The organism is Amycolatopsis sp. cmx-4-61 (assembly GCF_046548775.1).
Taxonomy (GTDB): Bacteria; Actinomycetota; Actinomycetes; order Mycobacteriales; family Pseudonocardiaceae; genus Amycolatopsis.
In genome coordinates this window covers 1-56,450 of record NZ_JAEBEI010000023.1, presented here as the reverse complement: position 1 = coordinate 56,450, position 56,450 = coordinate 1, and the positions used below count along the sequence as shown (strand labels likewise).

The 56,450-nt window shown below is 71.2% G+C and carries 51 protein-coding genes, 1 tRNA gene and 2 pseudogenes (1 of these 54 running past the window's edge); 32 read left to right on the top strand and 22 right to left on the bottom strand.

Translation table 11 applies throughout. The features are described from left to right. Together ACLJOU_RS40245 and ACLJOU_RS40240 are read left to right on the top strand one after the other, a co-directional pair. Positions 1 to 207, top strand: the final stretch of a protein-coding gene (locus ACLJOU_RS40245; protein WP_410574527.1) for a DNA-binding protein. Its footprint begins 375 nt before the window's first position; the window shows 207 of its 582 coding nt (coding positions 376-582); the start codon falls outside the window, past its left edge; its stop codon occupies positions 205 to 207. Between the two features lie 51 nt (positions 208 to 258). Next, positions 259 to 915, top strand: coding sequence for an RES family NAD+ phosphorylase (locus ACLJOU_RS40240; RefSeq protein WP_410574526.1), 657 nt, complete (start codon positions 259 to 261; stop codon positions 913 to 915). Here ACLJOU_RS40240 and ACLJOU_RS40235 read toward each other — a convergent pair. The 3 genes from ACLJOU_RS40235 to ACLJOU_RS40225 are packed head-to-tail and all read right to left on the bottom strand — an operon-like array spanning position 897 to position 4,156. Next, positions 897 to 1,223 (bottom strand): hypothetical protein, encoded by a 327-nt coding sequence (locus tag ACLJOU_RS40235; RefSeq protein WP_410574525.1) that lies wholly within the window; start codon positions 1,221 to 1,223, stop codon positions 897 to 899. The two genes, ACLJOU_RS40240 and ACLJOU_RS40235, sit on opposite strands and share 19 nt — an antisense overlap. After that, complete coding sequence (locus tag ACLJOU_RS40230) at positions 1,205 to 3,142, bottom strand: alpha/beta fold hydrolase (RefSeq protein ID WP_410574524.1); 1,938 nt, start codon at positions 3,140 to 3,142, stop codon at positions 1,205 to 1,207. Before ACLJOU_RS40230 ends, ACLJOU_RS40235 begins: the two co-directional genes overlap by 19 nt. A gap of 51 nt (positions 3,143 to 3,193) precedes the next feature. Beyond that, a complete protein-coding gene (locus ACLJOU_RS40225; RefSeq protein WP_410574523.1) occupies positions 3,194 to 4,156 on the bottom strand; it encodes a TerC family protein in 963 nt (320 codons plus the stop codon). A 305-nt stretch (positions 4,157 to 4,461) separates the two neighbouring features. Between ACLJOU_RS40225 and ACLJOU_RS40220 the strand changes: the two genes are divergently transcribed. The 3 genes from ACLJOU_RS40220 to ACLJOU_RS40210 are packed head-to-tail and all read left to right on the top strand — an operon-like array spanning position 4,462 to position 9,041. Then, entirely contained in the window at positions 4,462 to 7,323 is a 2,862-nt protein-coding gene (locus ACLJOU_RS40220) for an alpha/beta fold hydrolase (RefSeq protein ID WP_410574522.1), read from the top strand. Positions 7,324 to 7,354: 31 nt separating this feature from the next. After that, positions 7,355 to 8,281 (top strand): ABC transporter permease, encoded by a 927-nt coding sequence (locus tag ACLJOU_RS40215; RefSeq protein WP_410574521.1) that lies wholly within the window; start codon positions 7,355 to 7,357, stop codon positions 8,279 to 8,281. Positions 8,282 to 8,300: 19 nt separating this feature from the next. Beyond that, positions 8,301 to 9,041: an enoyl-CoA hydratase/isomerase family protein gene (locus ACLJOU_RS40210; RefSeq protein WP_410574520.1), complete on the top strand. Its 741-nt coding sequence runs from the start codon at positions 8,301 to 8,303 to the stop codon at positions 9,039 to 9,041. Here ACLJOU_RS40210 and ACLJOU_RS40205 read toward each other — a convergent pair. Continuing rightward, a complete protein-coding gene (locus tag ACLJOU_RS40205; protein WP_410574519.1) occupies positions 9,038 to 9,541 on the bottom strand; it encodes an SRPBCC family protein in 504 nt (167 codons plus the stop codon). The genes ACLJOU_RS40210 and ACLJOU_RS40205 overlap by 4 nt on opposite strands. Positions 9,542 to 9,775: 234 nt before the next feature. Between ACLJOU_RS40205 and ACLJOU_RS40200 the strand changes: the two genes are divergently transcribed. Both ACLJOU_RS40200 and ACLJOU_RS40195 read left to right on the top strand, forming a co-directional pair. Beyond that, complete coding sequence (locus ACLJOU_RS40200; RefSeq protein WP_410574518.1) at positions 9,776 to 11,161, top strand: S28 family serine protease; 1,386 nt, start codon at positions 9,776 to 9,778, stop codon at positions 11,159 to 11,161. A 60-nt stretch (positions 11,162 to 11,221) separates the two neighbouring features. Continuing rightward, positions 11,222 to 11,611, top strand: a complete 390-nt coding sequence (locus tag ACLJOU_RS40195) for a VOC family protein (RefSeq protein WP_410574517.1) — start codon at positions 11,222 to 11,224, stop codon at positions 11,609 to 11,611. Positions 11,612 to 11,959: 348 nt separating this feature from the next. On the opposite strand, the gene uvrB is transcribed toward ACLJOU_RS40195, so the two are convergent. The 3 genes and pseudogenes from uvrB to ACLJOU_RS40180 form a co-directional block, all read right to left on the bottom strand. After that, entirely contained in the window at positions 11,960 to 14,116 is a 2,157-nt protein-coding gene (gene uvrB, locus ACLJOU_RS40190) for an excinuclease ABC subunit UvrB (RefSeq protein WP_410574516.1), read from the bottom strand. Between the two features lie 46 nt (positions 14,117 to 14,162). Next, positions 14,163 to 14,774 carry a carboxymuconolactone decarboxylase family protein gene (locus tag ACLJOU_RS40185; protein ID WP_410574515.1) on the bottom strand — a complete coding sequence of 204 codons (612 nt, stop codon included), beginning with the start codon at positions 14,772 to 14,774 and terminating at the stop codon, positions 14,163 to 14,165. Between the two features lie 900 nt (positions 14,775 to 15,674). Beyond that, positions 15,675 to 16,548: pseudogene (locus ACLJOU_RS40180) on the bottom strand (DUF5685 family protein); the annotation flags it as partial. A gap of 107 nt (positions 16,549 to 16,655) precedes the next feature. Between ACLJOU_RS40180 and ACLJOU_RS40175 the strand changes: the two are divergent. Further along, positions 16,656 to 17,174, top strand: a complete 519-nt coding sequence (locus ACLJOU_RS40175) for a DUF402 domain-containing protein (RefSeq protein ID WP_410574514.1) — start codon at positions 16,656 to 16,658, stop codon at positions 17,172 to 17,174. Positions 17,175 to 17,282: 108 nt separating this feature from the next. Here the strand turns inward: ACLJOU_RS40175 and coaE are convergent, their stop codons facing one another. Continuing rightward, positions 17,283 to 18,467 (bottom strand): dephospho-CoA kinase, encoded by a 1,185-nt coding sequence (gene coaE, locus ACLJOU_RS40170; RefSeq protein ID WP_410574513.1) that lies wholly within the window; start codon positions 18,465 to 18,467, stop codon positions 17,283 to 17,285. 159 nt (positions 18,468 to 18,626) lie between these two features. Here coaE and ACLJOU_RS40165 point away from each other — a divergent pair, with 159 nt between their 5' ends. The 3 genes from ACLJOU_RS40165 (at position 18,627) to ACLJOU_RS40155 (ending at position 20,200) form a co-directional block, all read left to right on the top strand. Beyond that, the gene (locus tag ACLJOU_RS40165; protein ID WP_410574512.1) at positions 18,627 to 18,866 is read left to right on the top strand and encodes a hypothetical protein; all 240 of its coding nucleotides are present in this window, start codon (positions 18,627 to 18,629) and stop codon (positions 18,864 to 18,866) included. 123 nt (positions 18,867 to 18,989) lie between these two features. Further along, complete coding sequence (locus ACLJOU_RS40160) at positions 18,990 to 19,238, top strand: hypothetical protein (RefSeq protein WP_410574511.1); 249 nt, start codon at positions 18,990 to 18,992, stop codon at positions 19,236 to 19,238. Between the two features lie 347 nt (positions 19,239 to 19,585). Next, positions 19,586 to 20,200 (top strand): TetR/AcrR family transcriptional regulator, encoded by a 615-nt coding sequence (locus ACLJOU_RS40155; RefSeq protein WP_410574592.1) that lies wholly within the window; start codon positions 19,586 to 19,588, stop codon positions 20,198 to 20,200. A 111-nt stretch (positions 20,201 to 20,311) separates the two neighbouring features. Here the strand turns inward: ACLJOU_RS40155 and rpsA are convergent, their stop codons facing one another. Further along, positions 20,312 to 21,811 (bottom strand): 30S ribosomal protein S1, encoded by a 1,500-nt coding sequence (rpsA, locus tag ACLJOU_RS40150; RefSeq protein ID WP_003098851.1) that lies wholly within the window; start codon positions 21,809 to 21,811, stop codon positions 20,312 to 20,314. A gap of 318 nt (positions 21,812 to 22,129) precedes the next feature. Here rpsA and ACLJOU_RS40145 point away from each other — a divergent pair, with 318 nt between their 5' ends. The 6 genes from ACLJOU_RS40145 (at position 22,130) to ACLJOU_RS40120 (ending at position 28,166) form a co-directional block, all read left to right on the top strand. Continuing rightward, positions 22,130 to 22,981, top strand: coding sequence for a class I SAM-dependent methyltransferase (locus tag ACLJOU_RS40145; RefSeq protein ID WP_410574510.1), 852 nt, complete (start codon positions 22,130 to 22,132; stop codon positions 22,979 to 22,981). Next, entirely contained in the window at positions 22,978 to 23,892 is a 915-nt protein-coding gene (locus ACLJOU_RS40140) for a GNAT family N-acetyltransferase (protein WP_410574509.1), read from the top strand. The genes ACLJOU_RS40145 and ACLJOU_RS40140 overlap by 4 nt, the downstream gene beginning before the upstream one ends. 23 nt (positions 23,893 to 23,915) lie before the next feature. Beyond that, on the top strand, positions 23,916 to 24,836 hold the full coding sequence (locus tag ACLJOU_RS40135) for a GNAT family N-acetyltransferase (protein ID WP_410574508.1): 921 nt from the start codon (positions 23,916 to 23,918) through the stop codon (positions 24,834 to 24,836). 155 nt (positions 24,837 to 24,991) lie between these two features. Next, positions 24,992 to 25,702 carry an ABC transporter ATP-binding protein gene (locus tag ACLJOU_RS40130; protein ID WP_410574507.1) on the top strand — a complete coding sequence of 237 codons (711 nt, stop codon included), beginning with the start codon at positions 24,992 to 24,994 and terminating at the stop codon, positions 25,700 to 25,702. Then, complete coding sequence (locus ACLJOU_RS40125) at positions 25,699 to 27,597, top strand: YhgE/Pip family protein (RefSeq protein WP_410574506.1); 1,899 nt, start codon at positions 25,699 to 25,701, stop codon at positions 27,595 to 27,597. Before ACLJOU_RS40130 ends, ACLJOU_RS40125 begins: the two co-directional genes overlap by 4 nt. Beyond that, positions 27,594 to 28,166 carry a TetR/AcrR family transcriptional regulator gene (locus tag ACLJOU_RS40120; protein WP_410574505.1) on the top strand — a complete coding sequence of 191 codons (573 nt, stop codon included), beginning with the start codon at positions 27,594 to 27,596 and terminating at the stop codon, positions 28,164 to 28,166. Before ACLJOU_RS40125 ends, ACLJOU_RS40120 begins: the two co-directional genes overlap by 4 nt. Here the strand turns inward: ACLJOU_RS40120 and ACLJOU_RS40115 are convergent. Continuing rightward, positions 28,163 to 28,876: an AraC family transcriptional regulator gene (locus tag ACLJOU_RS40115; protein ID WP_410574504.1), complete on the bottom strand. Its 714-nt coding sequence runs from the start codon at positions 28,874 to 28,876 to the stop codon at positions 28,163 to 28,165. The two genes, ACLJOU_RS40120 and ACLJOU_RS40115, sit on opposite strands and share 4 nt — an antisense overlap. Before the next feature lie 87 nt (positions 28,877 to 28,963). On the opposite strand from ACLJOU_RS40115, the gene ACLJOU_RS40110 reads away from it, so the two are divergent. Further along, positions 28,964 to 29,875, top strand: coding sequence for an NADP-dependent oxidoreductase (locus ACLJOU_RS40110; RefSeq protein ID WP_410574503.1), 912 nt, complete (start codon positions 28,964 to 28,966; stop codon positions 29,873 to 29,875). 117 nt (positions 29,876 to 29,992) lie between these two features. Here ACLJOU_RS40110 and ACLJOU_RS40105 read toward each other — a convergent pair whose 3' ends face one another. The 3 genes from ACLJOU_RS40105 to polA form a co-directional block, all read right to left on the bottom strand. After that, on the bottom strand, positions 29,993 to 31,594 hold the full coding sequence (locus tag ACLJOU_RS40105) for a trypsin-like peptidase domain-containing protein (protein WP_410574502.1): 1,602 nt from the start codon (positions 31,592 to 31,594) through the stop codon (positions 29,993 to 29,995). A 102-nt stretch (positions 31,595 to 31,696) separates the two neighbouring features. Then, positions 31,697 to 32,236, bottom strand: coding sequence for an EF-hand domain-containing protein (locus ACLJOU_RS40100; protein ID WP_410574591.1), 540 nt, complete (start codon positions 32,234 to 32,236; stop codon positions 31,697 to 31,699). 126 nt (positions 32,237 to 32,362) lie between these two features. After that, positions 32,363 to 35,104 carry a DNA polymerase I gene (gene polA / locus ACLJOU_RS40095; protein WP_410574501.1) on the bottom strand — a complete coding sequence of 914 codons (2,742 nt, stop codon included), beginning with the start codon at positions 35,102 to 35,104 and terminating at the stop codon, positions 32,363 to 32,365. Positions 35,105 to 35,166: 62 nt separating this feature from the next. Between polA and ACLJOU_RS40090 the strand changes: the two genes are divergently transcribed. Both ACLJOU_RS40090 and ACLJOU_RS40085 read left to right on the top strand, forming a co-directional pair. Next, positions 35,167 to 35,607 (top strand): hotdog fold thioesterase, encoded by a 441-nt coding sequence (locus ACLJOU_RS40090; RefSeq protein WP_410574500.1) that lies wholly within the window; start codon positions 35,167 to 35,169, stop codon positions 35,605 to 35,607. 5 nt (positions 35,608 to 35,612) lie between these two features. Continuing rightward, complete coding sequence (locus ACLJOU_RS40085; protein WP_410574499.1) at positions 35,613 to 36,584, top strand: LysR family transcriptional regulator; 972 nt, start codon at positions 35,613 to 35,615, stop codon at positions 36,582 to 36,584. Here ACLJOU_RS40085 and ACLJOU_RS40080 read toward each other — a convergent pair. Beyond that, a complete protein-coding gene (locus tag ACLJOU_RS40080; protein ID WP_410574498.1) occupies positions 36,550 to 37,320 on the bottom strand; it encodes an alpha/beta hydrolase family protein in 771 nt (256 codons plus the stop codon). The two genes, ACLJOU_RS40085 and ACLJOU_RS40080, sit on opposite strands and share 35 nt — an antisense overlap. Positions 37,321 to 37,858: 538 nt before the next feature. Here ACLJOU_RS40080 and ACLJOU_RS40075 point away from each other — a divergent pair. From ACLJOU_RS40075 to ACLJOU_RS40055, 5 genes are all read left to right on the top strand, one after another. Further along, the gene (locus tag ACLJOU_RS40075) at positions 37,859 to 39,013 is read left to right on the top strand and encodes a branched-chain amino acid ABC transporter substrate-binding protein (protein WP_410574497.1); all 1,155 of its coding nucleotides are present in this window, start codon (positions 37,859 to 37,861) and stop codon (positions 39,011 to 39,013) included. Between the two features lie 111 nt (positions 39,014 to 39,124). Continuing rightward, positions 39,125 to 40,087, top strand: a complete 963-nt coding sequence (locus ACLJOU_RS40070; RefSeq protein ID WP_308673362.1) for a branched-chain amino acid ABC transporter permease — start codon at positions 39,125 to 39,127, stop codon at positions 40,085 to 40,087. After that, positions 40,084 to 41,211, top strand: coding sequence for a branched-chain amino acid ABC transporter permease (locus ACLJOU_RS40065; RefSeq protein WP_410574496.1), 1,128 nt, complete (start codon positions 40,084 to 40,086; stop codon positions 41,209 to 41,211). Before ACLJOU_RS40070 ends, ACLJOU_RS40065 begins: the two co-directional genes overlap by 4 nt. A 5-nt stretch (positions 41,212 to 41,216) precedes the next feature. Then, entirely contained in the window at positions 41,217 to 41,981 is a 765-nt protein-coding gene (locus ACLJOU_RS40060; protein WP_410574590.1) for an ABC transporter ATP-binding protein, read from the top strand. Beyond that, positions 41,971 to 42,684 (top strand): ABC transporter ATP-binding protein, encoded by a 714-nt coding sequence (locus ACLJOU_RS40055; RefSeq protein WP_410574495.1) that lies wholly within the window; start codon positions 41,971 to 41,973, stop codon positions 42,682 to 42,684. The genes ACLJOU_RS40060 and ACLJOU_RS40055 overlap by 11 nt, the downstream gene beginning before the upstream one ends. A gap of 42 nt (positions 42,685 to 42,726) precedes the next feature. Here the strand turns inward: ACLJOU_RS40055 and ACLJOU_RS40050 are convergent, their stop codons facing one another. Continuing rightward, the gene (locus tag ACLJOU_RS40050) at positions 42,727 to 43,254 is read right to left on the bottom strand and encodes a hypothetical protein (RefSeq protein WP_410574494.1); all 528 of its coding nucleotides are present in this window, start codon (positions 43,252 to 43,254) and stop codon (positions 42,727 to 42,729) included. Between the two features lie 33 nt (positions 43,255 to 43,287). After that, complete coding sequence (locus ACLJOU_RS40045) at positions 43,288 to 43,902, bottom strand: ANTAR domain-containing response regulator (RefSeq protein WP_410574493.1); 615 nt, start codon at positions 43,900 to 43,902, stop codon at positions 43,288 to 43,290. Between the two features lie 174 nt (positions 43,903 to 44,076). Here ACLJOU_RS40045 and ACLJOU_RS40040 point away from each other — a divergent pair. Next, positions 44,077 to 44,150 (top strand) — tRNA-Leu (locus ACLJOU_RS40040). A gap of 617 nt (positions 44,151 to 44,767) precedes the next feature. Here ACLJOU_RS40040 and ACLJOU_RS40035 read toward each other — a convergent pair. From ACLJOU_RS40035 to ACLJOU_RS40010, 6 genes and pseudogenes are all read right to left on the bottom strand, one after another. Next, positions 44,768 to 45,631 (bottom strand): annotated as a pseudogene (locus ACLJOU_RS40035) (recombinase family protein); the annotation flags it as partial. Positions 45,632 to 46,017: 386 nt separating this feature from the next. Then, complete coding sequence (locus tag ACLJOU_RS40030; RefSeq protein WP_410574492.1) at positions 46,018 to 46,248, bottom strand: hypothetical protein; 231 nt, start codon at positions 46,246 to 46,248, stop codon at positions 46,018 to 46,020. A gap of 121 nt (positions 46,249 to 46,369) precedes the next feature. Next, entirely contained in the window at positions 46,370 to 46,825 is a 456-nt protein-coding gene (locus ACLJOU_RS40025) for an XF1762 family protein (RefSeq protein ID WP_410574491.1), read from the bottom strand. Further along, a complete protein-coding gene (locus tag ACLJOU_RS40020; protein ID WP_410574490.1) occupies positions 46,816 to 47,409 on the bottom strand; it encodes a recombinase family protein in 594 nt (197 codons plus the stop codon). The genes ACLJOU_RS40025 and ACLJOU_RS40020 overlap by 10 nt, the downstream gene beginning before the upstream one ends. Then, the gene (locus tag ACLJOU_RS40015) at positions 47,406 to 48,239 is read right to left on the bottom strand and encodes a DNA methyltransferase (protein ID WP_410574489.1); all 834 of its coding nucleotides are present in this window, start codon (positions 48,237 to 48,239) and stop codon (positions 47,406 to 47,408) included. Before ACLJOU_RS40015 ends, ACLJOU_RS40020 begins: the two co-directional genes overlap by 4 nt. An 11-nt stretch (positions 48,240 to 48,250) precedes the next feature. Further along, on the bottom strand, positions 48,251 to 49,222 hold the full coding sequence (locus tag ACLJOU_RS40010; RefSeq protein ID WP_410574488.1) for a hypothetical protein: 972 nt from the start codon (positions 49,220 to 49,222) through the stop codon (positions 48,251 to 48,253). A 399-nt stretch (positions 49,223 to 49,621) separates the two neighbouring features. Between ACLJOU_RS40010 and ACLJOU_RS40005 the strand changes: the two genes are divergently transcribed. The 6 genes from ACLJOU_RS40005 to ACLJOU_RS39980 all read left to right on the top strand — a co-directional run. Continuing rightward, the gene (locus ACLJOU_RS40005) at positions 49,622 to 50,536 is read left to right on the top strand and encodes a hypothetical protein (RefSeq protein WP_410574487.1); all 915 of its coding nucleotides are present in this window, start codon (positions 49,622 to 49,624) and stop codon (positions 50,534 to 50,536) included. Further along, positions 50,527 to 51,003, top strand: coding sequence for a pilin (locus tag ACLJOU_RS40000; RefSeq protein ID WP_410574486.1), 477 nt, complete (start codon positions 50,527 to 50,529; stop codon positions 51,001 to 51,003). Before ACLJOU_RS40005 ends, ACLJOU_RS40000 begins: the two co-directional genes overlap by 10 nt. Before the next feature lie 3 nt (positions 51,004 to 51,006). Continuing rightward, positions 51,007 to 52,953 (top strand): hypothetical protein, encoded by a 1,947-nt coding sequence (locus ACLJOU_RS39995; RefSeq protein ID WP_410574485.1) that lies wholly within the window; start codon positions 51,007 to 51,009, stop codon positions 52,951 to 52,953. Beyond that, a complete protein-coding gene (locus ACLJOU_RS39990; RefSeq protein ID WP_410574484.1) occupies positions 52,950 to 54,125 on the top strand; it encodes a PrgI family protein in 1,176 nt (391 codons plus the stop codon). Before ACLJOU_RS39995 ends, ACLJOU_RS39990 begins: the two co-directional genes overlap by 4 nt. Further along, a complete protein-coding gene (locus ACLJOU_RS39985; RefSeq protein ID WP_410574483.1) occupies positions 54,122 to 55,957 on the top strand; it encodes a VirB4 family type IV secretion system protein in 1,836 nt (611 codons plus the stop codon). The genes ACLJOU_RS39990 and ACLJOU_RS39985 overlap by 4 nt, the downstream gene beginning before the upstream one ends. Positions 55,958 to 55,983: 26 nt before the next feature. Further along, a partial coding sequence (locus ACLJOU_RS39980; protein ID WP_410574482.1) for a GP88 family protein occupies positions 55,984 to 56,450 on the top strand: 467 nt, incomplete at its 3' end.

Below are 56,450 nucleotides of genomic sequence, written 5' to 3'. Positions count from 1 at the left end.
GGCTCGGGCGTGCTCCCCGGGCTCGAAGTCGTGCTGAAGGCCCTGCCCGACGACCAGCCCGCGCTCGTCGTCGCCGCCTTCATGAGCACTCCGCAGGCCGATCTCGTCATCAACGACCAGCCCGCGACCCCGCGCCAATGGCTCCTCTCCGGTGGTGACCCGGACCACGTAGCCCGCCTCATCGCCACGCTCGGCACGCCACTCTAGGCTGGACCCTCCCGAGCAAGATCACCGACAAGGACGGACCACCCCCCACCCATGGCCCGGCTCCCGCTGCCGCCCGCCCGATCCGTCCTGGTCCGGCAGCTGAACCGCGCCGACGACGTGGTGACGGTCCAGCCCGCGACCAGGCTCGTACGGATCTTCACCGCGCACGGCAACCACCCCCAGCAGTGGAACTCGTTCCGCTACACCGGCCCGCTCCCGCACGGCCGCTTCGACCAGCAGTCGCCGGGCCGCGGCGGTGCACCGGTCACCGACCCCGCCAACGGCGTCCTCTACTTCGGCCTCACCGTGCGCACGTCGGTCGCCGAGGTCTTCCAGACCAGCTCGACGGTCGACCGCCGGACCCGCGGGCCCCGGCTGGTCGTCGTCCGCCCGACGCGCACCCTGCGCCTGCTCGACCTCACCGGCCTCTGGCCGACGCGGGTCGGCGCGTCCCAGGAGATTTCCAGCGGGCCCAAGAAGCTGACCCAGGCGTGGGCCCGCGCGATCCGCGCGGCGTTCAGCGACCTCGACGGCCTCTGGTACCGCTCCTCGATGGACTCCGGCGACCCCGCGATCTGCCTGTGGGACCCGCCGGCGGGCGCCGCGCTGCCCATCGCACCGGACGTGCTGCTGCCGCTGGACCACCCGGGCCTGGACGTCCCGCTCGGCCGGGTCTGCGAAGAGCTGAACTACACGCTGCTCAACTGAGCCGCCGGCACCGGGACGACCGCCCGCGGGTCCGGGCCGTCGACGAGGTGGGTCGCGGGCGGCGCGGGCGGCCGGAGCCGCGGCGTGGTGCGGGTCGGCCACAGGCCGTGCTCCCGGCACCACGCCACCCGTCTCGGCGATCCCGTCGACCGGTGGCAGCGCTTGGCGTCGAGCGGGTTCCTCGGCTCGGTGTTGCTCCGCCTCCTGGCCCAGCGCCGCGGCCACCCACGCGCCGAGCTCGTGCCGGGTACGCGGGTGCCGTCGACGTCGAAGCAGACCAGGCCGCCGGTCACAGGTGGCGGGACCACCACTCGAGGATCGCTTCGAACCGCTGGACCCGGTGCCGCGGGCGGCCCGACCGGCTCAGCTCGTGGCCCTCGCCCGGGAACAGCAGCATCTCGGCCGGCGCGCCCGCTCGGCGCAGGGCCACGAACATGCGCTCCGCCTGCTCCAGCGGGCAGCGCCAGTCCTGCTCCGAGTGCACCACCGCGAACGGGATCTCGATCTGCGCCGCGTAGGAAAGCGGCGACCGGTCGCGCTGGACCTCCGGTGACGAGCCGATGTAGGCGTCGACGAAGAAGTAGCCGATGTCGGAGCTGCCGACCATCGAATCCCACGCGTTGACCGCCCGCTCGCTCCACGCCGCCTTGAAGCGCTCGCCGTGGTGGGCCGCCAGCCAGCTCGTCATGAACCCGCCGTACGAGCCGCCCATGATGCCGACGCGGGAGGCGTCCAGGTCCGGTCGCTCCAATGCCTTGTCGAGCAGCGCCAGGACGTCGTCGACGTCGACCGTGCCGAAGCCGTGCGTGATCGCGTGCCCGTGTGCCTGCCCGTAGCCCGCCGACCCGCGCGGGTTGCCGACGACCACCGCGTAGCCCGCCGACGCGTACACCTGCGCCTCGTCGAACAACGCCCACTCCTGCTGGGTGAACGGGCCGCCGTGCACCACGCGCAGCACCGGGTGCGGGCCCTCGCCTTCGGGCAGCACCAGCCAGCCGTGCACCGGGTAGCCGTCCGGCGCGGTGGTCTCCAGCTCGATCATCGGCCGGATACCCTTTTCCCGCAACGGCTTCGAGTAGTCGGTGAGCACCTGCGGACCGTCGTCGCCGAGCAGCACCACCTCGCCCGACGTCGACGGCGTGGCGATCACCGCCGCCAGCACCGCGCCGTCCAGCGTGAACGACCGCACCGCGGCCTGCTCCGCGTAGACCACCGGCAGGTCCGCCAAGGGGGCTTCGACGGCGTCGGCGGCGACCGCCCGCAGCTCCACCGCGCCACGGTTGCGGACGGCCACGAGCACCTCGTCCCCGCGCGGGGCCGGCGGGCCGGCCGCGGCCTCGCAGTCCACCGTCTCGGCGTCGGTCAGCCGTCGGGCCTTCACCGGGCCGGCGCCGAATTCCGGCGTCGCCGCGTAAAGCCCGGTCGGCGAAGCTTCGTGGTGTTCCTCGAAGGACTGTCCGAAGTAGAACAGCGTGCCGTCGGCGCCGAACGCCGGCTGCTCCGAGTACCCCGCGCCGCGCACGACGACCTCGGGCTCGCCGCCCGTGGCCGGGATCGCGCAGATGTCGCGGTGGTCGCTCTCGGCCGCACCCCAGTCCGGCGGTGCGGTGAAGACCACGCGCGTGCCGTCCGGCGTCCACACCGGGTGGGCCGCGTCGAACCCGTCGCCGGTCAGCGGCTCGAGCTCCCCGGGCTCGAACGCGTCGAGGACGAACAGCCGCTGCATGCGGTCGCGCAGGAACCCGACGTCGTCGATCCGGTAGTCCATCCGCGTGATCCGGCGCGGGGCCTCGGCGGCCGGCTCCGGCGTCTCACCGTCGGCGTCCGGGGTGCCGTAGCGGCCGGCCTCGGGCACGCGGGCGGTGAAGGCGATCCGCCGCGAATCCGGTGCCCACACCGGTTCCCCGGCCCCGAGGGCCAGCGACGTCAGCCGGCGGGCCTCCCCGCCGTCCGCGGGCATCACGTGCAGCTGCGGGCTGCCGTCGGCGCCCGGCCCCTCCCCCGCGCGGAGGAACGCCACCCAGCGCCCGTCCGGGGAAATCGCCGGGGCCGAGTCGCGCGGACCGTGGGTCCACGCGGCCTCCCCGCCGTCGAGCGAGACGCGCCGCACGGCACTGTGCGTCGCGTTCGCCTGCAGATCCGGTCTCTTCAACGCCGTGAGCAGCAGGTTCCCGCGCAGCGCGGGACGGCCGGGGACGACGAGGGCTTCGATGTCGGCAGGGCGCACGCACCGACGGTACCCGAAATCCTTAGCGAGGCGAACGATTTTCGCCGGACGTCAGGCGGCGACCTGCTTGCGCTCGTCGCGCCGGGCCTTCGCCAGGCTCGTCACCGTGGTCACGGTGAGCACGACGACGATCACGCCGAGGGAGACCCAGTTGTTGATGTCCAGCCAGTCCGGGACGACGTGGTACTCGTGCAGCGCGTGCAGGAACAGCTTCGCCCCGATGAAGGCGAGGATCACCGCGAGGCCGTAGCTGAGGTAGACGAGCTTCGTCACCAGGCCGCCGAGCAGGAAGTACAGCTGCCGCAGGCCCATCAGCGCGAACGCGTTGGCCGTGAAGACGAGGAACGCCTCCTGCGTGATGCCGAAGATCGCCGGGATCGAGTCGACGGCGAACAGCAGGTCGGCCGAACCGATGGCCACGATCACCAGCAGCATCGGCGTGATCATCCGCTTGCCGTTGATCTTCACCGTGTAGTGGTGGCCGTGGTAGTCGTCGGTCACCGCGGCGAACCGGCGGACCTGCCGGGTCACGGCGTTCTCGTGGTACTCCTCTTCCTCGCCCTTGCCGCGCAGCATGCTGATCGCCGTCCAGATCAGCACCGCGCCGAAGAGGAAGAACACCCAGACGAACTGGGCGATCAGCGCGGCACCGATGGCGATGAAGACGCTGCGCATGGCGAGCGCGAGCAGGATGCCGACCAGCAGCACGCGGTGCTGGTGGATGGCGGGCACCTTGAACGAGCCCATGATGATCATGAAGATGAACAGGTTGTCGACGCTCAGCGAGTACTCGGTGATGTACCCGGTGAAGAACTCGACGCCCGGGTCGTGCCCGGCGAAGATCCACACGCCGATGCCGAAGGCGATCGCGCACGAGACGTAGAAGACGACCCAGCGAGCGGCTTCCCCCGTGGTCACTTCGTGCGGCTTGCGATCGACGATGACCAGGTCCAGCGCGATCAGCGCGAGCAGGCCACCGATCGTGGCGATCCACAGCCACAGGGGGACAGTCATGGAACTCGAACCTCCGGATAGTGCGCAGCAGCAACTAACCGGAGGTCTCTCCCGCCGGTGGAAACCACCGGCCGACGGTGCCGGGGGCGCAGGGCCACCGTGCTGACGACACCGCCGCGAAGGAATACTCCCCTCACAGCGCGTCCAGTTTGCCGGTTCTTCTCCGCGAAAGCCAGCCGGGATCGCGCACGTCACCGGGTTGGGTCTGTAATTCCGGTCACTTCGGTCCACCAGGTGGTCGGCGAACGTGTGATCACTGTGAGCCGCGGAGGGCACTCTCAGGAAACTTCACCTACGGTCACGTCGTGCCCCGACTCCCGCTCCCGCGCACCCGCCGCGCCCGGCTCACGGCGCTCGGTGCCGTCGTGGTGGTGCTCGCCGCCGTGACCGTCCTCTGGGCGACGCGCGACACGGCCCCACCCGCCGTGCCGGCCCAGGACGCCATGGTCGACCTGCCCGCTGCCCCCGGCTCGGCCGAGCGGGTCGAGATCGACACGACCACCTACCTCCCCGCGACCGTGCCTGCGCCCGCGGTGCTGCTCGCGCACGGCTTCGGCGGGGACAAGAACAGCGTCGCCGACGACGCCCGCGAGCTCGCGCGGAAGGGTTTCGTCGTGCTGACGTGGTCCGCGCGCGGGTTCGGCAGGAGCACCGGCAAGATCGGGCTGAACGACCCGGACGGCGAGGTCGCCGACGCGAGCCGCCTGATCGACCGGCTCGTCGCCCAGCACCAGGTGACCCTCGACGCCAAGGGCGACCCGAAGGTCGCCGTCACCGGGGGCTCCTACGGCGGCGCGCTGTCGCTGCTGCTGGCCGGCACGGACAAGCGCGTCGACGCGATCGCGCCGATGATCACCTACAACGACCTGGCCCAGGGTCTGGTCCCGAACGCGGCGGCCGCCGCGGCCACGGCTCCGGGCACCCCGGCCGCCGGGGCCTTCTCCCCCGACGGCGTCTTCAAGAAGAGCTGGGCCGGCATTTTCTTCTCGGCCGGTTCGGGCGCCGCGGCGAGCGGCTCGCCGTCCGCCGAAGCGCCGGAGGCGGGGCAGGAGACCGACACCGGATCCACCGGCGCCGCGGGGACCGCGGCGGCCGCCCTGCCTGCCGCGCCGCCGGGCGTGGGCGGCCCGCGCGCCGGAACCGCCGATCCGTGCGGCCGGTTCACCGCTGCGGTCTGCCGCGCCTACACCGAACTCGGCACCACCGGGCGGGCGAGCCAGGCGAGCGTCGACCTGCTGCGCCGCGTTTCCCCCGCGTCCGTGACGAGCAAGATCACCGTGCCGACGCTCCTGGTGCAGGGCGAGAGCGACACGCTGTTCGGCCTCGACCAGTCCGACGCGAACGCCCGGCAGATCACCGCGGCGGGCGGCAAGGTCAGGACGATCTGGTACACCGGCGGCCACGACGGCGGCAAGCCCGGCCCGCAGCTGCGCGCCAAGATCGCCGACTTCCTGAAGACGGCGCTGGACGGCGGCGACCCGGGCACCGGGTTCGGCTACGACGTCCAGGGCACGTTGCGCGCCAACGGCACGCCGTCGGTCCGCACGGTCAACGCCGCCGCCTACCCGGGGCTGACCGGGCCCGCGACCGAACGGCGGCTGCTGGCGTTGCGGGGGCCGGCGCAGCCGGTGGTGCGCCCGGCCGGGGCGAACCCGTCGGCGGTGAGCGGGATCCCCGGGCTCAACGGCGTCGCGAGCAGCACGTCCCGGCTCGGCGCCTTGTTCAGCAACGACCCGCCCGGCCAGGCCGCGCAGTTCACCACCGCCGCCTTCGACAGCCAGGTCGTCGTCAGCGGCTCGTCCACCGTGCGGCTGCAGGTCGCCGCGGACCCGGCGCACCCGCAGCCGGACGCGGTGCTGTTCGCGAAGCTCTACGACGTCGGGCCGGACGGCTCCCGCGTCCTGCCGGCCAACGCCATCGCGCCGTTCCGGGTCAGCGGGCTGCCGGCCGACGGCACCCCGGTCGACGTCACCGTGACGCTGCCCGGCATCGTCCGGCCGATCGAGGGCGGCCACTCGCTGCGGCTGGTCGTCGGCACCACCGACCAGGCGTTCGCCGCTCCCGTCGCGCCCGCGGTGTTCCGCGTCGGGCTGGCCGGCGGCACCGCGCTGGCCGTGCCGGTCGTGCCCGGGACGTCGGTCGGTTCCCCGGCGCCGGTCGGGCAGCTGGTCGGCATCGGCGTGACGCTCGCGATCGGGCTCGCCGCCGTGCTCTTCGCGGCCCTGCGCCGCCGCCGCGCCACCGACGTCGACCCCGAGCTCGCCGGCACCCCGCTGGTCATCGAAGGGCTGCGCAAGCAGTACGCGGGCGGGTTCGTCGCGGTGAAGGACCTCTCCTTCCGCGTCGAACCGGGGCAGGTGCTCGGCCTGCTCGGGCCCAACGGCGCCGGCAAGACGACCACGCTGCGCATGCTGATGGGCCTGATCACGCCGACCGCGGGCCACATCCGCGTGTTCGGGCACAAGATCGCCCCCGGCGCGCCGGTGCTGTCGCGGATCGGCTCGTTCGTCGAGGGATCGGGCTTCCTGCCGCACCTGTCCGGCCGGGCGAACCTCGAGCTCTACTGGGCCTCGACCGGGCGGCCGGCGGAGAAGGCGCACTTCGCGGAGGCGCTGGAGATCGCCGGGCTCGGCAACGCGGTCGAGCGCCGCGTGCGGACCTACAGCCAGGGCATGCGGCAGCGGCTGGCGATCGCGCAGGCGATGCTCGGCCTGCCGGAGCTGATGGTGCTCGACGAACCGACCAATGGGCTCGACCCGCCCCAGATCCACCAGATGCGCGAGGTGCTGAAGCGGTACGCCGCGACCGGCCGCACGGTCGTGGTGTCCAGCCACCTGCTGGCCGAGGTCGAGCAGACCTGCACGCACGTCGTGGTCATGCACCGCGGCTCGCTGGTGGCGGCGGGCGAGGTCGGCGAGCTGGCCGCGGCCGGCGGCGAAGCGACGTTCCGGGTCGACGATCCGGCGGCGGCCGCGGCGGCGCTGAAGGCGCTCGGCGGGGTCACCGACGTCGACGTCGATGGTGAGCTGGTCCACGCGAACCTCGGCGAGCTGCCGCGGGCCGAGGGCGTGGCCGCGCTGGTGCGCGCCGGTGTCGCGGTGGAGCAGGCCGGGCCTCGGCGCCGGCTGGAAGACGCGTTCCTGCAACTGGTCGGAGAAGAGTCGTGACCGCCGACGTACTTCCTCCCGCGGAGGCGAAATGAGCACCGAAGGTGTGCACACCGATCCACACGCGCTGGACGAGCTGAGCGACCTCGCGTCGGCCGAGCACGCCGGTGTCGGGCCGGACGGCGCCGTCGAGGGCTACTCGGCGCGGCGCACGCTGCGGCTCGGCGTCGAGCTGCGCCGCCAGCTCAAGCGGCGGCGCACGCAGTTCCTGCTCGGGTTCGTCGCGCTCCTGCCGTTCATCCTGGTGATCGCGTTCCAGCTCGGGCAGTCGAGCCCGAACCGGCGCAGCGGCGGGTTCGTCGACCTGGCCACGGCGTCCGCGCCGAACTTCGTCGTGCTGGCGCTGTTCGTGTCCGGGACGTTCCTGCTGCCGATGATCGTCGCGCTGTTCTTCGGCGACACCATCGCGAGCGAGGCGTCGTGGTCGAGCCTGAAGTACCTGCTGGCGGTCCCGGTGCCGCGGCAGCGGGTGCTGCGGCAGAAGGCGATCGTCTCCGGGCTGCTGTCGGCGTTCGCGCTGGTGCTGCTGCCCTTGGTGTCGCTCGGCGTCGGGGTGCTCTGGTACGGCGCGGGCGACGCGATCAGCCCGACCGGCGACGCGGTGTCCTTCGGCGACAGCCTGCTGGCCATCGCCCTGTCCACTGTGTACATCATCCTGCAGCTGGCCTGGGTGGCCGGGCTCGCGCTCGCGCTGAGCGTCTCGACCGACGCCCCGCTCGGCGCGGTCGGCGGCGCGGTGCTGGTGGCGATCCTGTCGCAGATCCTCGACCAGATCACGGCGCTGGAGGGCCTGCGCAACTACCTGCCGACGCACTACGCGTTCTCCTGGATGGACCTCATTTCGACCGACGTCGACTGGACCAACCTGGCGAGCGGCATGCTGTCGGCGGCGATCTACGGGACGGTGTTCTTCCTCTTCGCCGGGCGGCGGTTCGCGCGCAAGGACATCACGAGCTGAACCCGGTACGGTCGGGCTCGTGCCGATCACGCTGGAGAACCACCAGGACGTCGCCGTGCTCCGGATCGACCACGGCGGCGGCAACACCCTCGACACGGACTCGTGCCGGGAGCTGGTGCGGCGGCTGGAGGAGGCCGAGCAGGCCCGCGCCGTCGTGCTCACCGGCACCGGCCGCGTCTTCTGCGCGGGCGTCGACCTCAAGCGGATCGACGAGGGCGGCGCGCCGTACGTCGCGGAGTTCCTGCCGCTGCTGTCCGACGCGCTGCTGGCGGTGTTCGGCTGCCCGCGTCCGGTGGTCGCCGCGCTGAACGGGCACGCCGTCGCCGGCGGCGCGGTGCTCGCCGCGGCGTGCGACCACCGCGTGCTGGGCGCCGGCACCATCGGCGTGACCGAGCTGCTGGTCGGGGTGCCGTTCCCGCTCGCCGCGCTGGAAATCCTGCGCTGCGCCTACGGGACGACGCGGTTGCCGTCGCTCACCTACTCGGGGGAGACCTGGGGCGGCGCGGAAGCCGTGGCGCGCGGACTGGCGGACGAGCAGGCACCGCCGGAGGACGTGCTCGAGCGGGCCGTCGCCGTCGCGACCCGGCTCGGCGCCCTGCCCGCCGCGCCGTTCGCCCACACCAAGGCCCAGATCCGGCAGCCCTTCCACGAGCGGATCGCCGAATACCGCCACTCGGACGACCCGCACGTGGAGCGGCAGTGGCAGTCCGCCGAAGCGCTCGCCGCGGTCAAGTCCTATGTGGACCGTGTGCTCCGTTAGCCGGCGCGCACGCCGCTTTCGGCGAGCGCTTTGATGCCCTCGACCGTCTTCTGCATGTTGGCCTGCAGCTCGCCGAGCCGCATCGCGACGATCTCGTCTTCGTGCTCGGGCATCGAGCCGATGATCGCCGTCAGGTTGGACGGGCCGGGGCCGATCTGGGCCCACTGGCGCAGGACCGTGCCGTCGCCGTCCGGGACGAGCTCGAAGCGCCACGACGCGGCCGGGTTCGTCACGTCCATCACCGCCCACGCGAACAGCCGCCCCGGCTCGTAGCCGGTGACGGTCGAGAGCGTCTCCCACTCGCCGGCGACCGGGTGGGAGTTGCGGCCGCGGAACTGCGCGCCGAGGCCCGGCTCGGCGCGGTCGACCCAGCCGCCGCCCTGGAACTCGGTGGAGAACCGGGCCGGCAGGTCGACGTCCAGCAGCCAGGACCAGACCTCGGCCGGCCGGGCGGCGATGCGGACCTCGACCTGGGTCGTCGGGCAGTCGGAAACCTTCATGGCGGACCCCTCGCTCGATGACGGTGCCTACCATTCCGGACCGTAACCGGCCCCGATCAGGCGGACAACTCGCACGATGCGCGCGGCTGCGCACCCCGGAAGACGCCGCCCCCGGGCGCCGCGCCACCCGCCGAAAGTCGGTTCCTGACCGATTCTGCGCCCGGACAGCCGATTGCCGACCCCGGCCGGTTCTGTGAGGGTCCACGGAAGGTTCGTGAGCCGGGAGGGTGCTCGATGCGCAAGATGTTCACGGTGGGGGCGGTCCTGCTCGCGCTGGCCGGCCTGGCGCCGGCGGCCGCGGCGGCGCCCGACATCAAGGCGGAACTGCAGCGGATCCCGGGGCTGACGATCGTCTCGGAGGACCCGGCACCGGCCGGCTTCCGGTTCTTCAAGCTCACCTACACCCAGCCGGCCGACCACCGGCACCCCGAAGCGGGCACGTTCCAGCAGCGGTTCACCCTGCTGCACCGCGACTTCGCCGCCCCGACGGTCGCCTACACCAGCGGCTACAACGTCAGCGGCTCGCCGAACCGCGCGGAGCCGACGCAGATCGTCGACGGCAACCAGCTGTCGATGGAGTACCGCTACTTCACGCCGTCCCGGCCGGAGCCGGAGAACTGGGCGAAGCAGCTGACGATCTGGCAGGCCGCGGCGGACGAGCACCGCGCGGTGCAGGCGTTCAAGGCGGTCTACCCGGGCAAGTGGCTGGCCACCGGCGGCAGCAAGGGCGGCATGACCGCGACGTACTTCCGCCGGTTCTTCCCCGACGACGTCGACGCGACGATCCCGTACGTCGCACCGAACGACGTCATCGACCCGATCGACGTCTACAACCGGTTCCTGTCCCGCGTGGGCAACGACCCGGCGTGCCGGGACGCGTTGAAGGCGATCCAGCGCGACGCGCTGAAGCGGCGTGACGAGCTGGGCGCGATCGCCGCGGCGGACGCGGCGCAGCGCGGGCTGACGTTCTCGATCGTCGGGTCGGCCGACAAGTCCCTCGAGATTTCGGTGATCGACTCGTACTTCGCGTTCTGGCAGTACCAGAAGCAGTCCGACTGCGCGACGGTGCCGCACCCGGGCGCGCCCGCGGCGGACGTCTACGCCTGGTACGAAAAGGTGGAGAGCCTCAACACGTACTCCGACCAGGACCTGGCGCCCTACATCCCGTACTACTACCAGGCGGCGGTCCAGCTGGGTTCGCCCGAGGCGTACGACAGCTACCTGCGCGACCTGCTGCGCTACCCGGGAGCGGACCAGCCGAAGACGTTCGTGCCGTCGTCGATCCGCCTGCCGCGCTTCGACTACCTGGCGATGCCGGACATCGACTTCTGGGTCAAGACCCGCGGCACCCGCCTGCTGTTCGTGTACGGGTCGAACGACCCGTGGGGCGCGGAGCCGTTCGAGCTGGGCCCCGGCAGCCGTGATGCGTACCGGTACTACGTCCAGGGTGGCAACCACGGGTCGAAGATCGCCCAGCTGGCCCCGGCGCAAGCCGCGGAGGCCACGGCGACGGTCCGGCGCTGGGCGGGCCTGCCGCCGGTTTCGCCGCTGGCCGCGCGCTCCGCGCCGGCCGGGTTCCCGGACTTCGACGCGGACTTGAGTCCTCGAACGAAGCTGTGACTTTCCTCAGGCCGGGCGTACGCTCACCAGACGTCGACGGCCCGGCCTGAGGAGGCGCGCATGCCTCGTCCCGTCCACTTCGAGATCCACGCGGGCGACCCCGAACGCGCGGTGGCGTTCTACACGGCGGTGTTCGGCTGGAAGTTCGAGCGCTGGGGTGATGTCCCGTACTGGATGATCACCACGGGCGAGGGTGACGGCATCGACGGGGGGCTGCTGCCTCGCCAGGGCCCGGCGCCGGAAGCGTCGGCGCCGGTCCACGGTTACGTCAACACGATCGACGTGGGCGACTTGGATGCGGCGCTGGGCGAGGTCAACCGGGCGGGTGGGACGCTCGCGTTGCCGAAGAACCCGGTTCCGGGGGTGGGGTGGCTGGCGTACTGCAAGGACACCGAGGGGAATGTTTTCGGGATGCTGCAGGCGGATGAGAACGCTCCTGCCCCGGAGTGACGCGGCCGCTCGGCTCTGGGTGATGGTCGGCTGGGCATGGGTCCTGGTGAACCGCCGGTGGGGAGGCCCTTCATCCCGATCGCCCATTGTGACTACGGCCGGTGGTACCGCGTCAAGGCGGGAAAGCGTGCCTTGACCCGGTACCACCGGCCGTGTTGGGGCTTCGGATCGGGATGCAGGGCGGGGTCTGGCTGCCGGTCCCCCCGTGCGTATCTTTTCCCCTGGATCGGCATGGCCGAACAACGCCTCTGGGGCGGCCCTGCCCGGGAGGTCGGCTTCTCAATCTGATTCCGGCCGCCGACAACCTCCGGCCCCGGCCCGTCGGCAACTCCCGGCCCGGCCCGGCCACTACTTGATGCCGGCCGCGTCCATTCCCCTCAGCTCCTTCTTCAGGTCCGAAATCTCGTCGCGCAGCCTCGCCGCCAGCTCGAACTGCAGGTCGCGTGCCGCCTGCATCATCTGGTCGGTCATCTGCTGGATCAGGTCCGCCAGCTGGGCGCGGGGCATCGCCGACACGTCCTTGTCGACCAGCATCCCGGAGCTCCGCACGCGATCGCCCTGCTCGGGCTTCTTGCCGCGCGAGGAATTGCGGCCCGAGCCGCCCACCGAAACCTGCTCGGTGTCCTCGGCCTCGCTGTACACCCGGTCCAGGATGTCCGCGATCTTCTTGCGCAGCGGCTGGGGGTCGACGCCCCGTTCCTTGTTGTAGGCGACCTGCTTTTCGCGGCGGCGGTCGGTCTCGTCGATCGCGTGCCGCATCGAGTCGGTGATCTTGTCCGCGTACATGTGGACCTCACCCGAGACGTTTCGCGCCGCGCGGCCGATCGTCTGGATCAGGGACGTCCCGCTGCGGAGGAAGCCCTCCTTGTCCGCGTCGAGGATCGCCACCAGCGACACCTCCGGCAGGTCGAGGCCCTCGCGCAGGAGGTTGATGCCGACCAGCACGTCGAAGTCGCCCGCCCGCAGCTGCCGCAGCAGCTCCACGCGCCGCAGCGTGTCGACCTCCGAGTGCAGGTAGCGCACCCGGATGCCCAGCTCCAGCAGGTAGTCGGTGAGGTCCTCGGCCATCTTCTTCGTCAGCGTCGTGACCAGGACGCGCTCGTCCTTGTCCGCCCGCTCCCGGATTTCGTGCACGAGGTCGTCGATCTGGCCCTCCGTGGGCTTCACGACCACCTTCGGGTCGACCAGGCCGGTCGGCCGGATGACCTGCTCGACGAACTCGCCGCCCGCCTGCCCCATCTCGTACGGCCCCGGTGTCGCCGACAGGTACACCGTCTGGCCGATCCGGTCGGAGAACTCCTCCCAGGTCAGCGGCCGGTTGTCGACCGCGCTCGGCAGCCGGAAGCCGTACTCGACCAGGTTGCGCTTGCGCGACATGTCGCCTTCGTACATGCCGCCGATCTGCGGGACGGTCTGGTGCGACTCGTCGATCACCAGCAGGAAGTCGTCCGGGAAGTAGTCGATCAGCGTCGCCGGCGCCGAGCCCGGCCCGCGGCCGTCGATGTGCCGCGAGTAGTTCTCGATGCCGGAGCAGAACCCGACCTGGCGCATCATCTCGATGTCGTAGGTGGTCCGCATCCGCAGCCGCTGCGCCTCCAGCAGCTTGCCCTGCCGCTCGAGCTCGGCGAGCCGCTCCTCGAGCTCCTTCTCGATCCCCTGGATCGCCTTTTCCATCCGCTCCGGGCCGGCGACGTAGTGCGTCGCCGGGAAGATCCGGACCTCGTCGACCTCCTTGACGATGTCCCCGGTCAGCGGGTGCAGGTAGTACAGCTTCTCGATCTCGTCGCCGAAGAACTCGACGCGGATCGCGAGTTCCTCGTACGCCGGGATGATCTCGACCGTGTCGCCCCGCGCGCGGAACGTGCCGCGCGCGAAGGCGATGTCGTTGCGCGTGTACTGCACGTCGACCAGCGCCCGCAGGAAGACGTCCCGGTCGAGCTGCATGCCGACCGCGAGCTTCGAGGACCGGTCGAGGTAGGACTGCGGCGTGCCCAGGCCGTAGATGCAGGACACACTGGCGACCACGATGACGTCCCGCCGCGAAAGGAGGTTCATCGTCGCCGAGTGCCGCAGCCGCTCGACGTCGTCGTTGATCGACGAGTCCTTCTCGATGTAGGTGTCCGTCTGCGCGATGTACGCCTCGGGCTGGTAGTAGTCGTAGTAGCTGACGAAGTACTCGACCGCGTTGTGCGGGAAGAGTTCGCGCAGCTCGTTCGCCAGCTGGGCGGCGAGGGTCTTGTTCGGGGCCATGACCAGCGTCGGCCGCTGGACGCGCTCGATGAGCCACGCCGTCGTCGCCGACTTGCCGGTGCCGGTGGCGCCGAGCAGCACGACGTCCTTCTCGCCCGCCCTGATCCGGCGTTCGAGCTCGTCGATGGCCGCCGGCTGGTCACCGGCGGGCTGGTAGTCACTGACCACCTCGAACCGGCCGCCGGTCCGCGGGATCTCCGAGACGGGCCGGAAGTCGGACTGGGCGAGCACGGGGTGTTCGGTTGCGAAAGCCACGTGGACCAGAGTAGGCCGACCCACCGACAATTTCCGTCGGGCCTGGTCAGCGGGGGCGGAACACCGTGACGGAGGTGACACCGCGGCCGTCGGCGACGCAGTGCAGGACCGCGCCGGGAACGGGGTCGTCGCCGAAGCACGAGACCAGTACCCGGTCGGGGCCGGTCGCCTGGACCTCGGTGCGTGGGAACTCCGCCAGCACCTCGGCGACCTCGCCCTCCGGCGCCGCGAGGTGCGCGAGGACGACTTCGCGCGGCGAGGGCGGCGGCGGGATCGGCAGGCCGTGGCCTTCGAAGAGGCGGTTCAGCTGGTCGGCGGCGGAAACCGCGCGCGGGAACCCGGCGAACGCGGCCGTCTGGACGACGACTTCGCCGACCTCCGCCGGCGCGAGCCCGGCGGCCAGGCCGGTGCGGAGGTGCACGCTCAGCGGCGGGCCGACCATGCCGGCGGCGACGATCGCGGCGAGCGTGGCGGCTTCGCGGGTGCGGGGGTCGAGTGCCGGGCGTTCGTGCAGGTGGCCGTAGACGGTGCCGACGGCCAGCTCGCCCAGCGCCGGGACGGTGGCGAAGAGCGCGTCGAGGCGCGCCTTCCCGCCTTCGACGAGCCCGGCGAAGTTGTCGCGGCCTCGGTCGTGGAGGTCGGCCATCGGGTCGGTCATGGTTCTCCCCTCAGCAGCTGCAGTCGCAGCAGCTGCAACAGTCGCAACATTCGCAACAGCTGCCGTCGCAGTCGCATCCCCAGGCGTCGATCGGTTTCCCGCTGAAGGGGCCAGGATACGGATCGCGGCAGCAGAACTGGCAGGTGCAGCACATGTAGGGGATGAGGGCGCAGCCGAGGAAGGCGTTGCGCTTCTTCGGCGGGACGGCGAACTTCGGGTACCAGAGGCCGCCGCCCTTGCCGTCGTACGGGCCGGACTTGCCGCGTTTGCCGGGACCATTGGGGTCTTTGGGGTCCTTGGGACCTCCCGGGCCGCCTGGTCCACCGCCGCCGGGTCCACCCGGGCCACCGCCGCCCGGGCCATCCGGACCTCCGGGACCCCCGCCGCCCGGGCCAGTCGGGCCTCCCGGACCGCGGCCGCCGGGTGCTCCGGGCGGCGGGACCAGTCCTGGCGGCGGAAAGCCGTGCGGCTGCGGAGTGCCGTTCCAGCCGGGCGGGACCTGGTGCGGGTGCTGCTGCGGCGCCGGCCCGCGCCCGATCCACCCGGGCGGCTGCTGGTGGGGATGCTGCGGCGGGGTCGGTCCCGGCCCGATCCACCCCGGCGGCGGCTGCTGCCCGGCGGCGGCCTCCGGCCAAGAGCCATGCTCGAGCGACGGGCCTCCCGCGGCCGACCCACCCTCACCGGGAGAGAAGGCGCTCCCGGGCTGCGAGCCGTGGTCCAAGCCACGCTCGAGCGAGGAGCATTCCGTGGCCGAGGAGTGGCCGAAGGCCGGACGTTCCCCGAAGCCGGGGTCGGAGCCGGGGCCGTGACCGGGGCTGGATCCGGGGCCGGGGGACGTGCCGTGGCTGTGGGCGGAGCCGTGGCTGTGGCCGTGGCCGTGGCCGTGGCTGTGGCCGTGGGCGTGGGCGTGGGCGTGGGCGTGACCGTGGCCGAACGCTCGCCGCACCGCTTGGCGCAGCTCGTGGACCAGCAACGCGTGGACCAGCGCCGGCTCGGCGAACTCCGCCTCGCGCAACGCCAGCTCCACCCCCAGCACCGCGTCGTCGCACAGGCGGCGGGCCTCCGCCATCCCCGTTCCCGTGGCCAGCAACGGGTTCCACACCCCCGCCGCCGCGTCGGCCGCGTGGTCTTCGACCGCGTCCAGCAGGTGCGCCACCCGGCCGAACAGGCGGCCCGCCTCGGCCAGCGGTGCCGCGTTGGCCGGCCGCCCGGCCAGCTCCGCCGTGCGCGCGAACGCCGCGGCCGTCGCCCGCTCCGCGGGTTCCGTCGCGGCCAGCGGCGAGTCGCCGAGCCGGACCGACGACTCCAGCGACGCCTGGCCCTCGACCGCTTCCGTCAGCACCGTCGTGTCGAAGCCCACCTGGCCGCCCGTGCGCCGGCCCTGCGCACTCCAGCGGGCCGCGACCCGCCGGGCGGCCGCCGCCACCGGGCGCCTGCCGAACGCGCCGTCGCCGTCCTCGACGTGGTCGCCGACCTTCGCCGCGGCCAGCACCAGTGACACCGCCGCCGCCAGCTGGGCGCCTTCGCCGCGGGCCACCGACGCCGTCCGCATCCCCCGCAGCGGGCAGGGCCCTGCCGCGCGCCGGCCGTCCGCACGCGGTGCCTGTGCCTCGACCAGCACCGAGATGATGAGCCCGTCGTAGTTGGTCACCACGCGGGCGAACTGGCCGTGTTCGTCGCGCAGCGTGAGGCACAGGCCGCACAGGTGCGCCATCCAGTCCGCGTGCAGGCCTTCCGCCAGCCGGTGCCGGCAGGGCCTGATGATCCCGAACATTCCCCAGCTCCCCCTCGACTCCCCGGTGCTCGGCGCACCTTAGCCCGAACGCGTGACACGGGAGGCGGGTGTACGCAATTCGTGACCGGCCCGGCAGGATGACCGGCATGGCCGCACTGCACCCCCCGAAGGTCGAGGTCTTCGACCCCGCCGAGCGCGCGAACATCGACCCGAAGGGCATCCGGCGGGAGGTCGAGGAGTTCCGCGAGGAGCCCTTCGGCCTGTACCTCGCCCGCCCGACGCCGGGCCGCGCCCAGTTCCACTACCTCGAGTCGTGGCTGGTGCCCGGGCTCGGGCTGCGCTTCACCGACTTCTGGTTCTCCCCCGGCCACGAACGGGACCAGGACTTCTACCTCGACGTCGTCCGCGTCCACCGCGACGGCCCCCGCTGGGTCGCCACCGACCTGTACGTCGACATCGTCCTCATGGACAAGCTGTCCCTCCGCGTGCTCGACACCGACGAGCTCCTGCAGGCCCTCGAAGCCGGCCTGCTCACCGCCGAAGAGGCCGAGTACGCGCTGAAGACGACCTACACCGCCGTCGAGGGGCTGGCCGCGCACGGCTACGACCTCACCGCCTGGCTGGCCACCCGGGACATCGCCCTGACCTGGCGGCGCCACCCCTGACCCCAGCGGCGCCGGTCCCGGGCCGGGCACCCGGGTCGGCATCCGCCACGCGAGCGAGCTCACCGGCCGGCGGGCCGACATCCGGGCGCAGCCCAGGAACCCGCGAGCCTAGGGCGTCCAGCCGGTGGCCGCCGCCCACTTCTCCGCGCGGGCGAACACACCGTTGACCCACTCCTGCTTCTCGTCGGCGTACGCCTCGACCGTGGGGTCGGCGGCGTGCGCCTCGGCCAGCCGCAGCTTCACGTCGCGGTAGTCGTCGCGCTCGGCCGGGCTCGCGCGCAGGAAATCGCGGAACAGCAGGGCGAGGCGCCACGCGGGTGTCTCCACCGAGCGGACGTGCAGGTTCACCGGCCGCTTCGGGTCGGCGCCGACGTGCAGGCGCTTGGGCCACGTCCCCGTGCCGTCCTGGGCGTCGTCGCCCCACTCGCCCGCCAGCGGCGGGAACCCGGCGTCGGCCAGCAGTTCGCCCAGCCGGTCCGCGTCGTCCAAAGTGGACACCGTGAGCTGGAGGTCGAGGACGTCCTTGGCCGGCAGGCCCGGCACCGCCGTCGAGCCGATGTGGTCGGCGCGGAGCGCGAGCTCCCCCGCCACGGCGCGGACCCGGGCCAGCACCCGCTCGGCCTGCGCCGGCCACGTGAGGTCGTACTCGACGATCTTCGGCGCCATCGGCGGCCGCGGGCGGCGCAGCCGGACGTTGGCCTCGAACGGCACCAGCCGGTCCGCCCACAGCGCGTCGACCTCGGCGAGCACGGCGTCCTCGGCGCCCCCGTTGTCCAGCCAGACGTCGGCGACGGCACGGCGCTGCTCGGTGCTCGCCTGCGCGCGGATCCGCGCCCGCGCGTCCTCCTCGGCCATCCCGCGCGCCGACACGAGCCGCCGCACCCGCACCTCGACCGGCGCGTCGACGACCACGACCAGGTGGTAGGCCGTCGCCAGGCCGTTCTCGACCAGCAGGGGGATGTCGTGGACGATGACCGCGTCCGGCTTCGCGGCCGCCATCAGCTCCCCGGTGCGGGCGCCGACCAGGGGGTGCACGATCGCGTTGAGCCGGTGCCGCGACTCGTCGTCGCCGAACGCCTTCGCGGCGAGCACCGGCCGGTCGAGCGAGCCGTCCGCCGCGAGGATCTCCGGACCGAACTCCGCGACCAGCCGGGCGAGGCCCTCGGTCCCGGGCTCGACCACCTCGCGGGCGATCCGGTCCGAGTCCACCAGCACCGCGCCGTGTTCGGCGAGCCGGTTCGCCACGGTCGACTTCCCGGCCCCGATCCCACCCGTCAACCCCACACGCAACATGCCGATCACCCTAGTCAGGCGGCGGCCGCACCCTCGGCGGACACCTCCGGTCGGATCTGCGCCATTTGCGTGACACGTGGGAAATTCCCGTAACACCCGGCTGGTTCGGTCGACTTCCCCGGCAGGCGCGCCGCCTCGGCGCGGCATCGAGGGGGGATCGTGAGAGGAACGAAGATCCGCAGGTCGGCGGCCGTCCTGCTGGGCGCGGCCGCGGTGTCGGTGGCGGTGGCCGCGCCGGAAGCGACGGCGGCACCGGCGGCGAACGTGGCCGCGGCACCGGTGCGCTGCCTTTCCGGCGTCCACCGGGCGCAGGTCCGGTGCCTGCCGGCGGTGACGCGGCGGCGGTGCGTCGTGCAGCACGTGTGGATCCCGTTCACCACGCTCTGCCTGAACAACTGAGGATGCGCAAGCGGATCGTGACGCGTGACTCAACCGATATCCGGACACGCCGGGTTGCTTCCCCACCGGCCTCGCCGCCGATGCGTACCGTGCGCGCGACAGCGTCGCCCACGCGGAGGAACGATGGCGGACAGCAAGCACGCCGGGAGGCACCGGCTCGGCACGCCGGGGCTGGTGCACTGCGTTGTCCACCGCCCGGTGGCCGAGGCGCTGGCCGAGTACCAGCGGACGTGGCTGAGCACGCTGCTGGTCCCGGCCAAACACAGCTTCGCCGGCCTCCGCCGGAAGGCCCGCGCCGCGGCGCTGGAGCGCATCTGGGTGCCTTCGGTCAGCCCGGCACGCCCGGCCGCGGTCACCGTGCGCGCCGCCTGAGCCGTAGCCGCCGAGGCTTCGCCAGCCGGACACCGACAAGCGGGGAGCCGGCGGCCGGTTTCGCGGGCCTCGGTCGCGACCTCGACGACAGCGCGCGGTGTACGGGCACTTGCCGGTGACCGGCACCGGTCATCGTGGCGCTCGATCTCGCGGGTGATCCGGGTGCCGGTACCGGGGTGATCCCCGCCGGAAGTCCGCTCGGGTCGCGGGCGGCGGCCGATCCGGACATCCGGCGCATTCCCAAGACGCGGCGGATATCGTATCTTCTGCTGCGAGTGGGTCACCGGGACGCCGCCTGCGCCCGGCTGCCGCAAAGGGGGTACGCCGTGGCTACCAGGCACTTGCCGATGCGCCCGGCCGACCAGGGCGGCCGCGAGCGCTACCTCGACGCGGCGCTGTCGGTGCTCGTGGACCGCGGGGTCCCGGGCCTGACCGTGCGGGGCGTGGCCGAGGCGGCCGGCGCGTCGACGATCGCGGTCTACGCCCGCTTCGGCGGCCGTGCGGGCCTGCTCGACGCCCTGTACGAGCGCACTTTCGACTCGTTGCGCGAGTTGCTGGAGGGCTTGCCGCCGTCGAGCGAGGACGGCGTCGCGGACCTGCTGCACCTGGCGCTGGAGTACCGGCGCTTCGCCCGCGAAAGCCCGACCCGCTACGCGCTGATGTTCGAGCGCCCGGTGCCGGGGTTCGACCCGGACCCGGCGTTGCGGTCGGCGGTGCTGCGGACGACGTTCTCCCTGTTCATCGGCCGGGTCCAGCGGGTCTGCCCACCGGGCACGGACGCCCGTTCCGCGGCGTACCGCCTGTGGACGGCGATCCACGGCCTGGTGGGCGCGGAACTGCTGATGGCCTCGCGGCGGCCGCTGCCGGACTGGTTCATCCCGCCGACGGACGAGGCGAACGAGACGATGTTCCGGGACGGCGTCGCGGCCATGATGACCGGCCTCGGCCTGCGCAATCGCTGACCCCGCTCCCACTCTCGAGCATCACCGAAAACCCCGGCGCGCTGACCGGACAACGAAGAACCCCCGGTCCACAGGGACCGGGGGCTCTCGTTCAGCTCAGCGAGCTACAGCTCACGCACCACCGGAGAGCTTCTCGCGGAGCGCCGCGAGCTGCTCGTCGGAGGCGAGGGTGCCGCCGCTGCTCTTGGAGTCGGCCGGGGCCGAGCCCGAGGTGTAGCTTTCCGCGCCACCCTCGATGCCGGTCGCCGCGTCCGCCGCCGCTTCGGCGTCGGCCTCGACGGCCTTCTGGACCTGCTTCATGTGGGCCTCGTAACGAGTGTGCGCCTCGGCGTACTGGCGCTCCCACTCCTCACGCTGCTTGTCGAAGCCTTCCTGCCACTCCTGGGTGTCCGGGTCGAAGCCTTCGGGGTAGATGTAGTTGCCCTCGGCGTCGTACTCGGCGGCCATGCCGTACTGGGTCGGGTCGAACTCGGTGTCCGGCGTGACACCCTCGTTCGCCTGCTTCAGCGACAGCGAGATGCGACGGCGCTCGAGGTCGATGTCGATGACCTTGACCATCACGTCGCCGTTGACCTGGACGACCTGCTCCGGGATCTCGACGTGGCGCTCGGCCAGCTCCGAGATGTGCACCAGGCCCTCGATGCCCTCCTCGACGCGCACGAACGCACCGAACGGGACGAGCTTGGTGACCTTGCCCGGCACGATCTGGCCGATCGCGTGGGTGCGGGCGAACTGGCGCCACGGGTCTTCCTGGGTCGCCTTCAGCGACAGCGAGACGCGCTCGCGGTCCATGTCGACGTCCAGGACCTCGACCGTGACCTCCTGGCCGACCTCGACGACCTCGGACGGGTGGTCGATGTGCTTCCAGGACAGCTCGGAGACGTGCACCAGGCCGTCGACGCCACCCAGGTCCACGAAGGCACCGAAGTTGACGATGGACGACACGACGCCCTTGCGGACCTGGCCCTTGGCGAGCGCGTTGAGGAACTCGCTGCGCACCTCGGACTGGGTCTGCTCCAGGTAGGCGCGGCGGGACAGGACCACGTTGTTGCGGTTCTTGTCCAGCTCGATGATCTTCGCCTCGAGCTCGCGGCCGACGTACGGCTGCAGGTCGCGGACGCGGCGCATCTCGACCAGGGACGCGGGGAGGAAGCCGCGCAGGCCGATGTCCAGGATGAGGCCGCCCTTGACGACCTCGATGACGGTGCCCTTGACGGGCTCGTCCTTCTCCTTGAGCTCCTCGATCGTGCCCCAGGCGCGCTCGTACTGCGCGCGCTTCTTGGACAGGATCAGACGGCCTTCCTTGTCCTCCTTCTGGAGGACCAGGGCTTCGACCTCATCGCCGACGGTGACAACCTCAGCCGGGTCGACATCGTGCTTGATGGAGAGCTCACGCGAGGGGATGACACCCTCGGTCTTGTAGCCGATGTCGAGCAGGACCTCGTCGCGGTCGACCTTGACGATCGTGCCTTCGACGATGTCGCCATCGTTGAAGTACTTGATCGTCTTGTCGATCGCCGCGAGGAAGTCTTCCTCCGACCCGATGTCGTTGATGGCGACCTGCTGGGGCCCGGTGGGGGCGGTCGGGGCGGTGGCGGTGTCGGTGGTCATTAGGCGGGTTGCTCCGGTGGATGGGAATCGAGGGTTGGCAGTTGTCGGCGCGATGGGCGGCATACGACGACCCTGCAAGCAAACGTCCACCAGTGAACGACCGCGGCATGACCCCGCATACGGTGCGCGACCCGAGTCCCAACCAGAAGCTGAGCGGAAGGCAGCGCGAACCCACTGCGCTAACACTTATCCTACGCGGCAGCCGCTAGGCGGCACAATCAGGGTCCCCCTGGCTCGCTAAGGTCCTCGCGGAAGCAAACCGCACGCACGAGGACGCAGGTGGAGCAGGTAGCGGCCACCGGGACCGGAGACCCCATCATGCCACCGGAGCAGGCGCCCGCGCCGGGGCGCCACGGCGCCGCCGAGCACCGGCTGGGCACCACCGCCGTCGCCTACCGCGAGGTCGGCGGGGCCGAAGCCGCCGCGGCCAACCTCGCCTGGTGGGACGCCGACGCCGACGACTACCAGGCCGAGCACGGCGGGTTCCTCGGCGACGCCGACTTCGTCTGGTGCCCGGAAGGCGTCCGGGAGGCCGAGGCACGGCTGCTCGGCGACGTCCGGGGCCGGCGCGTGCTGGAGGTCGGCTGCGGGCAGGCCGCGTGCGCGCGCTGGCTGGCGGCCGGGGGCGCGCACGCCGTCGCGACCGACCTCTCGGCCGGCATGCTGCGCCACGCCCGCGCGGGCAACGCCCGCACGGGGCTCGACGTCCCGCTCGTGCAGGCCAACGCCGAGCAGCTGCCGCTGGCGTCGGGCAGCTTCGACGCGGCCTGCTCGGCGTTCGGCGCGATCCCGTTCGTGGCTTCGGTGGACGCCGTCTTCGCCGAGGTGCACCGGGTGCTGCGGCCGGGCGCACCGTGGGTGTTCTCGGTGACGCACCCGATGCGGTGGATCTTTCCCGACGACCCGGGCCCGCAGGGGCTCACCGTCACCCAGCCGTACTTCGACCGCACGCCGTACGTCGAGGTCGACGACGAGGGCACCGCCACCTACGTCGAGTACCACCACACGCTCGGCGACTACGTGCGCGCGCTGGCCGGGGCCGGGTTCACCCTCACCGACCTGGTCGAGCCGGAGTGGCCCGAGGGGCACACGCGGGTGTGGGGCCAGTGGAGCCCGCTGCGGGGCAAGCTCTTCCCCGGCACCGCGATCTTCCGCACGCACCGCTCGTGACCACGCTGGAAGCGGAGCAGAACGCGCGGTTCGCCGCGCTCGACCCGCTGCTCCCGCCGATCGCCGCCCCGCCGTCGCCGTCGAGCGAGCCGCTGGCCGTGACGGTGGGCGGGCGCCGGGCCGGCGGCCTGCTGACGCACGTCGTGCACGCCAAGGGGTCGTGGCCCTCGCTCTGGGGGCCGTCGGAGATCCGGGACCTGACCGCGGTGCCGGGCGACAGCGGCGCCGCGGGGCTGGCCGCCCTGCTGGGCGCGTGGCGCGACCGGCTGCGCGGGACGCCGGCCGGCCCGGACTCGGGCTGCTCGGTGACCTGGCCGAGCCGCGACGCCGAAGCCGCCGCCGTGCTGCTGGCCCACGGGTTCGCGCCGATGACCTGCCTGGCCGTGCGCGCGCCGGACCCGCCCGCCGGGCCGGGACCGGCGCGGGTGACCGTCCGCCGCGCCGGCGAGGGCGACGTCGAAGCGCTGACCGAACTGCGGCTGGCCGAGTGGCGTTACACCTCACTGGTCGGCACCGCCGTGCCGCGGCCGGGCGCCCGCGCGCTGCTGCGCGCGGAGGTCGTCCGCTCCCTGCGCTTCAGCGGGCTGGTCTGGCTGGCCGAAGACGACGGCGTGCCGGCGGGCATGGCGTCCTGCGCCCTGGCCGTGCCCACGCCGGGCGACACGATCCACGGCCGGCTGCTGCCGGGTCGCTGGGGGTACGTCGACACGCTGTCGGTCGCGCCCGCGGCCCGCGGCGGCGGGGTGGGGCGGGCGCTGATGGCGGTCGCGCACGGCGAACTGCTGCGGCACGACGTGCGCGGGACCTTCCTCTTCTACCACCCGGCCAACCCGCTTTCCCCGGTGTTCTGGCACCGGCAGGGCTATCGTCCACTGTGGACCATGTGGCTCCGGCGCCCCGCCTGGGCCTGACGGCACGACCCCGAGGGGGAACCGTGGACATCGCCGAACCGCTGCTCGCGGCGCACCGGGCGCGCTTCGCCGCCGTCGACGCGCTGCTGCCGTCGGCCGCGCCACCGGCCGGTGGCGAGCGGCTGGACGCGGCGACCGCGGACGGCACCCAGGTCACCGGGGTGGTGCAGCGGCAGCGGCTCGCACCCGGCGACGTCCCGATGCTGTGGTCGGCGGCCGACACCTGGCAGCTCTTCCCGTACTTCGGCGCGACCGGCACCGAGGGCGTGGACCTGCTGCTGCGGGCGCTCAAGGGCCGCCTCTCCGCGGAAGCGATCGGCGACGACTCGGCGTGCGTGGTCGTCTGGCCCAGCCGGGACGCCGAGGCGATCCGCGCCTTCCTCGACCACGGGCTCGTCCCGCTGTCGGCGGTCGGCGTGCGCACCGCTCCCCCGCCCGGGCCCGAGCCGGGGGTTTCGGTCCGCCGCGCCGGTCCCGGCGACTTCGACGCGGCCCTCGAGCTCGCGACGGCGACGTTCGACTACACCGGGCTCGTCGCCGCTCCGCGCCGGGCCAACACGGCCGAGCTGCTGGCGCCGTCCCTGCGGGACGCACTGGCCGCGGACGAGCCCGCCGTCTGGCTGGCCGAGAGCGGCGGCGGACTGCGCGCCTTCGCGCACTGCGCGTGGGTCGACGCGGTGCCGGGCAGCGAAGCGGGCGAGCTGCTGCCGGCCGGGCGCTGGGGGTACGTGAACAACGTCGTGACCGCTCCGGGCGAGCGCGGCAGCGGGTTCGGCCGGGCGCTGATGGCGCACGTGCACCGGGAACTGCACCTCGGCGGCGCGACGCGCACGTACCTGTACTACAACCCGACCAACCCGCTCTCTTCGGTGTTCTGGCACCGGCAGGGCTATCGTCCACTGTGGACGACGTGGGAAGTGCGCCCGGCGTCGGCGCTGCGGTGAGCCCCGGCGGGGCACTTTCCCGGGGAAGTGCCTTGGGCGTGTCCGTGAACCACCCACAAGTGTGACGTGCGTCCGGTGATCTTGCCGCCGGTCCGGGCCGGGACTAGCTTTTGAACTGACCGGTCAGTTCAAAAGTTCCCGAAGCAGGAGAAACCGTGCAGGTCCGAGCCGATCGGGTGTCCCTCGAAGGGCACCACGGCACCTTGTTACCGCCCACCTCGCTGACCTTCGGCGAGGGCGACCTGGCGATCGTGCACGGCGAACCCGGCGTCGGCGTCACGGCGTTCGGCCTCGCGCTGGCGGGACGGCTCAAGCCGACCACCGGCACGGTGCACGCCGAGGGCGTCGACACGCCGCTGACCGAGCTCGTCGCCGTCGTCGACGCCCCCGGCGTCAGCGAACCCGACGACGCGCTGCCCCTGCGCGTGGTCGTCGGCGAGGAACTGGCGCTGGCGCACCGCCCGGCGGGCAAGGAGGACGTCGCCCGCTGGCTCGGCGAGCACGACGCCGCGCCCTTCGCCGGCACGCGGTTCGAGAACCTCGCCCCGGCGGTGCGCACGCGGCTGCTGACCGAGCTGGCCGCCGAGCGCAAGGGCGTGCGCGTGCTCGTCCTCGACACGCCCGACCGGCACACCAGCGACGTCGGCAGCTGGGTCGCGACGGCCCGTGCGCAGGCCACGCGCGGTCTGGCCGTGGTCGTGCTGGCCGCGACGACGCCGGCGGCCGCGCTGCCGGTCACACCGGCGCTCCTGGGCTCGGCCGGGCAGCCCGAACCGGAGCACTGTGCTCCCCCCGAAGTTCCCCCCGAAGCTGCACCCGAACCGACCGAAGAGCTCCCCGAGAGCACTGACGGAGTCCCCGAATGAACGCCTTCCGGATCGCGCGCAACGAGCTGCGCCGCCTCTCCACCGGCACGCTGCCGAAGCTCGCGCTGGTCGCGCTCGTGCTGGTGCCGCTGCTCTACGCGTCCTTCTACCTCTACGCGAACTACGACCCGTACGGCCGCCTCGACAAGCTGCCCGCCGCGGTCTTCACCAGCGACGCCGGCGCTAAGGATTCCAGCGGTCACGAGCGCAACGTCGGCCGCGAGGTGACCGACGAGCTGGTCAAGTCCGGCACCTTCCAGTGGCACCAGGTGTCCGAGCAGGAGGCCCGCGACGGCGTCCGCGACGACAGGTACTCGTTCGCGATCGGCATCCCGAGCGGCTTCTCGGCCGCGCTGCTGTCGGTCGGCAACTTCCAGCCGCAGCAGGCGACGATCACGCTGACCACGAACGACGCCAACAACTACCTGTCCGGCACGATCGCCAAGCAGGTCGCCGAGCAGGTCCGCAAGACGATCGCGGAGAAGGTCGGCAGCGAAGCCGCGGACCGGTTCCTGGTCGGCTTCTCGACCATCTACGCCAAGATCCAGGAAGCCTCGAACGGCGCCTCGCAGCTGGCCGACGGCGCCACGCAGCTCAAGACCGGGCAGCAGAAGCTGGCCGACGGCGCCGCGAAGCTCGCGGACGGCTCGTCGACGCTGGCGACCGGTCTCGGCACGCTCAAGAGCGCCACCGCCGACCTGCCGTCCCAGACGCAGAAGCTGGCCAACGGCGCCTCACAGGTGGCCACCGGCGACCAGAAGGTCGCCGACGCGGCTTCGGTCGCCGCGACGGCGTCGTCCGACATCCAGGGCAAGCTCGACTCCTACCGCAGCCAGCTCCAGACGGACCTGCGCACCGCGGGCGTGCCGGAGACCCAGATCGAGGCGATCCTGGCGAAGGCCGACCAGCTGCATTCTCCCGTCGACCAGGCCAACAGCAAGATCCAGCAGGCCAACGGCGACCTCGCGAAGCTGGCCGACGGTGCCCGCCAGGTGTCCGACGGCGCGGCCAAGCTCGCCGCGGCGTCCCCGCAACTGGCGAGCGGCATCGCCCAGGCCTCGGACGGTGCGAACCAGCTGAAGGACGGCGCTTCGCAGCTCAGCGACGGCGAGAAGACCGCGGTCAACGGCACGAACCAGCTCGCGGACGGCGCGGTGAAGCTGCGCGACGGGCTCGCGGCCGGGCTCCAGCAGATCCCGAACCCGGACGACCCGACCCGGAACGCGACGGCCAACACGATCGCCGACCCGGTCGCGGTGAACGCCAACGGCGAGGCGTCGGCGGGGACCTACGGCGCCGGTCTCGCGCCGTTCTTCATCTCGCTGGCCACCTGGATCGGCGCGTTCGTGCTGTTTTTGATCCTGCGTCCGCTCTCGACGCGCGCGCTGACCGCGGGCGCGGCCCCCTTCCGCGTGGCGGTCGGCGGCTGGCTGTCCTCGGCGCTGCTGGGCATCGCGCAGGTGATCGTCCTGTTCGGCGCGGTCACGTGGCTGGTCGGCATCCACATCGCCCACCCGCTCGCAGCGATCGGGTTCGCGGCGCTCGTGTCGCTGACGTTCACGTCGGTGGTGCACGCGCTCAACGCCTTCTTCGGCGCGGTCGGCAAGTTCCTCGGCCTGGTGCTGCTGGTGCTGCAGCTGGTGAGCGCGGGCGGCACGTTCCCCTGGCAGACGATCCCGGACGCGCTGTACCCGCTGCACGTGGTGCTGCCGATGGGCTACGCGATCGACGGCTTCCGCCACCTCTTCTACAGCGGCGCCTCGACCGGGCGGCTGCTCGGCGACATCGGCGTGCTGCTGGCCTACCTGGCCGGCGGGATCCTGGTGTCCACTTTGGCCGCGCGCAAGCGTCGCGTTTGGACGGTGTCCGCGCTCAAGCCCGAGCTGAGCCTGTGAGCGGCGCGACGAAGCAGAAGCTCTTCGAGGCGACGCTGGAGCTCTCGAAGAGCCGGGGCCTGGTGGGCCTGACGGTCGACGACATCGCGGCCGCGGCCGGCGTCGCGAAGGGCACGGTGTACTACAACTTCGGCTCGAAGGACGGCCTGGTCGACGCGCTCCTGCGCTACGGCGTGGACATGCTGGCCGTCCGCCTGCGCGACGCCGTCTCCGACGCGGACCCGCTCGACGTGATCGAGGCGCAGGTGGACACGACGCTGGAGTTCATCGCCCGGTACCCGGGGTTTTCGCAGATCCTGGTGAGCGAGCTGTGGCGGACGCCGGGCCAGTGGCACGGCACGCTTTCGCTGCTGCGCGAGGAAATCATCTCCATCGTGAAGCAGCAGCTGTCCCGGCTCGACGCGGCGGGCCGGCTGCCGGACGGGGTGGAGATCCCGACGGCGGCGGCCGGGTTGTTCGGCACGATGCTGGTGGTGGCGCTGGACTGGCAGGTGTTCGGGCCGCAGCGCACCCGGGCGGAGGTGCGGGGCGCGGTCATGGTGCTGATCCGGGGCCTTGGCCGCCGCTAGCCGGCGGCTTCCGCGCGGTAGCGGCCCGGGGTCTGGCCGACGAGGGCGGTGAAGGCGTCGATGAAGCTGCCCAGGTTCGCCCAGCCGAGCCGGGTCGCCGTGTGGGTGACCGAGGTGCCGTCGCCGAGTTCGAGCACGGCCCGCTGGACGCGCAACAGCGTGCGCCACTGGGGGAAGCTCATCGCCAGTTCGCTGCCGAACAGCCGGCTGAGGGTCCGTTCGCTCGCGCCGGTCCGGTGCCCGAGTTCCGCCAGGGTCGCCGGGCTCGCCGGGTCGGCGTGCAGCAGGTCGGTGACGGCCTTGAGGCGCGGGTCGCCCGGTTCCGGCAGGCGCAGGGGTTCCTGCGGCGCGCGGGCGAGCTCGGAGAAGACGACCTCGAGCAGCAGCCGGGCGCGGGCCGGGTCGTGCTCGCCGGTCATCGCCAGGAAGGCCTCGCGCAGCAGGGCGCTGGCCACGAACACCGAGGGCTCCGCGGGCAGCGGCGCGGGCGTCGGGACCTCCAGCAGCCGGATGTCGGTCACGCCGTGCGCGCGGCTGCGGTGGACGTGCCCCGGCGGCACCCAGGTGATGCGGTTCGCCGGCGCCACCCAGGTGCCGGCCCGCGTCGTGGTGACGAGCGCGCCCGAAGCGGCGTACCGGAGCTGGCCGAAGTCGTGGGTGTGCGGGGCGACGTCCTCGCCGTGGGCGAGGGGTCCGCAGGCGCCGGTCATGACCGCCACCGTACGGTGGCGGGTTTTCGGAGTTTTCGGGCGGGCTACCGGTGGTACGCCCGGCCCGCGTCGATCATCGTCATGGGCATGCGAATCATCACCCAGCACAGCTACGGCGGCCCGGATGTCCTCACGGTCGAGGACGCACCCGAGCCGCGGCCGCGGCCGACCGAAGTCCTCGTCCGGGTCGAGGCGATCGGGCTCAACCCCCTCGAACCCCGCCTGCGCGCGGGCGAATTCCCGCTGCTCGGTCCGCCGCCGTTCGTCCTCGGCTGGGACATCAGCGGCGTGGTCGAGACGGCGCAGACGTGGCGCTTCCGGCCCGGCGACGAGGTGTTCGGCATGCCGCTGTTCCCGCGGGCGGCCAACGGGTACGCGGAGTTCGTGGCCGCACCGGCGTTGCACCTGGTGCGCAAACCGGCGTCGCTGTCCCACGTCGAGGCCGCGGCGTTGCCGGTCGTCGGCCTGACGGCGTGGCAGGGGCTCGTCGACCTCGGCGGGGTGCGGGCGGGCGACCGGGTGCTGGTCCACGGCGGTGGCGGCGGGGTCGGCCACGTGGCGATCCAGCTCGCGAAGTCGCTGGGCGCGCACGTGATCACGACGGCCGCCGATGCGTTCGGCCTCGGCGCCGACGAGGTCATCGACTACCGGGCGGTCGACTTCACGGAGGTGGTGAGCGACGTCGATCTGGTGCTCGACACGCTGGGCGGCGACACGGCCGCGCGCTCGCTGTCGGTGCTCCGCCCCGGCGGCCACCTCGTGACGGCGGTGGCCGAGGAGGACGAGGAGCTGATCGCGAAGTTCGAGGCGGCCGGGATGCGGTTCAGCGGCATCGCGGTCGAGCCCGATCCGGTGGCCCTGCGGGGGCTGGTGGCGCTGGTGGAACGCGGCGAGTTGCGGGTGCGCGTGCAGGAGACTTTCCCGTTCGAGCGGATCGCGGACGCGCATCGGGTGATCGAAGGCGGTCACCTGCGCGGGAAGGTGGTGCTGACGGTTTGATCCGTTCGCCGGGCCGCGGAGGGCGCGTCCCCGTTTCCTACGCTACCGGTCGGCACCGGCAATTCCGGCGCCCGACCGCCGGCGCCCGGGGCTCCGGCACCCGAGCCGTAAGCCCGATCAGCCGCGGTCCTCGATGCGGGCCCGCACCGCCGCCGCGTAGGTGTCGACCGCCGTGGCCGCTGCCGTCAGCTCGCAGGGGCCGTCGATCAGCAGCCGCTTCGCCGGGATGTACGCCTGCTCGATCTCCGGGTCGCCCACCAGCCCGTGCTCGCGGGCCAGCTCCACGTCGCCCGCCAGGCGGGCGCGGAGTTCCTCGCGGCGGGCGACCAGGCCGTCGAGGACCGCCCGCTGGCGGCGGCCGTCCTCCACCGCCGGGGCCACCGCGTGCTCGTGCCCGTCGATGTGGCGCTCGACCCACTCCGCGTCGCCGTCCACCTCGGCCGACCGCAGCTGCTTCAGCGCACCCTTCAGCCGCTGCGCCCGGGCGGGGAGCATCGCCACGCCCGTGAACCGCGTCGCCACGCGGAGCTGGTACGCCTCGATCTCCGCCAGCTCCGCCACCGCCTGGGTGAGCACCTCCAGGCGGCCGGCGAGGTCGTCCGGGGCCGGGCGGGCCTGGCCCGTGCTCGCCCGGACCGCCGCCACCCCCGGCGACGACTCCTCGCGGAACCCCAGCAGCAGGCGCAGACCGAGCTCGGCCGCGCGGCCGGCGAGCGGGGCCAGCACCTCGCCGACCAGCCGGTCGGGCTCGGCCGAGTCGTCGATCGCGTCGACGACCAGGGTGCGCCCGGCGACGCCGTTCGTGAGCCGGTCGGCGATGCGGTGGCGGACCGCGTCCGCCGTGCGGCCGGTCGCGTCGACCGCGAGGTCCACGCTGCCCGGCGGCGGCACCTCGCCGAGCGTCGGCGGCAGGCCGGGCACGCCGAGGGAACGTTCCCGGTCGGCGAGCACGATCCCGAACCGCAGCGCCGCGGCGACGGGTGAGCCGGCCTCGCCGGTGTCGACGACCCAGACCGTGCCCGGCTCGGCGTTGGCGAACCAGCCGGCGACCCGCTGCACGAAGGAGACGTCCACGGCCTCGCCGACCGGGCGCGAAAAGCTCGCGTCCACCGCCGGGCTGCCGGACGTCCAGATGCTGAGCTGGGGCAGGTGACCCAGCATCGTCTCGACGGGCACCATCCACGTGCCGGTGTCCTTGCCGACGACCATCCCGACGACGTGGCCGGTCGCCTCGTCCAGCACCGCCGTGCCGCCGAAGCCCGGGCCGAGCGGTTCGGCTTCCGCCGTGCGGAACAGGCGGACCCACTCGCCGCCGGTCTGCTCCGGGGCGCCGAGCCGCGCGTGCGTCCAGCGGCCGACCGAGCCGGGCGGGAACCCGAACGCGCGGACGAGCTGGTGCTCGCCGAGGGGCATGCGGTGCAGGGGCGCGCGGAACACGCGGGATTCGGGACGTTCCAGGCGCAGCAGCGCGAGATCGCCGTGGCCGCCGCCGTCCGAGGGCACCCAGCAGCCTTCGACGACGCTCGCGGCGCCGGGCATGGCCTCGGCCAGGCCGACGAAGTCGACGCTCAACGCGGCGCGCGGGCCGCCCGCGGTCTCGACGACGTGCGCGCTCGTGAGCACGTGGTACTCGTCCAGTACCGTGCCCGCACCGCACACCCGGCCGAGTTCGTCGTGCAACCGGACCCGCCAGCGTCGTCGCTCACGCTCGAACCCCATTCGGCGGACCCTACGCCGTGATCGCCACGCGGTGGCGCCGACCTCCCTACCCAGCGGTAATGCCTCACCCGAACGGAGTCCTCCGTTCGGCGCAACGCCGGATCACACTCGCCCGAACACGCGGCTGCCGGGGGCGGCCGGGTCGTCGCCGGCCCAGAACTCGAACCAGTGCCCGGTGAACTCCTCGCGGGAGAGGCGGCCGTCGCCGTCGGTGTCGAGGAGGGCGAAGACGTCCTCGGACGGCGTGCCGACGCCGTTCCAGGCCGCGATGAGACGGTCGTACTCGGCGGCGGAGATGACGCCGTCGCCGTTTTCGTCGACGGCTTCGAACATCGCCTCGGCCGTGCCGGTGACCGCGCCCGGCATCCGCGGGAGTTCGTCGACGACCCGGAGGACCTGCTCGAGGCTCACCTTGCCGCCACCGCCCGCGGCGTCGTCCAAGGTGCCCCACCAGCCCATCATGATGCCGGTGAGCCGCTGCCCGTCGGGGGTGCTCGCGTCGGTGCCGCGGAGGTCGAGCCAGCGCGCGGTGAGCGCCCGGAAGTCGGCCTCCGTCAGGTAGCCGTCGCCGTCGTGGTCCATGGCGCCGAAGACGCCGGAGATCTTGCGCCGCTGGAAGTCACTGGCCATGGCGCCCAGCATCGTCGCGGCGGGTGGTGCCCGACGACGTCCGCCCGAGTACTTCCGCGTCACGACCCGGTGATCCGGGCCGTGACGCGGAGTGAGCTCAACCGCTTGAGGGGGTCCGGTGGCGAAGCCCCGGATGTCTCAGTGCGCGGCTTCGTTCCACGACCGGCCGTAGCCGACCGACACCTCGAGCGGCACGGCCAGGGCGTACGCCGAACCCATGCCTTCGCGGACGAGCTTCTCCAGCTGTTCCTTCTCGCCGTCCGCGACCTCGAGCACCAGTTCGTCGTGCACCTGCAGCAGGATCCGGCTCTTCAGCTTCGCCTCGACCAGCGCGCGGTGGACGTTGAGCATCGCGACCTTGATGATGTCGGCCGCGCTGCCCTGGATCGGGGCGTTCAGCGCCATCCGCTCGGCCATCTCGCGGCGCTGGCGGTTGTCGCTGTTGAGGTCCGGCAGGTAGCGGCGGCGCCCGAAGATCGTCTCCGTGTACCCGCACTTCGCCGCTTCGCCGACCACCGAGTGGAGGTAGTCGCTGATGCCGCCGAAGCGGGCGAAGTACGCCTCCATCTGCTCCTTGGCTTCCTCGGTGGAAATCCGCAGCTGCTGCGAAAGCCCGTACGCCGACAGCCCGTACGCGAGCCCGTACGACATCGCCTTGACGCGGTAGCGCAGCTCCGGCGTGATCTCCTCCGGCGGCATGGAGAACGCCCGCGACGCGACGAACGTGTGCAGGTCCTCGCCGGAGTTGAACGCCTCGATGAGGCCCTCGTCCTTCGAGAGGTGCGCCATGATCCGCATTTCGATCTGGCTGTAGTCCGCCGTCATCAGCTCGCCGAAGCCGTCGCCGACGACGAAGGCGTCGCGGATCCGGCGGCCTTCTTCGGTGCGGACGGGGATGTTCTGCAGGTTCGGTTCGGTGGACGACAGCCGCCCGGTGGCCGCGATGGTCTGCAGCAGCGTGGTGTGGATGCGCCCGTCGTCGGCGACGGACTTGATGAGGCCCTCGACCGTCGTGCGCAGCTTCGTCGCGTCCCGGTGCTCGAGCATGTGCTGCAGGAAGGGGTGCTCGGTCTTCTCGAACAGGCCCTGCAGCGCCTCGGCGTCGGTCGTGTAGCCGGTCTTGGTGCGCTTGGTCTTCGGCATGCCGAGCTCGTCGAACAGCACGACCTGCAGCTGCTTCGGCGAGCCGAGGTTGATCTGCTTGCCGATCACCGCGTACGCCTCTTCGGCGGCCTGCGTGACCCGCGAAAGGTAGTGCGCCTCCAGCGAAGTCAGCTGCTCGAGGTCCACGGCGACGCCGGCGATCTCGACCTCCGTGATCACCTCGAGCAGCGGCAGCTCCAGCTCGGCGAGCAGCTTCGCGCCGCCGATCTGCTCGAGTTCCTTCTCGAGCGCGCCGGCCAGCTCGAAGATCGCGCGCGCCTTGACCAGCTCGTCCTGGATCTCCTTCTGCTCCAGGCCTTCCGCGCCGCCGTCGAGCAGTGACAGCTGGCCGTCGCCGCCGTCGGTCTCCGAACGCAGCTCGCGGTGCAGGTAGCGCAGGGCGAGGTCGTCCAGCTCGAACGTGCGCTGGCCGGGCCGCACCAGGTAGGCGGCCAGCGCGGTGTCCATGGCCAGCCCGGACACCACCCAGCCGCGGCCGCGGATCGCGTGCAGCGGGACCTTGAGGTCGTGGCCGGTCTTGCGGATCGCCGGGTCGGCGAGCCACGCCGCGAGCGCCGCGTCGTCGGCCTGGTCCATGGCCGTGACGTCGACATACGCGCCTTCGCCGTCAGCCGTCGCGAAGGCGATCGCGCGCAGGTCGGACCGGACGGACGCGCCCACGGTCCGGAACGACAGCGCCACCGGCTCCCCCGCGCTCGCGTGCGTGCTCAGCCACGCGCCCAGCGCACCCGGGGCGAGCGCGGACCCCGAGACCTCGAAGCCCTCGTCGGCCTCCGGCTCGGCGCTCTGCAGCGTCGCGAACAGCCGGTCGCGCAGGACGCGGAACTCCAGCTCGTCGAACAGCCGGTGCACCGCGTCGCGATCCCACGGGCGCAGCTCCAGCCCGGACGGCGCGACCTCGAGCTCGACGTCCCGGATCAGCTCGGTCAGCTGCCGGTTGAGCTGGACCGAGGACAGGTGCGCCCGCAGCGCGTCGCCGACCTTGCCCTTGACCTCGTCGACGCGGTCGATCAGGTCGTCGAGCGAACCGAACTGCCTGATCCACTTGGCCGCGGTCTTCTCGCCGACTCCGGGGATGCTCGGCAGGTTGTCCGACGGGTCGCCGCGCAGCGCGGCGAAGTCCGGGTACTGCCGCGGGGTGAGCCCGTACTTCTCCTCGACGGCGTCCGGGGTGAACCGGGTCATCTCCGAGACGCCGCGCTTGGGGTACAGCACGGTGACCTGCTCGGTGACCAGCTGCAGCGCATCGCGGTCGCCGGTACAGATGAGGACGTCGAAGCCGTCCGCCGTCGCCTGCGTCGTGAGCGTGGCGATGATGTCGTCGGCCTCGAAGTTCTCCTTGACCAGCGAGGGGATCCCGAGCACCTCGAGGACTTCCTTGACCAGGTCCACCTGGCCGCGGAACTCGTCCGGCGTCGTGCTGCGGTTCGCCTTGTAATCGGCGTAGGTCTCGGAGCGGAACGTCTTGCGCGAGAGGTCGAACGCCACCGCCAGGTGGGTCGGCGCTTCGTCGCGCAGGAGGTTGATGAGCATCGAGGTGAAGCCGAAGACGGCGTTCGTGACCTGACCGGTCTTCGTCTTGAAGTTCTCCGCGGGCAGGGCGAAGAACGCGCGGTAGGCCATGGAATGGCCGTCGATCAGCAGCAGCTTCGGCCGCTCGGCGAGGCTGGTGGATCCTGTGGCGTTGGCAACGGTCGTCTTCTCACTCGGGCTCACGGGCCCGAGTCTAGGCTGAGGGTCCGACACTCTTACGTGTCGCATAGGAAGAGGAGCACTGCGTGACCGAACGCGCCGCCCACATCGACGTGGACCGGTTGTCGGGCATCGACCCGACGGCGGCGGACCAGCAGCTGAACGACAAGGTCGGCATGAAGCTGCTCGAAGCGACGGCCGAACGCGTCGTCGGCACGATCCCGGTCGAGGGCAACCTCCAGCCGTACGGCCTGCTGCACGGGGGCGCCAACGCCGTGCTCGCCGAAGCACTGGGCTCGACGGTCGCCGCGCTGAACGCGGGCCCGGGCCGCGCGGCGATGGGGCTGGAGCTGTCCTGCACGCACCACCGGGCCGTCCGCTCGGGCACGGTCACCGGCGTGGCGACGCCGCTGCACGTCGGCCGCGGGACGATCACCGCGGAGATCGTGCTCACCGACGACGAGGGCCGCCGCACCTGCACCGCGCGGCTCACCTGCGTGGTCCGGGACCGCCCGCCGGGCGTCTGAGCCCCGTGGACCTCGACGTCGCCCAGGTCCGGGCGTTCGTGGTGACGGCGGACCAGCGCCACTTCGGACGGGCCGCCCAGGCGCTGTTCCTCACCCAGCAGGCGTTGTCGAAGCGGATCCGGAAGCTCGAAGACGCCCTCGCCACGCCGTTGTTCCTGCGCACGAACCGCTCGGTGGAGCTGACCGCCGACGGCGAGCGGTTTCTTCCGCACGCGCGCGAGCTGGTGCGGGTCGCCGACGCCGCGGTGGCCGCGATGGGCGCCGAGGACCGGCCGCTACGCGTCGACCTGATCGACCACCGGCTCTCCCCGATGTTCGTGCTCCGCCGGCTCGCCGCGCACGAGCCGGGGCTGCGCATCGACCGGGTCGCCGGCCGGGGCTTCGCGAACGCGATCGACCCGCTGCTGTCCGGGGAACTCGACGCCGCCTTCGGCCGCGTGTCCGGCTGCGGGCGGCCCCTGCCGGACGAGCTGGAACACCGGCCGGTCCGGCTCGAGCCGCTGGTCGCCCTGCTCGCGCCGGAGCACCCGCTGGCCACGCAGGACGTGCTGCGCCTCGACGAGCTGCGCGCCGACGGGATCTGGCTGCCCGGCCTCGGCGGCCCCGCCGAGTGGCTGTCCTACCTGCAGGAGCTGTGCGAGGCGTTCGGCGTGCCGATCGACGACTCCGGCGTCAGCTACGACCTGCGGCACACGCTCGAGCAGACGCGGTACGGCAAGCGGCGCGTCACCCTGGCCGGCGCCGACATGGAGCTGGCCCCGGACCTGAACCTGACGGTGCTGCCGTTCGAGCCGTCCCCGCTGTTCCCCTGGTCGCTGGTCTGGCGGCGCGGCAAGGCGCACCCGGCGCTGCGGCGGCTGCTGGCCCTGGCCGGGCGCACCAGCCGCGAAGAGGAGTGGTGCGCCTACGACCCCGAGCACGCCTGGCTGCCGGCGGGCGACGTCAGCCTCGCAACTGCCGGGCGAACCACTCGGTGAAGGCGGCGTCGACGCGCGCGGCGGCCGGCGTCCCCGGCGGGAACTCGTGGGCCATGCCCTCGACGGTCACCAGCTCGGTCCCCAGCTTCGCCTGCAGCGCCGCCGCGGGCTCGCGCACGGCGACGTCGTCGTCCGCCCCGGTGACCAGCAGCAGGGGCGCGGACAGCTCGGCGGCCCGGTCCACGTAGTCGTACCGCGCCGCGACCGCGCGGGACCGCCCGGTCCACGAGTAGCTGACGCCGAAGCGCCGCTCGTTGGCCGCGATCATCGGCGCGAGCTGGACGACCGGGCTGGCCACCGCCGCGGCGGCGATGTCCGTGTCGCCTCGGGCCAGCACCTCCAGCGCCACGATCGCCCCGGCCGAGCCGCCGAACACCCCGAGCGGTCCGGTCGCCCCGGGCAGCCGGTCGCGCAGCTCGGCCAGCGCGGCCGGGAACTCGCTCGCCGCCTGCTCGGTCACCGGCCCGAACACGTTCAGCACGGCGTCCTCACTCGCCCGCCGGAAGACCTCCTCCGGCCCGCCCTCGGGCAGCCGTGCACCGGAGAGCGGGAGCCCGAAGTACACCCGCCACGCCGGCAGGCCCGCCATCGGAACGGCCTCCGCCATCGCCCGTTCACCGGCCGGCGCGTCCATCAGGTGCCAGCCCGCCACCAGCGCGGCCGGCGCGGCCGGGTCCGCCGGCGGCACCGCCAGGAACGGCACGCCCGCCGCGACACCCTCGACCGTCTCGCTCATCCGTTTCTCCCTGTCTCTCGGCTGAGCCCAGCCAACCGCCGGGGCGGGGCGCGGGTCCAACAGCCGTTCCGGCGGCCACGACAACCGCCGGTTGTGACAAGCCGGAGGAGCCTTTCGGGCAGACCTGAGGGGGTTGGTCCGTTCGGCGGGCCGAACCGGACGTAAGGTGCATCCCTACGGCGGTGCCCGCCCGGCCGGACCCCCGCAAGGGTGAACAGCGGCTCGCCGGGAAACCGGCCACCGACCGGGCGCCGAAATGGGCGATGACATACCGGTGAAACACGGCTGTCACCCATTCGCAGAACGAGCGCCGATACTTAGCATCGCTGCGTGACCAGCGGCAGCCCAGCACGAAACGTTCTTGGCCTATTCGTGCAATTCGTGTCGGTTGCGATCGTCACGATGTGGACACAGAGTAGCGAGGGCGCCTGTGCACAAGACGGCCGAGAGGGATATCTTCCTGCCCTAACCTAGCCCCTGTGTCGGGGGCAACGCCTACCGGCGGCTGGTTGGTCATGGGAGGTAGTCGGTGTCAGGAGTGCGTTTTGGACGGGTTCTCGCCCTCGCAGCGGCGACGTCGCTCGCGCTGGCGGGCTGCGCCGGTGGCGGCTCGTCCAGCAACAGTGGTGACGGCAGCACGCTGAAGATCGGGTTCATGGGCGACCTCACCGGGGAGAACTCCGGGATCGTGATCCCGCCCAACAACGGCGCCAAGCTCGCCATCGACGAGTACAACGCCACGAACCCCAAGGTGAAGCTCGAGCTGAAGAACTACGACAGCCAGGGCAAGCCGGAGCAGGCCACCTCGCTGGTGCAGACCGCGATCGGGACGGACAAGATCACCGCCCTGATCGGCCCCGCGTTCTCCGGTGAGTCGAAGGCCGTCGGCGGCGTCCTCGAGCAGGGCAAGATCCCGAGTGTCTCGCCGTCGGCGACCAACCCGGGTCTGGCGAACAACGGCTGGAAGTACTGGCACCGCGTCGTCGCGAACGACAACGACCAGGGCCCGGCCATCGCGAACTTCCTCATCACGGCGAAGTCGCCGAAGAACGCGTACGTCATCTCGGACGACCAGGAGTACAGCGTCGGCCTGGCGGACGCCTTCGAGAAGACCTTCAAGGAAAAGGGCGTCACGACCGAGCGCGACAAGTTCGCCAAGGACGCGTCGGACTACTCCTCGACCGTCCAGAAGGTCAAGGCCGCGAACCCCGACGTCATCGCGTTCGGCGGGTACTACGCCCAGGGTGGCCGCCTGCTCAAGCAGCTCCGCGACGGTGGCGTGAAGGCCATCTTCGCCACCGGTGACGGCTCGCTCGACCCGCAGCTGGTCTCCGGTGCCGGCACCGCGGCGGCCGAAGGCGCCGTCATCGGCTGCCCGTGCAACATCCCGGACGCGGGCGCCCAGAACGAGTTCGCCACGAAGTACAAGGCCAAGTTCAACGTCGACCCGGCGATCTACGCCACCGAGGGCTACGACGCCGCGACCGCCCTCATCAACGCGGTCAAGGCCGGCAACACCACCGGTGAGAAGATCAACGACTTCCTGAAGACGGAAGACTTCAAGGGCGCGTCGAAGCAGGTCAAGTTCAAGGAGAACGGCGAGCCGCAGACGAACGCGATCTACGTGTACCAGGTCGTCGGCGGGGTCATCAAGAACCTCGGCGCCTCGACCGAAGCCAAGATCAACGGCTGACGGAGCTAGAGAACACCTAACGGGAGCGGGGGCGCTGTGGACGACCACAGCACCTCCGCTCCCCGCCAATGTGGCGACCATCCTCGCCCCGTCAGGTAAGGCAACTACGTCATGTTCCAAGATCTGCAGAGCCAGTTTCTGGGCAGCACCATCGGCGGCCTGGTAGCCGGCTCCATCTACGCCCTCATCGCCCTCGGCTACACGATGGTCTACGGCGTGCTGAGGCTGATCAACTTCGCGCACTCCGAAATCTTCATGATCGGGACGATGACGTCCCTGTTCATCCTCGTCACGATCGCCCCGACCGCGCCGTTCACGATCTTCTCGATGATCGGCATCCTGCTGCTGCTGATCGTCGCGTCCGCGCTGGTCTCCGGCGGCTCGGCGATCGTGCTGGAGCAGCTCGCCTACCGCCCGCTGCGGAAGAAGGGCGCGACCCGGCTCGCCGCCCTCATCTCGGCGATCGGTGCCTCGCTGTTCCTGCAGGAGGCGTTCGGCCTCAAGATCATCCCGTGGCTCTTCGACAAGCCGGGCCGCGTGCAGCAGTCCGCGCCGCGGTTCGTCCCGCACGAGGAGCTGTTCCGCATCGGCAACGGCGTCGTGCGCACCGACCACGTCTTCGTGATCGTCGGCGCGGTCATCGTGATGGTCGTGCTGGACCAGCTGGTCAGCCGCACCCGGATCGGCCGCGGCATCCGCGCCACGGCGCAGGACCCCGAGGCCGCCGTGCTGATGGGTGTCAGCATCGACCGGATCGTCCGCATCACGTTCCTGCTCGGCGGAGCCATGGCCGGCGTCGCCGCCGCCCTGTTCGTCATGGAGTACGAGAACACCGACTACCGCATCGGCTTCCTGCTCGGCATCAAGGCGTTCACCGCCGCGGTGCTCGGCGGTATCGGCAACCTGCGCGGCGCCCTGCTCGGCGGGATCGTGCTGGGCCTGGTCGAGAACTGGAGCTCCATCTTCCTCGGCTCGGCCTGGAAGGACGTCACCGCGTTCGTCGTCCTGGTGCTGGTCCTGATGTTCCGGCCCACCGGCATCCTCGGTGAATCGCTGCAACGGGCACGCGCATGAAGGGCGAAGAAGTGGCTACCAGCAACGGAAAGCCCGCCCGCGGCGGGTTCCACCCCATCGACGGGATGCGGGACTGGTGGGCGGAGGCTCCCCAGTGGCAGCGCTACGGCGTCTACCTCGCCCTGATCGTGTTCGCGCTGATCCTGCCCGCGCCCTGGGTCGGATCGTTCATGTCGCCGGACTCGGACTGGACGACGGTGCTGATCTTCCCGGTCGGCACGTACATCCTCCTGGCCGTCGGCCTCAACATCGTCGTCGGCCACGCCGGCCTGCTGGACCTCGGCTTCGTCGCGTTCTTCGCGATCGGCGCCTACACGTGGGCGTCGATCGGCACGTCGTACGGGTGGTCGTACTGGCCGACGGTGGTGCTCGGCATCTTCCTGGCCTCGATATCGGGCGTCATCCTCGGCGCACCGACGCTGCGGTTGCGCGGTGACTACCTCGCCATCGTGACGCTGGGCTTCGGGGAGATCGTCCGGATCACCGCGAACAACACCGACGCCATCGGCGGGGCGCGCGGCATCACGAACGTCCCGCACCCGGAGCCGATCTTCGGGATGGAGTTCTTCCTCGACCCGGCGCCGTACTACTACCTGATGCTGTTCGCGATCGTCCTCGTCATCACCTTCTCGGTGCGGCTGAACAAGAGCCGGGTCGGGCGGGCGTGGGCGGCGATCCGCGAGGACGAGGACGCGGCCGAGCTGATGGGCGTGCCGACGTTCAAGTTCAAGCTGCTCGCCTTCGCGATCGGCGCGATGATCGGCGGGTTCGCCGGCACGATCTACGCCAGCAAGGCCGTGTTCATCGAGCCGAACAACTTCCCGTTCATCCTGTCGGCGACGATCCTGGCCGCGGTCGTGCTCGGCGGCTCCGGCAACCTGCCCGGCGTCATCCTGGGCGCGTTCGTGATCGCCTGGCTGCCCGAGCGGTTCCGGTTCCTGTCCGAGTACCGCATCCTCATCTTCGGCTTCGTGCTGGTCCTGATGATGGCCCTGCGGCCGGAGGGCCTGCTGCCGTCCCGGCAGCGCAAGGCCGAACTACGGGAAGGAACCGGCGGCATGGGCGCCATGGGTGCCGAAGTGGCCGGGCCCGACTCCGAGGCTTCGGCGGAGGTCGTCAAGTGAACACCATGCTCGAAATCGACAACGTGACCATGCGCTTCGGCGGCGTGACCGCCCTGCGCGAGGTCAACATCAGCATCAACCAGGGCGAGATCTTCGCCCTGATCGGGCCGAACGGCGCGGGCAAGACGACGGTGTTCAACGTGATCACCGGCGTCTACCACCCGACCGAGGGCCAGGTCCGCTTCGACGGCGACCGCATCGACGGGATGAAGCGCTTCAAGGTCACCAAGCGCGGCATCGCCCGGACGTTCCAGAACATCCGGCTGTTCCACAACATGACGGCGCTGGAGAACGTCATGGTGGGCGTCGACGCGCACCACAAGACGGGCGCGATCGGCGCGACGCTCGGCCTGCCGTGGCACCGCAAGGAAGAGAAGCACGGCCGCGAGGTGGCCCGGGAACTGCTCGACTTCGTCGGCATCGGCCGGGTCGAGCACAGCATCGCGAAGAACCTCTCCTACGGCGACCAGCGCCGGCTGGAGATCGCGCGGGCGCTGGCCACGGACCCGAAGCTGCTGCTGCTCGACGAACCGGCGGCGGGCATGAACCCGGCGGAGAAGAACGCCCTCCAGGCGCTGATCCGCAAGATCCGGGACGACGGCCGCACCGTGCTGCTGATCGAGCACGACATGGGCCTGGTCATGCACATCAGCGACCGGCTGGCGGTGCTCGACTTCGGGCAGAAGATCGCAGAAGGGCTCCCCCACGAGGTGCAGAACAACCAGAAGGTGATCGAGGCGTACCTGGGGGTGTCCGAAGATGCTTCTTGAGGTCGAGGACATCAACGTCCACTACGGCAAGATCGCGGCCCTCAAGGGCATGAGCATCCAGGTCGGCGAGGGTGAGATCGTCTCCCTCATCGGGGCCAACGGCGCCGGCAAGACCACGACGCTCAAGACGATCTCCGGGCTGCGGCCGCTGACCAGCGGCCGGATCCTGTTCAACGGCCAGGACATCTCGAAGACCCCGGGGCACAAGCGCGTGCTGCTCGGGATCGGCCAGGCGCCGGAGGGCCGGGGCGTGTTCCCCGGCATGACGGTGCAGGAGAACCTCCTGATGGGTGCCTACACCCGCAAGGACGACCTGAAGGCCGACCTCGACGAGGTCTACGAGCTGTTCCCGCGGCTGAACGAGCGCAAGACGCAGTTCGGCGGCACGATGTCGGGCGGCGAGCAGCAGATGATCGCCATCGGCCGCGCGCTGATGACGAAGCCGAAGGTGCTGCTGCTCGACGAGCCGTCGATGGGCCTGGCGCCGATGCTGATCGCGCAGATCTTCGACATCATCCGGGAGATCAACAAGCGCGGCACGACGGTGCTGCTGGTGGAGCAGAACGCCCAGCAGGCGCTGAAGCTGTCGGACCGGGCGTACGTGCTCGAGACGGGCCGCGTGGTTCAGAGCGCCCGCGGGTCCGAACTGCTGGACGACCCGAAGGTGCGGGCCGCCTACCTCGGTGGCGACCTCGGGGTCTGATTTTTTCCCGAAGGGGCCCGGCCTTCTCGGCCGGGCCCCTTTTCACAGCTTGATGTCGGTGCCGTTGAGGTTCTTCATGTCGGTGATCGTGGGCCCGCCGAAGGCTTTGAGCGCGGCCGGCTTCCGGTCCTTGGCGATGTCCCAGTAGAGGTCGAACTCGACGCGCACGCCGTGGCCCAGGTCGAACTGGGCGGGCTGGCGCTTGATCAGCATGGCCTGCTCGTCGGGCGCGTGGGTGGCGCCCTGGTCGTCGACGAGCAGCTGCCGTTTCGCGTCGAACAGGACGCTCGAGGTGCCGGTGTTGGTGACCACCAGCCGCAGGCGCACGTACTGGCCCTTGGGCAGCATCTCGGCGTGGCTGCCGGTGATGTTGGGCAGCCCGGCGGCGAGGCCGAGCAGGGTGAACTCGGTGTCGCCGTTCTTGACGGGCGGCACCTTCAGTGCGGTCTCGTCGGGCCGGACCGGCCGCGGCGGCAGCTCGTAGGTGGGGGGCGCGGGCGTGCTCGGGGCGGCTGCTTGGCAGCCTGCTGCGCTGATGAGGACGACGACGGCCAGCAGGCGGAGTTTCACCTGCGTGATTCTGCCTGCCGGCCGTCGTGTCGGCTAGTTCCCGATGCTCTCGACGACGGCCTCGGCGACGGCCTTCATGGTGGTCCGGCGGTCCATGGCGGTGCGTTGGATCCACCGGAAGGCGTCGGGCTCGGTGAGGCCCTGCCGGCTCATGAGCAGGCCCTTGGCCCGGTCGATGACCTTCCGCGTCTCGAGCCGGTCGGTGAGCCCGGCCACCTCGGCCTCGAGGGCCTGCAGCTCGGAGAACCGGCTGACGGCGAGCTCGATGGCGGGCACGAGGTCCCGCTTGGCGAAGGGCTTGACGAGGTAGGCCATGGTCCCGGCATCCCGGGCGCGTTCGACGAGGTCCCGCTGGCTGAAGGCGGTGAGGATGACCACCGGGGCGATCCGGTCCCCGGTGATCTTCGAAGCGGCCTCGATGCCGTCCAGCTTGGGCATCTTGACGTCGAGGATCACGAGGTCGGGCTTCAGGTCGGTGGCGAGGGCGATGGCCTGCTCGCCGTCCCCGGCCTCCCCGACCACTTCATAGCCCTCTTCCCGCAGCATTTCGACGAGATCGAGCCGAATGAGAGCTTCGTCTTCCGCGACGAGCACCCGACGCTGCGGCACGGTGACGGCACCGTTGGCCTCGGTAGCCTGATCGGTCACCGGGGTCCTCCTGAAGACTCGGCGTGGCGTTGACGTCTCGCGGCGTTCCGCGAACCTGAAGCCTACCGGGAACGATCCAGATGCAGAGATGGCGTTCACCACGTAGTGGCGGGCGCGACACTCCGCCCCCGGGGAGGGTCGGGGTCCGGTGATCCCGTAGAGTCACCACGTCACGCCCCCGTAGCCCAACTGGCAGAGGCAACGGATTCAAAACCCGTCCAGTGTGAGTTCGAATCTCACCGGGGGCACCCGCAGCAATCACACCAGCGTCGACCTGCGGCTTCGCCACCCTGACGACTTCCGCGTCCGCTGCGGCGGTGGCCACCTCTTCGATCCTGTCGCCGGGCAGTGTGATGTCGATCATGGCGTGATCCGTTTCGTGGTCGATGCTGACGTGGAGTTTCGTGAGCTCGTAGAGCCGGACCTGGAGTTCGGCCGGCGCGCGGTGAAGGTTGACCGCCAGGTGCGGCAGCAGGTCGAGAACGTCGAGGTCCTCGCGGGTGGCTGTGGTCGGCGTCCGCTGATCGTCCTGGTCAAGTTGGGCGATCTGGTCAAGCAGGTGCCGCCGTTCGACCCCGAGCTCGTTGTAGCGGTCCTTCAGCCCTTGGGTGAAGGGATCGCTGGGGTCGGCGTCCTCGGCTTGGCTGAGGATGTTGCTCTGCTTGCGCGCGAAGTCCGCGGCTCGCTTCTCCAGCCGCGCCCGACGCTCGCGCCGTTCGGTGCGTTCCCGATCGTCGGCCTGATCCAGCTGCGGGGCGAGCAGGTCGATCCGGCGGTGGCCGAACAAATACTCGGCATACACGTGGTTGACCGCGGCGAGGATGGCGTCCTCACGCATGTACACCGTCTGGGGATGGTCAGCGAACTTGTCCAGCCGGCCGCGGTTGTTGTTCTTCGGCCAACAGCGGTAGTAGTTGTGCCCGCGGTGGTGATGGCCGAGCATTCGGCGGCCGCAGCGGCAGACGACCCGGCCGCGGAGCAGGTACGCCCGCTTGGTGTTCGGATGCGGATTGAGGTCGCTTCCGTCCCGCGAGCCGCGTTTGGCCAGTCGGCGCTCGACGAGCTCGTCGTACATCCACTTCGGAATCAACGGCTCGTGCGCCGGCTCGACGGACCAGACCCACATCTCCGGCGGGTTGACCACGCCGGTGCCGCCCCGGCTGCGGCGGGCGCGGCGGTTGTAGACCTGGTAGCCGGTGTACTTCGGATTCTTCAGCACGTCGGCCACAGCGGACTTCGACCACGCTCCCCTGGCACGCCGACCACCGGGCGGTTCCGGCGGTGGATGAGCTTCCAGGTCCGCGTTCAACCGCTCGGCGATCGTGTCGAAACCCAGTTGCTCGTGATAACGCCACTGGGCCATCAACGTGACCGTCGCGGCCCGGTGGCCGTCCGGCTCCAAGCGGGTCTTCGTGATCCCCTTCTCCGCCTTGACTGGGTTCGGGTGCCGGTACTTCTTCGCCCGGTAGCCGTACAGCGGCTTGCCGATGTTGTAGCCCTCGCGGGCGTGCGTGCACGTGCCGCCCCAGGACTGCTCCAGCATGTTGAGCACTTCGTACTCGGCCACCGACTGGTTGATCCGCCGTTGCAGGATCTGCTGGGCACGGCCACCGGTGAGCATGATCGGCTCATTCGAGGCGAACACCGTCACGCCGACGTCTTCCAGCCGACGCTCGACACTCAACGTCTCGTACATCCTGCGCGCGAGCCGGGACATCGACTCGCACATCACGACGTCGAACCGACGGCCTGGCTTGGCCGCTTCGGCCAGCAGGTCGCCGATCCCACCGTCGCGAGCGATCGGGATGTCGAAGCGCTCGTAGTTCGACTTCCGGCTCCGCTTGTCCAGCTCCATACGTCCGGACTCGACGTCATAAAAGTGCGCGACGATCACCCAGGATTCCGGCAGTGCGACCTTTGACCGCTCCAGCTGCCGCAGCAAGGACTGCCGCGGATCCTGGTGCTCCTCGGTCGATGTCCGGCCCACCCAAGCAACCCGGACTTCCTTCGCGCGCAATGCCAGCGGCAACCCGAACGGGGAGACCGCCAAGTCGGACATGCCGGTGTGCCCGACCCGTGCGGCGACGGCAGGAGATGGAGGATTGACAGCCTCGGTCATGCGGCACGCCCCTGCGAGTCGTCTATGGATTCGGCGCCAAGCTCGCGATCTTCGCGCGCCCAAGCAAGCAGACCTCTCAGCACGGTTGTGAGTTCGCCTGCAAGCCAGACCGCCTCAGCACCGCGCGCCTCGTGGACAGCAGTGCTGAACTCCCACTGTCGTTGCGCTTCGATGGCTGCCGCGCGCCGACCATGCGGGAACTGGATGACGTCCTCCGCGCCTGCCATGCGGTCACCTCCCCCGACCCTCGTGCTCGCTCGGACCTTGGCGATCTCGGCCAGCTGTACCAGCTGAAACAGCTGGCACACAAGACGAATCACCCCGCACGCGCGAGCCTGAAGCAGCTGTCTACTTTCCGGAGCAGATCTCCCACCGAGTTCGGTGGACGTTGTCGACGCCCCGCGAGGAGCGCGGCCGAGACGCCGTTGTCCAGCCCGGGCGGGGGCGGAGATCGGCAACGGGGAGCAGGCCCGCGGCACGCAAACTCGCGCCGCTCTCCCCCGCTTGCGTGTAGCTGACAAGGCGCACGTACCCCATGGCTCGCGCCGCGCGCCAGACCGCGCCGTACAGCTTCGAGTTCGCGTTCGGCTCGCCGACGGTGCAGCTGCGCGTGACCTCGAGCGTGACGCCGTCATCAAGGCACCGAGCGACAGGACGACCGGCGGTCGCCACACCGACCAGTTCGTCCCCACGCGCGACGCCGATCGCGAACTTCATTCCGCGGGGTGGTCGGTGGTGCCGGTGGTGCGCGTCGATGAACTCGCACGCCTGCCGGAAAGTCACGGGAACGATCGTCAAGCGCACCGCGGCTCATCCCCCGTCCGGGGCTGGGCACGCTGGAACACGCGCTCGTCAACCAGCGGCTCGTGCACCTTCGGCGCCGAAGTCACCCACTGCTCGACGGGAGCCGGACGGCCGGCGACGGTGCGCGCCCAGACCTGGCGCCCGGTGTACTTGACGTTGGCGACGATCCGCTGGACGGCCTTGGCGGTCCACCGACCGCCGGGCACCGGAGGCGGGTACTGGCGCAGATCCCCGTTGAGCCGGACGGCGATGGCAACGAACGCCAGTCCGTCGTCGGCGCGCCACCTGAAGATCTGCTTCACGACCGCGGCGGTCTGCCAGTCCGGGACGAGAACCGCCCGCAGCTTGCCGCGTCCGGCTGGCTCGGTCACGCGGATGCGCAGGGCACGGTAGCCGTAGGGCGGCGGCCCGAGCTGATAGCCGGCGCGGACGACTTCGGCCATCGCCGCGCGGGCGCGGCGGGTGGTCTCTGCATGCTGGGCATCGAGGAGCTGCTCGTCACGAGACTGGACTTCGGAGCCGACGAGAGACCGGCCTGTCCACAGGGTTGTCCATAGCTTGGACAGCCATCGTGGGCACGTCATGCCGCTCGCCCCCAGCCGGGGCTTGCAACGGTTTTGGCGGGCAGCCGGCCAACGTCCACGGCCGCGAGTTCGGCATCGTGAACGAGCTGAAAAACGAGCACTTCGAGGTGGGCGACGACAGCGGTTTGCGCTCGGTCCACGGCACGGCGTTCGGCGAGGGAGGCGTGGGTCACGAGGCGGCTGCCGCGCAGTTCGGCTGTCAGGGCGACGCACCGCTCGATCGGCGCCAGCCCGGCCGAGACGCCGGCCGCGATGAGCGGCGTAGTCAGGTCGGCCAGGGAACCGTCGGCGCGGCGGCGGGGACGCGAGACGACGGCGATGTACCCGCCGGAACGCAGCAGGTTCTCGCAGTGAATCAGCGTCGTGGCGAGTTCGGCGACGGCAACTTCCACAGCTGCCGAGTCCGTACCGGTCGTGCGGTCCGGCGCGGTACGCAGGCTGGTCAGGATGAGTCCGACTCGTCCGAGCAGCCCGGCGGCCCGGACAGTCGAGAGCACCTTCGGCCGGGCGTCGAGGACCGAGCCGTCGCACCAAGCGCCCCCAGCCTTGGCCGCGGTGACGTTGGCGCGAGCCAGCTTCCACCATCGGCTGTGGGCGGTCAGTCCGAGCGCATGCCGTCCGGCGCGCAGCGCTTCGGCGAGCACAGTGCCCGCGCCGCAATCCGGGTCCAACACGAGGTCGCCGGGACGCGAGTACGCGGCGATCGCGTGCGCAGCGACTGCCGGTGGAATTCGCTCGGTGTCGGTCTCGGTGCCGGGCGCATAGCCCGCGTCGCGGAGCTGCGTGAGCGGGTCACGCTGACCGGTCGGCCAGACCGACAGCGATGCCATAGAGCGCTCATTCATCGGAGGTATCCCCCGCCATCGGTCCCGGACATCGACGTCGGCCGGCGGGTGAACACGAGGAGGTCGTCGTGCACGGGGAGATGCCGGACGGGCGCCGCGAAGATCTGCGCGGCCGCCGCCGCCACGGCGAGCGCGCCGTCCCGCACCGGAACGCGCAGCAGGGCGACGCGGTCGAGGTAGCGCAGTCCCACGTGGTGCGCGGCGCGCACGAGCGAACCGGCCGGGTCCATGAGGCGACCTGGCTCGCGATGACCGTGTGTGATCACCGCAAGTGTGCCTGTTGAGGTGAGCAGATCGGCCCAGTCGGCCGGACGGAACCAGTCGAGGACGCTCGGTTCGGTCGCGGTGATGACCAGGTCGTAGCGGTCCGGACCGGACGTTGACGTGACCGGGTCCCGCCCGCGACCGTGCCCTGCGAACTCGTCAGGGACGGGACCACGGGCGAGCGGTCCGGGTCCGGACTCGGACTCGTCCGGCGCGGCGCCGTGCTGTTCGCCAACCGGCCCCGGGGCGGCGACAGCAGTCTGCGTCCGGACGCCGCGACCGAGCCGGACGACGGTCCAGCCTGCCTCGTGCAACCCGGCATACGGTCCGGGCAGAGACCGGCCGTGGGGACCACGCGCCGACCGCGAGGCAGACGGTGAGAGATAGGGCGCGGGCTCGACGAGGAGCACCCGTTGGCCCGGCCGGGTGTAGGTCGTGACGATCTTGATGATCGCGGTGAGGAGCCAGCCGGCGAGCAGTCCGGTACCCGCGAGGAGGTCGTCCTGAGCGCACGGCCAGACGGTGCTCGGCCGAGCTGGACGGGGATTGCGCAGGTTGACCCGGTGCCTTGTGCGCTGCCTCCGCGGATGCGGGATCGGGATGGTCGGCGGGTCGGAGACGCAGTGCTCGTCCGAGCTGCAGTCTGACGGGTCATCGTGGTGTGACGAGGTCATCGCGGTTTTCCTCCGAGCGGTGGGCGCCATGCGTTCTGACACCCCTCAACTCCGTATTTCGACCGCAGTTTGGACATGCGCCATCGAACTTCTTTTCGCATGCCGATTGACGCGGAAGGAAACCACCGAAAGAGCTACTAGCGCAGTGCTAGAACTATAACGCCATGTCAGACGGCGTAGCGCGCCGTTTGAACTCTTCAATTCCAAGCGGAATGTTGATCTTGACGACCGAGCTGGTCAGCACCAGATAGTAGACCGCTATTAGCCGCCGAAAAATCTGCCGAAGACGCCTAGCAGCGAACTGGTATTTCCGTGGTACGAGGCCTGGCTTCATGACGTCGTTCCTGTTCGCATCGACGCCGTGGGAGCTAAGACATGGCTACACAAACCGCTTTTTGCCGCCGTCGCAGCCTGGCAGCACCGAACTCCTTGGATATCGCCCGCGACACGTTCACCTTGCTGGTGACGGGGCCGCAGCCACTCTCCCTGAACGGCAGGTTGTTCACCGGCCTCCCGGACGAGGAAATCCCGCTGGACGAGGTCCGCGACCGGCTGCTGGCGCGCCGGTGCCCGCAGGCGACACGAGATGCGGTCTGGGCGCACCTGGTGTTGCGCTCCCGGACCGAAGGGGCGACCTGGACCGTCGCCGCGGTCGGCGTCGCACTGCCCGCGCTGACCTCCGTCGCGGCCATCCTGTCCAACCGGTTCGCCGGCGATCCGGCCGACGTCCACGCAGAGGTCCTCCGCGGCTTCCTGACAGCGTTGCCGACCATCAATCTGCGCCCGCCGCGGATCATGTTGCGGCTGCGATGGGCCGCGTACCGGTCCGGCTACGACGCTCTCGCCGAGGCGTTGGCGAGTCCGACTCCGGTCGCGCCGGGATTCCGATCGACGCCGCCGCACGCGCCGTGGGGTCACCCGGATCTCGTTCTCGCCCGTGCCGTCGCGGACGGAGTCCTGACCGAGACCGAAGCCGCGCTGATCGGTGCGACCCGGTTGGAAGAGGTGTCGGTCGCGGACTGGGCCGCGCGGCACCAGGCCGGCGAGTGGGCGATCTACAAGGCACGCAAACGCGCTGAGCTCCGGCTCGCCGCGTACTTGCGCGAAGGCGCCGTCGAGACCGATCCGACCGACCCCTTGGTCGACCAGGTGGCGACCGCGGTGGCCCTGGCCTCACGCGCTCGCGAGACGCCCCATTTGTTACCTTCCGTGTTCGCCGCAGACGGCGACGCGAAGCGGAAAGTTCGACGCCGCGTGTCCAAAACGGACGCGGATTCCGGAGTTCAGGGCTGCGGGACGAACCCGCGCTCAGCTCGAACTTCGGAGGTGACCCAATGCGCGTGATCGATGCCGAGAGCGGGCCGCGTAGTGCTCGTCTCGACGGCGACCCGCAGCCGCCGGACCAGACCGCCGATGCGAGTTCAACGCCGTCCATTGCTCCGATCATTAGGCCAGGCGACTCGATTCCGGCTCGTCGCCGGCGATGGTCGCACGTGGTGCTGGTGGTCGAGTTGTCGGCCATCGCGTTGCTGGCCTCGGCGTCGGCGGGACACGCCGACACGATCGTCGTCGCTCTCGCCGGCTCGGTCACCGCCGTGCTGGACAACGTCCGCAACTGGATCATGGGCATCCTGGCCGGCCTCGCCACGGTCTTCCTGTCCATCGGCGGCGTCCGCTACGTGATGGGCGGCGGCGACCCCGGCGAGGTCGAGAAGGCCAAGACGGCTTTCAAGTCCGCGGGGTGGGGCTACGGCTTGGCGGCGCTCGCGCCCCTGGTCGTGGAGATCCTCAAAGGGATCGTGGGGGCCTGACCGATGGCCGTCAGCACCCTGCCCACGGTTCGCCCGTACCGCCGGTCCGGCAACCCGTCCGAGACCGTTGCCGCGGCGGATCGACCGATGCTCGCCCCTGTCAGCGACGCCGGCCAGCAGGTCTCCATCCGACGACGGCGCCGGCGAGCGGGCTGGCTGCTGGTGCTGACCGTCGTACTCCTGGCCGGCATCCTCGCCGTCAACGCGTGGGCCTCGCCAGCCGCGCCTCGGCAGCCGCCGGCGGACCCGCCGCTGCCTCCCCCGACCGCGCTGCCCACGCCCACGCCGTGCAGCTTCCCCGGCCAGCTCGGCTGCACCTCGCCGACGCCGAGCACAACGCCGAGCAAGCCGTGCACGGGCGAGGACTGCATTCCGCAGCCGACTCCGCCGGCGCCGAGCACGAACCCGCAGCAGCCGGGCACCGGCAGCGGTGACGGCGACTCGGACTGCGGCATCACCGACGTCGGCGCGTGCATCACCGAGGCCATCAACTCGGCGTTCCGCAGTGTCGTCGACGACGCGCTGGATCCGATCCTCGAGCTGATGGGGCACACCGCACTGTCCACGCCGACAATCAGCGACCTGCCCGGCATCGGCGAGCTCTGGAACAGCTCCTGGGAGATCGTGGTCGCCGCCTACGGGCTGCTCATCCTGCTCGGCGGCATCCTGCTGATGGGCCACGAGACGGTCCAGACGCGCTACTCGATCAAGGAGATCGGGCCGCGCATCCCGATCGCGTTCATTGCCTCGGCGCTCTCGCTTTTCTTCGCCGACAAGCTCATCCGGCTGGCCAACGGCCTGACCCTGGGTGTCCTCAGAGACGGAGTCAACGCGCCCTCGCTGGGCAACACCCTGCAGGAGGCCGTCCAAGGCATCCAGACCGGCGGGCTCTTCATCATCCTGGTCGCGCTCGTGCTGGTGGTGCTCGGCCTCGGTCTCTTGGTCGTCTACGTCGTCCGAATCGTCATCACCCTCGTCCTGATCATCAGCGCGCCGTTCTTCCTGATGTGCCACGGGCTGCCCCACACCGAGCCGCTGGCGCACTGGTGGTGGAAGGCGATCACCGTGACGACAGGGGTTCAGTTCGCCCAGGCGCTGGTGCTGATCACCGCGGTACACACGTTCCTGTCCGGCGGCGTGCACCTGTTCGGCTCGACGCTGTCCGCGCTCGGCACGCTGATCGCCGCGATCGCCTTGTTCTTCGTCCTGTTCAAGATCCCGTTCTGGATGCTGAAGGCCGTCAAGGTCGGCTCCGGCCGTTCCTTCCTCGGAGGTTTGGCGCGCGCGTACATCGCGGCGAAAACCTTCGGCATGGTCGCCGGCAAGACCGGTGCGTTCGGCAAGGCCGGCGCCGCCGGTGCGACGAAGAACGCCGGTCGCGGCGGCGGCGCGGCGGCCGATCCACCGTGGCCGGCACAGGCGCGTTTTGCGCCCAACCCCGAAACGGTCAACCGGCGGCTCAAGGCCGCCCACGACGCCGAGCGTTCCCGCGCGGCTCAGCGGCCGTCGCTGCCCTCGCAAGCGCCGCAGTTCCTGCAGCCCTCGCCCCAAGACAGCACCCACGACCCCGCCGTGATCCCGGCGAACCAGGAGTCGACCATGCCCGAATTCAGTTCGGCGCCGACGCCTGTCTCGCCCACGCCACAACGAAGGCCACGGTCGGCAACTCCGCATTTTCAAGCCGCCGGCGGCCCGCGTCGACGCGGCGCCACATCGCCATCGGCTCGCCCGATCCGCACGGCATCGGTGCCGCCGCAACTGCAGTTCCGACCGGCGACGCCGCCTGCACCACAACCGCTCCTAGCCAAACCGACCTCCGCACCTGCCGCGCCGGCATTCCGGCAAGCGACGCCAGAGCCCCGCCTCGGTGATGCCTATCGCCGCACCCAGTCCGTCCCGCCGCCGATGTTCCGCGCGCCGAAGCCAGCTCCAGGAGGTGAAGCGAAATGAACCAGCCCGTCCGGATTCCCGCCGATGTCGACCGCGAAGACCGGGTGATCGGTCCGCTCACCGCTCGGCAACTGCTCATCCTGAGCGTCACCGGAATCGTGCTGTACGGGACGTACACGGTCACTCGCGCGTTCGTCCCGCTGGCGGTGTTCCTCGTCGTCGCCATACCGATCGGCGTCGCCGCCGCGTTCCTCGCTCTGGGTCAACGCGACGGCATCTCCCTCGACCGGCTCGTGCTGGCGGCGCTGCGCCAGCGGATGAGCCCGCAGCACCGGGTTGCCGCGCCGGAAGGCGTCCGGCCCACACCCGAGTGGATCGGGCAGGCCGCGAGCACAACCAGTTCTTCGGCGTCGGCGGTCTCACCGGCCGCGCTGCGGCTGCCCGCCGAAGGGATCACCGACACCGGCGTCATCGATCTCGGCAAGGACGGCGCCGCCGTGGTCGCGGTCTGCTCCACGATCAACTTCGGGCTGCGCACGCCTGCCGAGCAGGAGGCGCTCGTCGTCTCCTTCGGCCGGTACCTGCACTCGCTGACCGCGCCGGTCCAGGTGCTCGTCCGGGCGGAACGGCTGGACCTGTCGGGGCAGATCGCGGAACTTCGCGAACAGGCCGGTGGGCTGCCGCACCCCGCGCTGGAACGGGCTGCGCGTGAGCACGCCGAGTACCTCGACCAGCTCGGCCGCGCGACCGACCTGCTTCGGCGCCAGGTCCTGCTGATCCTGCGAGAGCCGCTACGAAGCAGCGGCCCGACCGACGGGCTGGGTGGTGCCTCGCCGCTGGCCGCCTTGTCGGCGCGACGCAGGGCTGCGAGGCAGGCTGCGTCGATCGACGACGCCGCCCGACGCGCCGCCGAAGCGCGGTTGGTGCGCCGGCTGGGCGAGGCAGTGGAGCTGCTGTCGCCGTCCGGGATCGTGGTCACCCCGTTGGATGCCGGCCAGGCCACCGCGGTCCTCGCCGCAGCCTGCAACCCCGACAGCTTGATCCCGCCGAACTCCGACCTCGCCGGCTCCGACGAGGTCATCACCACAGCCCCAGACGAGAGCTGGAACGACACCGCGTTCGGCCGCACCGCGTTCGCCACCGAAGACGCATTCGGCGCCGCCGAGCCCAGGTGGGAGGACGACGAAGACCCCGACGACTACGACGACGTCGCGAGGAGGGACCGCCGATGAAGAGGACCAGGCACCGCGACGCCGCAAGCAGGCAGGCACCCGTCGGGCAGGCCGGCGCGTTCACCCCGGACGCCATCTCCGTGCGTCCCCGAGCGCTCGAAGTCGGAGGCGAATGGGTCGCGTCGTTCGCCGTCACCGGCTACCCGCGCGAGGTTCATCCCGGCTGGCTGCAGCCCCTGCTGACCTACCCCGGGCGGGTCGACGTCTCGCTGCATATCGAGCCGATCGACCCCGTCACCGCGGCCAACCGGCTGAAGAAGCAGCTGTCGAAGCTGGAGTCGGGTCGCCGGCATACGAGCGACAAGGGACGGCTGATCGACCCCCAGGTCGAAGCAGCCACCGAGGACGCCTACGACCTGTCCGCGCGAGTCGCCCGCGGCGAGGGCAAGCTCTACCGGCTCGGGCTCTACCTCACCGTGCACGCCGCGACCGAAGAAGCGCTCGGCGACGAGGTAGCCGCAATCCGGTCACTGGCGGCATCGCTCCTGCTGGACTGCAAACCCACCACCTACCGGAGCCTGCAGGGCTGGATCACCAGCCTTCCGATGGGCCTGGACCTGGTCGGCATGCGCCGCACCTTCGACACCAGCGCGCTGTCCGCGGCGTTTCCGTTCACCTCGCCGGACCTGCCCCCGCCGGACCCGACCTCGGTCGGTGCGCCGAGCGGGGTGCTCTACGGGTTCAACGTCGGCAGCCAGGGCCTGGTGCACCACGACCGGTTCGCCCTCGACAACCACAACAGCGTGATCCTCGGCCGGTCCGGCGCCGGCAAGTCATACCTGGTGAAGCTGGAGCTCCTGCGCAGCCTGTACCGCGGCATCGAGATCCACGTCATCGACCCGGAAGACGAGTACGCCCGTCTGGCCGCCGCGGTCGGTGGCACCTACGTCCACCTCGGCGCCGAGCAGATCCGCCTCAACCCGCTCGACCTGCCGATCCACACCCGCCCGGATGGGCGCCGCACCGCTCCCCGAGACGCGCTCATCCGCCGGTCGCTGTTCCTGCACACCGTCATCTCGGTTCTGCTCGGCAACGAGCTCGCCGGGACCGAACGGGCCGTGCTGGACCGGGCGATCACGGCGACGTACCAGCGCGTCGGGATCACCTCGGATGCGCGGACCTGGACCCGACCCGCGCCGCTGCTGGTCGACCTGGCCGAGGCCCTCTCCGACACCGGCGATCCAGCCGGAGCCGAACTCGCGGCGCGGCTGCATCCGTACATCACGGGCGCGTTTTCCGGCCTGTTCTCGGGGCCGACAACGACGCGCCCGCAAGGTCACCTAGTGGTGTTCTCGCTGCGCGACCTCGCCGACGAGCTCAAGCCGATCGGCACCCTGCTGACCCTCGACGCGGTGTGGCGGCAGGTCTCCAACCCGGCTATCCGTAAACCGCGCCTGGTCGTGGTCGACGAAGCCTGGCTGCTTATGAAGGAGGCCGCGGGCGCGGAGTTCCTGTTCCGGATGGCCAAGGCCAGCCGGAAACACTGGGCCGGCCTCACCGTGGCCACCCAGGACACCGCGGACGTCCTGGGCTCGGACCTCGGCAAGGCGGTCGTCGCGAACGCGGCCACCCAGATCCTCCTCCGGCAGGCCTCGCAGGCGATCGACGAGATCACCCGCGCCTTCGACCTGTCCATGGGCGAACGCCAGTTCCTCCTGTCCGCCGACCGCGGCCAAGGACTGCTCAGCACCGGCACTCAGCGAGTGGCGTTCCAGTCCATCGCGTCACCTGTCGAACACCACCTCGTGACGTCGAATCCCGCGGAGATCGCGGAGTACGCCGACGCCTCGCCCGAAGTCGAAAGCTCCTTCGTCGAACTCGACGCCGCCTGACATTCGTATGCACCGAGGGGATATCCATGTCTGCTTCAGCTGCTCGCCGTCCTGCCAGGTTGCTGACCCAGAACAGTGAGATGCGCCAGATCGGCGTCTGGAACTGGTCGCTGCCGGCATGGGCCGGGCGACTTGCCGATGGCCGCACCTACAACACATGCCCGAGCGCCGGGGTCTGCGCGGAAGCCTGCTACGCCCGGCACGGCACGTACACCTGGCCCGTCGTCCGTGCCAAGCACCAGGCGAACCTGATGTACGTCCTCGACGACCTGGACGGTTGGCGAACCGCGATGGTCGACGAACTCGGCGCGGCCAAGTTCCGCGGTAGCTGGATCAGGATTCACGACAGCGGCGATTTCTTCTCCGTTCTCTGGGGGGCGTCAGCCTGTGGTGTGACGTTGCGTCGGTCGTCGGTGTGGCGTCCCATGCGACGGTTCTCTGGGGGTGTAGCTCTGTGGCTCTTTGTTGCCGAACAACGAGGAGCCGAGACACA

Coding starts and splice junctions, on each gene's coding strand:
- ACLJOU_RS40240 (WP_410574526.1), top strand. CDS start 259: ATGGCCCGGCTCCCGCTGCCGCCCGCCCGATCCGTCCTGGTCCGGCAG.
- ACLJOU_RS40225 (WP_410574523.1), bottom strand. CDS start 4,156: ATGACTGTCCCCCTGTGGCTGTGGATCGCCACGATCGGTGGCCTGCTC.
- ACLJOU_RS40215 (WP_410574521.1), top strand. CDS start 7,355: ATGAGCACCGAAGGTGTGCACACCGATCCACACGCGCTGGACGAGCTG.
- ACLJOU_RS40205 (WP_410574519.1), bottom strand. CDS start 9,541: ATGAAGGTTTCCGACTGCCCGACGACCCAGGTCGAGGTCCGCATCGCC.
- ACLJOU_RS40200 (WP_410574518.1), top strand. CDS start 9,776: ATGCGCAAGATGTTCACGGTGGGGGCGGTCCTGCTCGCGCTGGCCGGC.
- ACLJOU_RS40195 (WP_410574517.1), top strand. CDS start 11,222: ATGCCTCGTCCCGTCCACTTCGAGATCCACGCGGGCGACCCCGAACGC.
- ACLJOU_RS40185 (WP_410574515.1), bottom strand. CDS start 14,774: ATGACCGACCCGATGGCCGACCTCCACGACCGAGGCCGCGACAACTTC.
- ACLJOU_RS40175 (WP_410574514.1), top strand. CDS start 16,656: ATGGCCGCACTGCACCCCCCGAAGGTCGAGGTCTTCGACCCCGCCGAG.
- coaE (WP_410574513.1), bottom strand. CDS start 18,467: ATGTTGCGTGTGGGGTTGACGGGTGGGATCGGGGCCGGGAAGTCGACC.
- ACLJOU_RS40160 (WP_410574511.1), top strand. CDS start 18,990: ATGGCGGACAGCAAGCACGCCGGGAGGCACCGGCTCGGCACGCCGGGG.
- ACLJOU_RS40155 (WP_410574592.1), top strand. CDS start 19,586: ATGCGCCCGGCCGACCAGGGCGGCCGCGAGCGCTACCTCGACGCGGCG.
- rpsA (WP_003098851.1), bottom strand. CDS start 21,811: ATGACCACCGACACCGCCACCGCCCCGACCGCCCCCACCGGGCCCCAG.
- ACLJOU_RS40145 (WP_410574510.1), top strand. CDS start 22,130: ATGCCACCGGAGCAGGCGCCCGCGCCGGGGCGCCACGGCGCCGCCGAG.
- ACLJOU_RS40125 (WP_410574506.1), top strand. CDS start 25,699: ATGAACGCCTTCCGGATCGCGCGCAACGAGCTGCGCCGCCTCTCCACC.
- ACLJOU_RS40115 (WP_410574504.1), bottom strand. CDS start 28,876: ATGACCGGCGCCTGCGGACCCCTCGCCCACGGCGAGGACGTCGCCCCG.
- ACLJOU_RS40110 (WP_410574503.1), top strand. CDS start 28,964: ATGCGAATCATCACCCAGCACAGCTACGGCGGCCCGGATGTCCTCACG.
- ACLJOU_RS40105 (WP_410574502.1), bottom strand. CDS start 31,594: ATGGGGTTCGAGCGTGAGCGACGACGCTGGCGGGTCCGGTTGCACGAC.
- ACLJOU_RS40100 (WP_410574591.1), bottom strand. CDS start 32,236: ATGCTGGGCGCCATGGCCAGTGACTTCCAGCGGCGCAAGATCTCCGGC.
- ACLJOU_RS40080 (WP_410574498.1), bottom strand. CDS start 37,320: ATGAGCGAGACGGTCGAGGGTGTCGCGGCGGGCGTGCCGTTCCTGGCG.
- ACLJOU_RS40070 (WP_308673362.1), top strand. CDS start 39,125: ATGTTCCAAGATCTGCAGAGCCAGTTTCTGGGCAGCACCATCGGCGGC.
- ACLJOU_RS40065 (WP_410574496.1), top strand. CDS start 40,084: ATGAAGGGCGAAGAAGTGGCTACCAGCAACGGAAAGCCCGCCCGCGGC.
- ACLJOU_RS40060 (WP_410574590.1), top strand. CDS start 41,217: ATGCTCGAAATCGACAACGTGACCATGCGCTTCGGCGGCGTGACCGCC.
- ACLJOU_RS40055 (WP_410574495.1), top strand. CDS start 41,971: ATGCTTCTTGAGGTCGAGGACATCAACGTCCACTACGGCAAGATCGCG.
- ACLJOU_RS40030 (WP_410574492.1), bottom strand. CDS start 46,248: ATGGCAGGCGCGGAGGACGTCATCCAGTTCCCGCATGGTCGGCGCGCG.
- ACLJOU_RS40020 (WP_410574490.1), bottom strand. CDS start 47,409: ATGACGTGCCCACGATGGCTGTCCAAGCTATGGACAACCCTGTGGACA.
- ACLJOU_RS40015 (WP_410574489.1), bottom strand. CDS start 48,239: ATGGCATCGCTGTCGGTCTGGCCGACCGGTCAGCGTGACCCGCTCACG.
- ACLJOU_RS40010 (WP_410574488.1), bottom strand. CDS start 49,222: ATGGCGCCCACCGCTCGGAGGAAAACCGCGATGACCTCGTCACACCAC.
- ACLJOU_RS40000 (WP_410574486.1), top strand. CDS start 50,527: ATGCGCGTGATCGATGCCGAGAGCGGGCCGCGTAGTGCTCGTCTCGAC.
- ACLJOU_RS39995 (WP_410574485.1), top strand. CDS start 51,007: ATGGCCGTCAGCACCCTGCCCACGGTTCGCCCGTACCGCCGGTCCGGC.
- ACLJOU_RS39990 (WP_410574484.1), top strand. CDS start 52,950: ATGAACCAGCCCGTCCGGATTCCCGCCGATGTCGACCGCGAAGACCGG.
- ACLJOU_RS39985 (WP_410574483.1), top strand. CDS start 54,122: ATGAAGAGGACCAGGCACCGCGACGCCGCAAGCAGGCAGGCACCCGTC.